This is a genomic window from Paraburkholderia gardini (assembly GCF_907164545.1).
GTDB classification, from domain to species: domain Bacteria; phylum Pseudomonadota; class Gammaproteobacteria; order Burkholderiales; family Burkholderiaceae; genus Paraburkholderia; species Paraburkholderia gardini.
Map to the genome: position 1 here is coordinate 1 of NZ_CAJQZB010000039.1, position 57671 is coordinate 57671.

A 57671-nucleotide genomic window follows, 5' to 3' on the forward strand; every position below is an offset into this window, starting at 1 on the left:
ACAGCACAGCCCAAAGTAACACCGGGAGGCATCCTCTCAACTACTTCTTCCAGATTGGTTGTGCTGGCCCGGGCTTCAGAGCCCACCCAGCGCGACAACAAGTCATGCCTGATGACCATAGCGTGTCGGTACCACCCCTTCCCATCCCGAACAGGACCGTGAAACGACTCCACGCCGATGATAGTGCGGATTGCCCGTGTGAAAGTAGGTAATCGTCAGGCTCCCCAGCAGCAACAGAAACCCCACCCCAAAAAGGTGGGGTTTCTGCGTTTACACCGCCATTCGCCTGTCTCGAGGGCTGATCCCGATGGCTTTTACCCGCCCGCAATCCCCGCCCCGTCAGGGAGGGCCATCCTCCCTCAGTTCACCCTCCCGCCCCAGATAACGCCGCGACAGATGCACCCAGTACGTCGACCCAACCGGCAGCAGGGCGTCGTTGAAATCGTAACTTGCGTTGTGAAGCATGCAAGGACCCGCGCCATGGCCAGCATCGCGGTGACCTCCAGTTCCGTTGCCCAGGAATGCGTAGCATCCCGGTTTCGCTAGGAGCATGAACGAGAAGTCTTCAGCGCCCATCGTCGGCTCGACTGAGTCGTCGACGTTTTCGACGCCTACGATCTCCTTCATCACCTCGGCCGCAAATCGGGTTTCTTCCGAGCTATTGATCGTCGGCGGGTAGTTCCGGTGGAATGTGATCTCGACCGAGCAGTCGTATGCCTCAGCCGTGCTTTCAGCGATCTTCCGGAGCCGGGTTTCGATCAGGTCGAGCGTTTCCGTCGTGAACGTGCGAACCGTGCCGCCAATCCACGCAACATCAGGTACTACGTTGACTGCGTCACCGGCATGGATCTGCGTGATCGACAGCACCGCCGTATCTAGCGGCTTTTTGTTTCGCGTGATGATGCTTTGAAGTCCGTTGGCGATTTGAACAGCCGTAAATACCGGGTCGCGTCCGTTGTGCGGCAGTGCTGCGTGTGAACCGATGCCCTTGATTTCAATGCGAAATTCGTTGCTCGATGCCATGATCGGACCTTCAGTCACGCCGAAGTTCCCAGCCGGCATGCCTGGCCAGTTATGGATGCCGAAGACCGCATCGACAGGAAAACGAGTGAACAACCCGTCGTCGATCATCGCCTGAGCACCTGCGCCGCCTTCCTCTGCCGGCTGAAAGATAAACACGATCGTGCCGTCGAAATCGCCATGTTCCGCGAGGTATCGGGCCGCGCCAAGCAGCATCGCCGTATGGCCGTCGTGGCCGCACGCGTGCATCTTTCCGTCATTGCGCGAGCGATGTTCGAAGGTGTTCAGTTCGTGTACCGGCAGCGCATCCATGTCGGCGCGCAAACCGACCGATCGTTCACTCGTGCCGCGCTTCAGGACGCCCACCACCCCCGTTTTACCGAGGCCGCGGTGCACTTCGATGCCCCAGGCGGTGAGATTCTTTGCCACGAGATCTGCTGTCTGGGTCTCCTCGTAACGCAGTTCGGGATGCGCGTGGATCGTTCGTCGGATGGTCTGAATTTCGCCCTGGGCGGCCTGGATTTCCGGAATGAGTTTCATGGTCGTAAGTACGTCATTGGCTGCGTGTCGCTCGAGGCTGGACGCCCGAGTCCGGTTCGGATCATTCTACGCCGAACGGCCTTTTTGGCGGAACGCCACCGTCGCCGCGCTGCGAACGTAATAAAATTGCACTTCGCCTCGCAGACGCCTCATTTCTCCCCGGATTTCCGATGAATGCTCCCGCTGAATTTCGCCGTGCAGTTTGTCCGCACGATTGCCCGGATACCTGCGCAATGCGCGTAACCGTCGAAAACGGCAGGGCGGTCAAGGTGACGGGCGATCCCGACCATCCACCGACGCAAGGCGTCCTCTGTGCGAAGGTCAGCCGCTATGCGGAACGGGTGCACCACCAGCAGCGGTTGACGACGCCGATGAAGCGCGTCGGCCGGAAAGGCGAAGGACGGTTTGAGCCGATCAGTTGGGATGAAGCGTTCAAGCTGGCCGGCGCGCGTCTGTCCGAAATCGCGCAACGCGCGCCGGAATCAATCGTGCCTTACAGCTATGCGGGGACGATGGGCCTTGTGCAGGGCGACAGCATTGCGCAGCGGTTCTTTCACAAGCTGGGCGCCTCACGGCTCGATCGGACGATCTGCGCGGCCGCCGGCGCGGCGGGCCTCAAATATACGTATGGCGCGAGCCTCGGTATGCTCACGGAATTTTTCGAAGAGAGCGAACTGATCCTGATCTGGGGTTCAAATCCAATTGCCTCGAATCTGCACTTCTGGACGCGCGCACAGGAAGCGAAGCGCCGCGGCGCAAGGCTCGTCGCGATCGATCCGTACCGCTCGCTCACGGCCGAAAAGTGTCATCAGCACATTGCACTGAAGCCGGGTACAGACGCCGCTTTGGCGCTTGGCATGATGCACGTGCTCATCCGGGAAAACCTCCTCGACCGTGACTACATCAATGCGCATACGCTCGGTTTCGACGAGCTGGCCGGGCGCGCCGCGGCGTATCCGCCGGCGCGTGCCGCGGAGATCTGTGGCATCGGTGAGCAGGTCATCATCGATCTCGCGCTTCTTTACGGACGCACAAAAAAAGCGGCGATTCGCCTCAACTACGGCATGCAGCGGGTGCGTGGCGGTGGCAACGCTGTTCGCGCAATCGCCTGTCTGCCGTCGCTGACCGGCGCCTGGCGCGACCGCGCGGGCGGGTTGCTGCTGTCGTCGTCGGGCTGGGCGCCAGTCGATTCGCATGCGCTCGAGCGACCCGATCTGATTCCGGGCTGGCCGCAGAAGCAGCCGCGCATCGTCAATATGAACGCGATCGGCGATGCGCTTACCCATCCCGGTGACGCCGGGTTCGGTCCGAAAGTCGAGGCGATTGTCGTCTACAACTCGAACCCGGTCGCAGTGGCGCCCGATTCGGAAAAGGTTGCCGCCGGATTCGCGCGCGATGATCTCTTTACGATCGTGCTCGAGCATTTCCAGACCGACACGGCCGATTATGCCGATCTGCTGTTGCCGGCCACGACGCAACTCGAACATCTGGATGTACACAAGTCATATGGGCACACGCATGTCATGGCCAACCTGCCGGCGATTGCGCCGGTCGGCGATGCGCGCCCGAACACGGAAATTTTCCGCGGAATCGCGCGTGCCATGGCGCTCGAAGAGCCGGCTCTGTACGAAAGCGACGAAGCCGTCGCGGCTGGCGCGTTCCGCTGGGATGACGCGGCGCTTAAGGGTTCCGGCTGGGAGTCGCTCAAAACCGCTGGATGGGTGAAGCTGAATCTGCCCGATGCGCCGCTCGCTGAGGGCGCATTCCGCACGCCGTCCGGCAAGTGCGAGTTCTTCAGCGCGCGGCTCGCACAGCAAGGGCTCGATCCACTGCCCGACTATCTGCCGCCATACGAATCCGCCGACGGCGCGCCGGAGCTCGCGGCGCGTTTTCCGCTGGCGATGATCTCTCCGCCGTCGCGCAATTTCCTCAACAGCACCTTTGTGAACGTCGAGAGCCTTCGCGCCACTGAAGGCGAACCGCATCTCGACATTCACCCATCCGATGCGCTGGGTCGTGATGTTCACGATGGCGATCTGGTGCGCATCTTCAACGACCGCGGCTCGATGCAGGCGCGTGCCCGTGTGACGGAGCGGGCTCGCGAAGGCCTCGTCGTTGGTCTGTCGATCTGGTGGAAGAAGCTTGCGCCAGATGGACGTAACGCCAATCAGGTCACGAGTCAGGCGCTGACCGATCTCGGCGGTTCCGCTACCTTCTACGACTGTCTGGTCGAAGTCGAGCGCGTGTGATTCCGGCGCGCCGACGCGCCTGGAAACGTCATCGGCAGCCCGGTCGAACCGTCTGGCGACGGTTCGAGGGCCGCGTCTAACCGGGTTTCTTTCGAGAAAAACGACAGGGTGCGCATGCTAGGATGCATGTTTTAGCACGACCATTCGAAAATATAAGGAGGAGACGCCGCATGGACAAAATCTGGCTGAAATCATATCCGCCCGGCGTTCCAGCTGAGATCGACCCGACGCAGTACACGTCGGTCGCCGAACTGCTTGAAGAGAGTTTCCACAAGCACCGGGCGAAGCCGGCTTTCGTCTGCATGGGCAAGGCGATCAGCTACGGCGAACTCGACGATCTGTCGCGCAGGCTTGGCGCCTGGTTCCAGTCGAAGGGACTCGCGCGTGGCGCACGCATCGCCATCATGATGCCGAACGTGCTGCAATATCCGGTCGCCATCGCGGCGATCCTGCGCGCGGGCTATGTCGTCGTGAACGTGAACCCGCTTTATACGCCGCGCGAACTCGAGCATCAACTCAGGGACAGCGGCGCCGAGGCCATCGTCATCCTCGAAAACTTCGCGAACACGTTGCAGGCGGTTGTCGCCAATACGTCGGTGAAGTATGTGGTGGTCGCGGCGATGGGCGATCTGATGGGCGCGAAGGGGATGCTCGTCAATTTCGTCGTGCGTCGTGTGAAGAAAATGGTGCCGGTCTGGAGTCTGCCAGGTCACGTCTGTTTCAACGATGCCGTCGCCGCAGGCGGTCGTCAGACGTTCAAGGCCGTACAGCAGGGCCCCGAAGACGTCGCGTTTCTCCAGTACACGGGAGGCACGACGGGTGTCGCGAAAGGCGCGACGCTCACGCACCGCAATCTCGTCGCGAACGTCTTGCAGTCGCATGAGTGGATGGATCCGGTGCGCCACGGCCGCGGTGAAATCGACCAGTTTGTCACCGTGGTCGCGCTGCCGCTGTATCACGTGTTCGCGCTGACCGTGTGCGGGCTGCTGACGATCCGGACCGGCGGCCTCGGCGTACTTATTCCGAATCCGCGCGACATCGGCGGCATGATCAAGTCGTTGCGCGGTTACGCAATCACGACGATCCCGGCCGTGAACACGCTGTATAACGCACTGCTGAACCACCCGGATTTTTCACAGCTCGACTTTTCGAAGCTGATCACCGCAAATGGCGGCGGCATGGCCGTTCAGGAGGCCGTCGCGAAACGCTGGTTCGAGAAGACGAACACGCCGATCGTCGAGGGCTACGGATTATCGGAGACGTCACCGTGCGTCACGTGCAATCCGGTGACGGTGACCGAATACAGCGGCACGATTGGTTTGCCGCTGCCGTCGACGGAAGTTTCGATCCGCGACGACGACGGCAACGAAGTGCCGCTCGGCCAGCCCGGCGAAATCTGCATTCGCGGCCCGCAGGTGATGGCCGGCTACTGGAACCGGCCGGACGAAACGGCCAGGGTCATGACCGGGGACGGCTTTTTCAAATCCGGCGATGTCGGTGTGATGAATGAGAAGGGCTTCGTGAAGATCGTCGACCGCAAGAAGGACATGATCCTGGTGTCGGGTTTCAACGTCTATCCGAACGAGATCGAGGATGTTGTCGCGAAGCACCCGGGCGTCTTCGAGGTTGCGGCGGTCGGCATGCCCGACGAGCGTTCGGGCGAAGCAGTCAAGCTCTTCATCGTCAAGAAAGACCCGGCACTCACCGACGACGATCTGTTCGCATTCTGCAAGACGCAACTGACGGGTTACAAGCGTCCGAAGATCATCGAGTTTCGCACCGAACTGCCGAAGAGCAATGTCGGCAAGATCCTGCGACGTGAGTTGCGGGACGGGCGGGTTTGAAACGGTGAGGTAGTTGCTCGCGCTTGTGGCGTCTGTGCATCGGTGCGGGACAAAAGGCTCAACCAGCGCCGGTTGAGCCTTTTTTGTCGCCGCGCGATCCGGTGAGGCGTGGCGGGCGCGATCGGATTGTCCATGTCGCGCAAGGCGCAATGACGGCGACAGTCAGGCACAAAAAAAGGCGCCCGAAGGCGCCTTTGAGGCATACAGCTTTTTTACGACTTATTAGAACTTGTGACGGATACCGATGCGAGCCGTCGTTTGACGGGTGTTCGACGACGGCGTCAGGCCGTTGATTGCCGCATGCGCGACATCGTTGCCAGCCGAATCGCGATCTGCCGAAGCCTGCTGGAACACGCCGATCACATAAACGTCCGTGCGCTTCGACAGGAAGTAGTCGACGCCCAGTGCGCCCTGGTAGTACGCTGCGCCCGCGTTGCCCGTGCCATTCGCCAATGCGACGTCGCTGCCCTTCGTGTAGTCGAACGAGGCGCCGAGCAGCAGTGCTGGGGTCAATTGATACTTGAAGTTGGCTTCGACGTTGTTGAACGTCGCTGTTTCGCCGCTTGCGTATGCCGTGGTACCCACTGCGCCGAGGCCCATGAACTTGACGTTCGAGTACGTCACGCCGACCGTTGCTGCGCCGAACGTATAAGCACCGCCAGCACCGATAACCTGGTACGTGTTGGCCGAGGCGAAACCGCTGTACACCGGGCTCGTGACTGCCGTTTGCTGACCAGTCGTCGCGCTCAGGCCTGCGATCGAGCCGCCGTTGTTGAACAGGCCGCCCGATGCCGCCGGCGTACGTGCGTTCAGGTAGCCAACGCCCAAGACCAACGGACCGTTCGCGTAGCCAGCGCCCAACGACCAGATCTGGTTGCTGGAAAAATCACCAGCCTTGCCGCCGAAGCTGTACGTGCCGCCGAACGTCAGGCCGCCGTAGTTCTTGCTCGCGAACTTGACCGTGTTGTTCGTACGGTAAGCGTTGTTGAAGTTGTCCAGGTCACCCGGGTGAGCCGCGATGTAGCCGCCCCACTGGTCACCGGATTCCAGCGGACCGACGTAATCGACGACGGAGTCGTACTGACGACCCAGCGTGACCGTGCCGAACTGGCTCGACAGACCGACGTAAGCCTGACGGCCGAACATCAGACCGCCTTGACCCAGCTTGCCGCTGTTCACGTCAAAGCCGTTTTCCAAAACGAAGATTGCCTTCAGACCGCCGCCCAGATCTTCCGTACCGCGCAGGCCGAAACGGCTGCCTTGAAGCACGCCGCTCGACAGGTTGTACAGGTGCTGGCCACCCGAATTCGTGTTGATGTTGAAACCTTCATCAATAATGCCGTACAGGGTCACGCTGCTCTGCGCATGAGCGACGCCCGCAAACGTGCCCAGTGCTGCCAGAGCGAGAAGCGACTTTTTCATCGAATGATCTCCAAGGAATTACGAATCTTTTATTGCAAGGCGAATATTTGTCGTGCTTTGCTGCCTTGATGTAACTTCGCGAGAAGTTGCACGTAATGTAACAAAACGACCTGGCTGCACAAAGGAAAAGCCGACCGCCCGGTAACCTCATGTTTCGTTTACGCAACATGAGCTAAAATCACGGGTTATCCCCGCTTTTGGGGTTCCGCAAAAACGTGTTTTGTCGTGCAAAGACAAAGCCTTACAAAGCCTGCTGCACTTCAGGCAGCGCAGCTTTCGAGGGAGGCCTGAATGATGCTTGATGAGTTGATAACCGAGCTTGATCGGGGTTTACGATCGATGACGGGTGTGTCGCGGATGTCGCGTCCCGTCCCGCTTCCGCCGGTCGCGGCAGGCGAGTCGACGGCCGTCGAAATGTCGCCAGCCGAACGTGCGCATGCCGCGGGTCTGATGCGTGTCAACCATGTCGGCGAGGTGTGCGCCCAGGCGCTATATCAGGCGCAGAAGCTGGCCACCCGTTCGCCCGCGCTGAGAGAGGCGTTCGAGCATGCCGCCCGCGAAGAGGAGGACCACCTTGCGTGGACGGCGCGTCGTCTCGAAGCGCTCGATTCACGCCCGAGCCTGCTTAATCCGCTCTGGTATGCGGGCTCACTCGCACTCGGTCTCGCGGCGGGTCGTTTGGGTGATCGCGTGAGCCTTGGCTTCATGGCCGAAACCGAAAAGCAGGTGGAGCACCACCTCGATGGCCATCTGGAGACGTTGCCAGAAGCCGATCTCGAATCGCGCGCCATCGTCGAGCAGATGCGCATCGATGAAGCGGCTCACGGTAAGGCCGCTAAAGACGCGGGCGGTATCGATCTGCCGTTTCCCGTGCGCGCGCTGATGCGCGCTGCTTCGAAAGTCATGACACGTACCGCGTATTACGTTTAATCCCACCGGTGGGACGGCGCGCAACACGCCGTTCCGCTTCATCGTCGATGATCCGTGCTTTTCTTCCTCTCAGTTTGCTTACGCGCCGCGCCTTTCCCCCTCACTTTTGAAGTATCACCTTCACTTGTCGCAGTAGCTCATTCATTTATAACGATTTTCTGTTTTAGATGCGACGTGAGCATGTGGCGCTAAGTCCTTGTTCTAGCAAACAAAATTCCTCGAAAAAGCGTGTTTCTCCCTTGACCCGTGTTTAGCGTTCCTCTAAAGTGGGAGACAGTGTGAGAAAGTGTACATTTGTGTGATTTACCGGCTAATTTCGGGTAAATTTTCGAGATCACGCGGGCGTCGTTCAACGTTCGCCATGGGAGAGCAAAAGTGTTCCAAGGGGCGTCAGCGCTCACTCTCGATGCGAAAGGACGGATGTCGGTTCCGTCCCGCTATCGTGAAGCGCTGCAAGGACAGGCAGAAGGCCGGGTGACGATTACCAAGCACCCGGACGGCTGCCTGTTGCTCTTTCCGCGCCCGGAATGGGAGGTCTTCCGCGCGAAGATCGCCGCGCTGCCGATGGACGCCCACTGGTGGCGCCGGATTTTCCTCGGGAATGCTTCGGACGTCGATCTCGATGGCGCGGGCCGCGTGCTGGTCTCGCCCGAATTGCGGATGGCGGCGACGCTGGAAAAGGAAGTGATGTTGCTCGGTATGGGCAGCCACTTCGAGTTATGGGATGCGCAGACCTATGCCGCGAAGGAACAGGCGGCGATGGCGCAAGGCATGCCCGATGCGTTGAAGAATTTCACGTTCTGATCGCGGTTTACATATATGGCACCTGCGATGGGAAACGAACTGCAGCATCGCACGGTGCTGCTGGAAGAAGCGGTCGATGCGCTCGTCACGCGCACGGACGGCGTCTATGTAGACGGCACGTTCGGGCGTGGCGGCCATAGCCGTCTGCTGTTGAGCGGGCTGGGGGAAGGCGGACGTCTGATCGCGTTCGACAAGGACCCGCTCGCGATCGCCACGGCGCAGCAGATCGTCGATTCGCGTTTCGAGATCGTGCATGAAAGTTTTGCTTCACTGCGTGACGCGATCGCGGAACGCGGGGTAGGGCGGATATCGGGCGTGTTGCTGGATCTGGGCGTGTCGTCGCCGCAAATCGACGATCCGGAGCGGGGTTTCAGTTTCCGCGCCGACGGCCCGCTCGATATGCGGATGGACCCGACGCGCGGCGAGTCTGCCGCTGACTGGCTCGCGCGGGCCACGGTGCAGGAACTGACGGAGGTGATACGAGATTATGGGGAAGAACGGTTTGCTTTTCAGATTGCAAAGGCGCTTGTTGCTCGCCGGGCAGAGTCCGACCGTCTTGGGCCTCTCGTCAGCACGGGCGAGCTTGCCCAAATCGTGGCTAACGTCGTCAAAACCCGTGAGAAGGGCAAGGATCCGGCAACCCGCACCTTTCAGGCTATACGGATTCACGTCAATCAAGAGCTTGCGGAGCTGCAAGTCGTTTTAGAAGCAGCGCTGTCGTTGCTGGAGCAAGGGGGGCGGCTGGTGGTGATCAGCTTTCATTCGCTCGAGGACCGGATCGTCAAACGGTTCATGCAGGCGCACGCGAGTGCGCCTGCGGTCGACCGCCGCCTGCCGATCCGTGCCGTCGATCTGCCCAGCCCGCCGCTCAGAATCATCGGCCGTGTGTTTGCAAGTGACGAAGAAGTCGCCGCGAACCCGCGCGCCCGTTCGGCCGTGATGCGCGTCGCGGAGCGTATCGCGCCATGAACCGCCTCAATATCTTCCTTCTGATCGTCGTGATGGGCTGCGCGCTTTCCGTTGTCAACGCGACCAATCAGCAGCGTCAGATCTTTATCCAGTTGCAGCGGGCGCAGTCGCAGGAGCGACAGTTGCAGCAGGATTACTCGCAGCTTCAATATCAGCAGAGCGCGCTGTCGAAGACCTCGCGTATCGAGCAGATCGCCACGGCCTCACTGAAGATGCAGCCGGCCACGACCGGCCGCACGCAATATCTGACGCTCGCCGCCGGCGCGGCAACCGCTGAAGACGCACCGGTGCCGACCTCCGACGCCGGTTCGGCATCGTCGGCGTCCGCAGCCCGCCCGCGAGGTGTCCGATGAAAAAATCGGCTAATCGCAAGAGCGTCGCGTTTTCGGCGAACCCGATCCTTTCTGTTCGCCTGCCGATGTGGCGTTCGAAGCTCGTCGTGTTCCTGCTGTTCATGGCGTTCGTCGCCCTGGCCGCGCGCGCGTTCTGGATTCAGGGCCCGGGCAACGCGTTTTATCAGAAGCAGGGTGAAAGCCGCTATCAGCACACGCTCGAACTGCCGGCCACGCGCGGCAAGATTCTGGACCGCAATGGGCTCGTGCTTGCCACCAGCCTGCCTGTGCGCGCGATCTGGGCGATTCCCGAATCCGTGCCGGACGATCTCGGCGCGGACAAGCTCGCGTCGCTCGGCAAACTGCTCGACATGACACAGAAGGAACTGCGCACGAAGCTCTCGGAAGACAAGACCTTCGTCTACGTGAAGCGCCAGGTGCCGGTCGACGTCGCGCAGAAAGTCGCCGCTCTCGACATTCCCGGTATCTATCAGCGTGGTGAATACAAGCGCTTCTATCCCGAAGGCGAGATTACCGCTCACCTGATCGGCTTCACGAACGTCGAGGACGAAGGTCAGGAAGGCGTCGAACTCGGCGACCAGAAGCTGCTCGCCGGCACTTCGGGCATCCGTCGCGTGATCAAGGACCGGATGGGCCGCGTGGTCGAGGACGTCGACGAGCAGGTCGTGCCGCACAACGGCACCGACGTCGACCTGTCGATCGATAGCAAGATCCAGTACATCGCGTACACGAACCTGAAAGCAGCGGTCGAGAAATTCAAGGCGAAGGCCGGTGCGGCCATGGTGATCGACGTGCGCACGGGCGAAGTGCTCGCGCTCGTCAATTACCCGACGTACAACCCGAACGACCGCTCGCACCTGACCGGCGAGCAGCTGCGTAACCGGATACTGACCGACGTGTTCGAGCCGGGCTCGATCATGAAGCCGTTCACGGTTTCGCTTGCCCTCGATCTGCATCGCGTCACGCCGACTACACTGGTAGATACCGGTCCGGGCCGTTTCGTGCTGGACGGCGCGACGATTACCGATGACAGTGCGTTCGGCGTGCTGACGGTCGGCGGCGTGATCCAGAAGTCGAGCAACATCGGCGCGACCAAAATCGCCATGACGCTCAAGCCGGAAGAGATGTGGAATATGTACACGAGCATCGGTCTCGGTCAGGCGCCGAAGGTCGGGTTCCCCGGCGCGGCGGCGGGACGTCTGCGCCCGTGGCATAGCTGGCGGCGCATCGAGCAGGCAACCATGTCGTACGGCTACGGCCTGTCGGCTTCGCTGTTCCAGCTGGCGCGCGCGTACACCGCGATCGCGCACGACGGCCAGATCGTGCCGGTGTCGATTTTCCACACGCCCGGCGGCCAGCCGGTGCCCGGCACGCAGATTTTCTCGCCGACCACCGCGCGTGAAGTGCGCGCCATGCTCGAAACCGTGACAGCGCCGGGCGGCACATCGCCGGATGCGGCGGTGCCGGGTTACCGTGTCGGTGGCAAGAGCGGCACGGCGTACAAGCACGGCCCTCACGGGTACGACAAATCGAAGTACCGCGCGTCGTTCGTCGGCATGGCGCCGATGCCGAATCCGCGCATCGTCGTCGCCGTTTCGGTCGACGAGCCGACGGCCGGTAGCCACTTTGGCGGCCAGGTGTCGGGCCCGGTGTTCTCGTCGATCGTGGGCGATACGCTGCGCACGCTGAACGTGCCGCCGGATATGCCGGTCAGGCAGATGGTGGTGTCCGACGATACGGCCCCGCCCACGACGCCGGCCGCGCCATCCGCTGCGGCATCCACTGCGAAAAAGCTTGCCACCGGCGCCGGTGGCGCGAGGAAACTCACTATCGCGGATACCGCGAAGACCCGTCCCGGAGTGGTCAGATGAGCGCGTTGCGTTCCGCGCATCCGGCGCACCGGCAAATCGCCGACGCACTCGCCTGGCTGCACGCCCGCGTGCAGCCAGCGGCGCATCTGCACGCCGATACGCGCTCGATCGCGGCCGGCGACGTGTTTCTCGCCTACGCCGTCGACGGCGCCGACAACCGTCCGTTCATCGATAACGCGATCGAACGTGGCGCAACGGCGGTGCTCGTTCAACCTGAAAACTTCACCGGTGCAATCGATCCGGTCAGCGCGCTCGCCGTGCCGGCGCTCAACGATCTGGCTGGCCCGATTGCGAGCGCCTGGTACAGCGATCCGAGCGATGCGATGCTCGTTTTCGGCGTGACGGGCACGAACGGCAAGACGTCGTGCAGCCAGTGGATTTCGTCGGCGCTGACGGCGGCCGGCACGCGCTGCGCGATCATTGGCACGCTCGGCAGCGGCATGCCGGGCCAGCTCGTCCACACGGGTTTCACGACGCCGGACGCTCCGCAGCTTCAGCGCAGTCTTGCGCGGTTGCGTGACGCAGGCGCGCAGGCTGTCGCGATGGAAGTGTCGTCGCACGCGCTGCATCAAGGGCGCGTGAACGGCACGTCGTTCGACATCGCCGTGTTCACGAACCTCACGCAGGATCATCTCGACTATCACGGCACGTTTGCCGCCTACGAGGCGGCCAAGGCACGTCTCTTTGCATGGCCGGGTCTGCGCGCGGCCGTGATCAACCGGGATGACGAAGCCGGCCGCCGCCTGCTCGCAGGCGCACATGGCAAGGTGCGCACGATCGCGTACGGCATCGAAGGCGCGCAGGATAACGCATCGGAAACCGCGCAGTCCGACGCATGGCTCGTCGCGTCGAAGGTTCGCGCGACGGCGACGGGCACGGCTTTTCACCTGACCACATCCGGATGGGGCGACGCCGACGTCGAAGTCGCGACGCTCGGCGCGTTCAACGTGAGCAATCTGCTTGGCGTGCTGGGCGCGCTGCTCGCCGCCGACGTGCCATTCGAAGCCGCGCTCGTGGACCTGGAAAAACTCGAACCGGTAAACGGACGCATGCAGCGTCTCGGCGGCCGTTTGCAGAACGACGAACCGCTCGTCGTGATCGATTACGCGCACACGCCCGACGCGCTCGAAAAGACCCTCGCTGCGCTGCGTCCGATCGCGGTTGCGCGCGGCGGCGAACTCGTCTGCATGTTCGGTTGCGGCGGCGATCGCGACGCCACGAAGCGTCCGCTGATGGGCGCCATCGCCGAATCGTTCGCGGACGCGCTCATCGTGACGAGCGATAACCCGCGCAGCGAAGATCCGGCGTCGATCATCGACCAGATCGTCGCGGGCATGAAGGACGCCACGAAGGCACGCCGCATCGACGACCGCGCGAGCGCGATCCTGCATGCGATCCGTCACGCCGCCCGCGAAGACGTGATCGTGCTGGCCGGCAAGGGGCACGAAGCAACACAGGAAATCATGGGCAGGAAACGCGCTTTCTCCGATCAGGATCACGCCCGCCTCGCGCTCGCCGCGCGCGCGACGCAGGCTCGCGGAGGTGGCGAATGACGATGTATTCGCTCCGCGAAGCCGCTGCGCTGATTCCGGGCGCGACCGTGCTCGGCGATGAATCGGTGACGTTCGAGCGCGTGTCGACCGACAGCCGCACGGCCGGCCCCGGCGACCTCTTCGTCGCGCTGAAGGGCGACCGTTTCGATGCGCACGATTTCCTGCCGGAAGTCGCGACGCGTCACGTGAGCGCCGCGCTCGTCACCCGCAGCCCGGGCGACTGGCGTGTGCCCGCGTTGCGCGTCGCCGATACGCGGGTTGCGCTGGGCGCGCTCGCGCGCGGCTGGCGTCGGCGGTTCTCGATGCCGCTCGTCGCGGTCACGGGCAGCAACGGCAAGACGACGGTCAAGGAAATGATCGCGTCGATCTTCGCGGCGGCGGTGGGTGAGCCGGCACGACTCGCAACCGCCGGCAACTTCAACAACGACATCGGCCTTCCGCTCACGCTCTTCCGTCTCACCGATACGCACCGGCTCGCGGTCGTCGAACTCGGCATGAACCATCCGGGCGAAACCGGTCTGCTCGCGAAAATCGCCGAGCCGACCGTCGCGGTGGTCAACAATGCGCAGCGTGAGCATCAGGAATTCATGGCGACCGTCGAAGCGGTCGCGCTCGAACACGCGAGCGTGATTCATGCGCTGAAACCGGAAGGCGTCGCCGTCTTTCCCGCCGACGACACGTACGCGAGCATCTGGCGCGTCGCCGCGACGGGTAGCCAGATCATCGACTTCGCGTTGAATTCCCCAGGCGGGGTTGCTGCGCAGCGCTCGACTGAAGCTGCGGTGACCGGCACGTTCGACGGCAGCCGTTTGACGATCGATACGCCACAAGGCCGCGTCGAAGTCGCACTGCAGGTGCTCGGCGAGCACAACGCGCGCAACGCGCTCGCGGCAACCGCGGCGGCGCTTGCGTCGAACGTGTCGCTCGACGCGATCCGCCGCGGTCTCGAAGCGTTCGGCGCGGTGAAGGGCCGTTTGCAGGTGAAGCGCGCGGCGTCGGGCTCGTTCGCGGGCGCGACCGTCATCGACGACACGTACAACGCCAACCCCGACTCGATGCGCGCTGCGATCGACGTACTCGCGGCGTGCGCTTCGCCGCGCGTGCTGGTGATGGGCGACATGGGCGAAGTGGGCGACAGCGGTCCGGCGTTTCACCGCGAAGTCGGTGCGTACGCGAAGGAACGCGGCATCGAGACGTTGCTCGCCACGGGCGACGCGACGCGCGATGCGTGCAGCGCATACGGCGCTGACGCGCGTCATTTCGATGACGCCGCCGCGCTGGTCGCGCATCTGCAGCAGGCTGGCTTAGGGCCGGATACAACGATTCTCGTGAAAGGCTCGCGCTTCATGAAAATGGAACGCGTGGTGGACGCCGTGACGAGTCCACAACCCTCAGCACCGGGCACGACGCCCGGTGCGCACTGAAATAGAAGGACCGAGGCATGCTTCTGGCGCTGGCGCAATGGCTGCAGAATGACGCAAGCTTTTTGCGCGTGTTCAGTTATCTGACTTTTCGGGCGGTCGCGGCGACCATTACCGCGCTCGTGATCGGGCTCGTCTGCGGCCCGGCCGTGATCCGCAAGCTGACCGCGATGAAGGTCGGCCAGGCCGTCCGTAAAGACGGCCCGCCGACTCACCTCGTGAAATCCGGTACGCCGACGATGGGCGGCGTGCTGATCCTGCTCGGCATTGGCGTCTCGACGCTGTTGTGGGCCGACCTGACGAACCGCTTCATCTGGATCGTGATTCTCGTCACGTTCGGCTTCGGCGTGATCGGCTGGGTCGACGATTACCGCAAGGTCGTCCACAAGGATCCGCGCGGGATGTCGTCGCGCGAAAAATACTTCTGGCAGTCGGTGATCGGGCTTTTCGCGGCGGTCTATCTCGCCTTCAGCGTGTCGGAAGCGAGCAACGTGCGCGTGTTCGATCTTTTCATGGCGTGGGTGCGAAGCGGTCTGTCGATGGGCCTGCCCGCGCGCGCCGACCTGTTGCTGCCGTTCGTGAAGTCGATCAGCTATCCGCTTGGCGTCTGGGGTTTCATCCTGCTGACGTATCTCGTGATCGTCGGCGCGAGCAATGCGGTGAATCTCACCGATGGTCTCGACGGTCTCGTGATCATGCCGGTCGTGCTGGTCGGCGCATCGCTTGGCGTGTTCGCCTACGTGATGGGCAGCTCGGTCTACTCGAAGTATCTGCTGTTCCCGCATATTCCCGGTGCGGGCGAGCTGTTGATCTTCTGTTCCGCGATGGGGGGCGCCGGGCTCGCGTTCCTCTGGTACAACACGCACCCCGCGCAGATGTTCATGGGCGACGTCGGCGCGCTCGCGCTCGGCGGCGCGCTCGGCACGATCGCGGTCATCGTGCGCCAGGAAATCGTGCTCTTCATCATGGGCGGCATCTTCGTCGCGGAAACGCTGTCGGTGATCCTGCAGGTCACCTGGTTCAAGTACACGAAGCGTCGCTACGGAGAAGGGCGGCGTTTCTTCAAGATGGCGCCGCTGCATCACCACTTCGAACTGTCGGGCTGGAAAGAGACGCAGGTGGTGGTACGGTTCTGGATCATCACGCTCATGTTGTGCCTGTTCGGTCTGTCCACGCTCAAGCTGCGGTGAACGTTGATGACCCGTCGCTGTCTGGCTGGTGAAGTGAAATAAAGGGAAAGCAAGCGATGTTTGGCGAGAAGTTTCGGGATCGGCAAAAGCCGATGGTGCTCGTGCTGGGACTCGGTGAATCGGGTCTCGCGATGGCGCGCTGGTGCGCGCGCCACGGGTGCCGGCTGCGCGTTGCCGATACGCGCGAAGTGCCGCCGAACCTGTCCGGGCTCGAAGCGCACGGCATCGATGCCGACTTTGTCGGCGGCCCATTTTCGCCCGTATTGCTCGAGGGTGTGGAACTGGTCGCGATCAGTCCGGGCCTGTCGCCGCTCGCCGCCGACCTGCTGCCGCTGATCAACGAAGCGCGCGAGAAAGACATTCCAGTGTGGGGTGAGCTCGAGTTCTTCGCGCAGGCGCTGAAGACGCTCGGCGAAAGCGGCTACGCGCCGAAGGTGATCGCCATCACCGGCACGAACGGTAAAACCACGACGACGAGCCTCACCGGCCTGCTGTGCGAACGTGCCGGCAAGAAAGTCGCGGTCGCGGGCAATATCAGTCCGGCCGCGCTCGACAAACTCACCGAAGCGATCGACAACACCGCGCTGCCTGACATCTGGGTGCTCGAACTGTCGAGCTTCCAGCTGGAAACCGCGCACACGTTCGCTCCGGATGCGGCCGTGGTGCTGAACATCACCCAGGATCACCTCGACTGGCACGGCGGACTGGACGCATACGCCGCCGCGAAGGGCCGCATCTTCGGGCCGGAAACGGTCCGCGTGCTGAACCGCGACGACGCGCGTGTAATGGCGCTCGCGTCCGCCGCAGGCGCCCCGAAGGAAGCCTCCCCGGGAGGCGCCTCCGTGCCGGTGATCACGTTCGGCCTGAACGAGCCGACGCGTGCGGGCGACTACGGTCTGCTGCGCGATAACGCGATGAACTGGCTCGTCGAGGCCCACGACCGCGACGCCAGCGACGAGCCGCAACCCACGCGCCGTCGCAGGAACGAAACCGCTACGCCGCCGGACATCGCCCTGAAGCGCCTGATGCCCGCCGACGCGCTGCGCATTCGCGGCCTGCACAACGCGGCGAACGCGCTCGCCGCATTCGCCCTCGCACGCGCCGTCGGCCTGCCGGGCGCACCGCTTTTGCACGGCCTGCGCGAATACCGTGGCGAGCCGCATCGCGTGGAACTGATCGCATCGATTGAAGGCGTCGATTTCGTCGACGACAGCAAGGGTACGAACGTTGGCGCGACGGTCGCCGCGCTCGACGGCCTCGCGCAGCGCGCGGTGCTGATCGCAGGCGGCGACGGCAAGGGCCAGGAATTCGAGCCGCTCGCCGCGCCCGTGATGCGCTGGTGCCGCGCCGTGATGCTGATCGGCCGCGACGCGCCGCTGATCCGCGCGGCGCTCGAAGACACCGGCATCGCGCTCACTGATTACGCGACGCTGGAAGACGCTACGCGTGCCGCGAGCGCGCTCGCGCAGCCGGGCGACGTCGTGCTGCTGTCGCCGGCATGCGCGAGCTTCGACATGTTCAAGGGTTATGCGCATCGTGCCGCCGTGTTCCGCGGCACGATCGAGGAAATCGCCGCGGAACGGGGGACGATGATATGAGCTGGTCCGAACGCTTCGGCTCCCGCCTCACGAAACAACGCGGCTCCGCCGGCGGCGAAAGGGTGTCCGCGCGCTCGGCGGGCAGTGGTCTCGCGAGCGCCGTCAATGGTGTGAGGCCGCTGCGCTCACGCATGCTCGACTACGACCATTCGCTGCTGTGGGTCGTGATCGCGCTGCTCGGTCTCGGCGTGGTGATGGTGTATTCGGCGTCGATCGCGATGCCTGACTCGCCGAAGTACGCCGCGTATCGCGACTACGCGTTTCTCGTGCGACATCTGGTTTCGCTGGCGGTCGCCACCGTCGCGGCCGTGATCACGTTCCGGATTCCGATCTCGGTGTGGGACAAATACGCGCCGAAGTTCTTCCTGCTCGCGCTGTTCACGCTCGTGATCGTACTGATTCCGCACATCGGCAAGGGCGTGAACGGAGCGCGTCGCTGGATTCCGCTCGGCATCACGAACATGCAGCCGTCGGAAATCATGAAGCTCGCCGTGACGATCTACGCGGCGAACTACACGGTGCGCAAGCAGGAATACATGCAAAGCTTCGCGAAAGGCTTCCTGCCGATGGCGCTCGCCGTCGGCGTGGTCGGCGCGATGCTGCTGCTCGAGCCGGACATGGGTGCGTTCATGGTGATCGCGGCGATCGCGATGGGCGTGCTGTTCCTCGGCGGCGTGAACGGCAAGCTGTTCGGCGGCCTCGTTGCCACCGCGGTGGGCACGTTCAGTCTGCTGGTGTGGGCTTCGCCGTGGCGTCGCGAGCGGATCTTCGCGTATCTCGATCCATGGGACGACCGTTACGCGCAGGGCAAGGCCTATCAGCTGACGCATTCGCTGATCGCGTTCGGACGAGGCGAATGGTTTGGCGTCGGCCTCGGCGGCAGCGTCGAGAAGCTCAATTACCTGCCGGAAGCGCATACCGACTTCATCCTTGCCGTGATCGGCGAGGAACTGGGTTTTGTCGGTGTGCTGATCGTGATCCTGCTGTTCTACTGGATCGTGCGCCGCTCGTTCGAGATCGGCCGTCAGGCGCTCGCGCTCGATCGCACGTTCGCGGGGCTCGTCGCGAAGGGCATCGGCATCTGGTTCGGCGCGCAGACGTTCATCAACATGGGCGTGAACCTCGGCCTGCTGCCCACCAAGGGTCTGACGCTGCCGCTCGTGAGTTATGGCGGTTCGGGCATCTTGCTGAACTGCGTCGCGCTGGCGGTGCTGATGCGGGTTGATTATGAAAATCGTGTGCTGATGCGCGGAGGAAAAGTATGACCGCGACGCAACAGCGCACGCTCATGGTGATGGCCGGCGGCACCGGGGGACACGTGTTCCCGGGGCTCGCGGTCGCGCACCGGATGCAGGCGTGGGGCTGGCGCGTCGTGTGGCTCGGCAACCCGACCGGCATGGAAGCGACGCTCGTGCCGAAGCACGGTATCCCGATGGAATTCGTGCGCTTCGGCGGTCTGCGCGGCAAGGGCCTGAAAACGAAGCTGATGCTGCCGGTGAATCTGCTGCGCGCGTGCGCGCAGAGTTTAGGCGTGCTGCGCCGGGTGAAGCCCGACGTTGTACTCGGCATGGGCGGATACATCACGTTTCCGGCTGGACTCATGACCGCGTTGAGCGGCCGTCCGCTCGTGCTGCACGAACAGAATTCGATCGCGGGCCTGACGAACAAGGTGCTCGCGAAAGTGGCAAAGCGCGTGCTGGTCGCGTTTCCGGATGCGTTGCCCCATGCCGAATGGACAGGTAACCCGATTCGTGAGGAACTTGCGCTGACATTGGCACCCAAAGTTCGCTACGCACAACGCAATGGTCCGCTGAATGTGCTGGTCGTCGGCGGCAGCCTGGGTGCGGCGGCGCTGAACGAAGTCGTGCCGCGTGCGCTGGCGCTGCTCGCGCCGGAGCAACGTCCGCGCATCGTGCATCAGGCGGGCGCGAAGCATATCGACGCGCTGAAGGCGAACTACGCGGAAGCGGGCTTGTCGGCGGGCGACGATCTGCAGCTCGTGCCGTTTATCGACGACATGGCGTCGGCCTATGCGAAGGCGGATCTCGTGATCTGCCGCTCGGGCGCGATGACGGTGGCGGAAATTGCAGCAGTCGGCGTGGCGGCGTTTTTCGTGCCGTTCCCGCACGCAGTAGATGATCACCAGACAACCAACGCAGCGTTTCTCGCCGATCACGGCGCGGCGCTCGTCGTGCAGCAACGCGATCTGTCGGCGGATACCCTTGCCGGCTGGTTGCGCAGCCAGACGCGGGACATCCTTGCGGACATGGCGGAGCGTTCGCGCTCGCTCGCGAAACCCGATGCCACTGAACAGGTCGCGCAGATCTGCGCCGCCGTGGCGGGTGTAATCCCGAGCTTGAGCCCGGAAGGAAGGCAACAATGAAACACATCGTCAAACATATTCACTTTGTCGGCATCGGCGGCGCCGGCATGAGCGGCATCGCCGAAGTGCTCGTCAATCTCGGCTACCAGGTGAGCGGCTCCGACCTCGCGCGCAACGCGGTGACCGATCGCCTCGCCACGCTCGGCGCGCGCGTCGCCATCGGTCACGACGAGGCGAACATCGAAGGTGCGAACGCCGTCGTCGTTTCGACGGCGGTGCGCAGCGACAACCCGGAAGTGCTTGCCGCGCGTCACCGGCGCATTCCGATCGTGCCGCGCGCGGTGATGCTCGCGGAACTGATGCGCCTGAAGCAGGGCATCGCGATTGCCGGCACGCACGGCAAGACGACCACCACATCGCTCGTGGCGAGCGTGCTGGCGGCTGGCGGACTCGATCCGACGTTCGTGATCGGCGGGCGGCTGATCAGCGCGGGCGCGAATGCGCGGCTCGGCACGGGCGATTTCATCGTCGCGGAAGCGGATGAATCCGATGCGTCGTTCCTGAACCTGTTCCCGGTGATCGAAGTCATCACGAACATCGACGCCGATCACATGGACACCTACGGCCACGATTTCGCGCGGCTCAAGCAGGCGTTCATCGAGTTCACGCATCGCCTGCCGTTCTACGGGATCGCGGTGCTGTGCGTCGACGATCCGAACGTCAAGGAAATCCTGCCGTTCGTCTCGAAGCCGATCATCCGCTACGGTTTCGCGCCCGACGCGCAGGTGCGCGCGGTGAACGTCGAAGCGAAAGACGGACGTATGCATTTCACCGCCATGCGCGAGGATGCGGCACCGATCGACATCGTCCTGAACCTGCCCGGCACGCACAACGTGCAGAACGCATTGGCGGCCATCGCAATTGCGACTGAACTTGAAGTGAAAGATGCCGATATCCAGCGAGCACTCGCGGATTTCAACGGCGTCGGTCGACGCTTCCAGCGTTACGGCGAAGTACCGGCGCCGGATGGCGGCACGTACACGCTGGTCGACGATTACGGGCATCACCCGGTCGAAATGGCCGCGACGGTCGCGGCGGCGCGCGGCGCGTTCCCCGGTCGCCGGCTCGTGCTGGCGTTTCAGCCGCACCGCTTCACGCGCACGCGCGACTGCTTCGAGGATTTTGTGAAGGTGCTGTCGACGGTCGACGCTCTGGTTCTGACCGAAGTCTACGCAGCCGGCGAAGCGCCGATCATCGCCGCCGACGGCCGCGCGCTCGCGCGTGCGCTACGCGTGGCGGGCAAGGTCGAGCCGGTATTTGTCGAAACGGTGGATGAAGTGCCGGATGCGCTCGCAGCAGTGGTGCGCGGCGGCGACGTAGTGATCACGATGGGTGCGGGTTCGATCGGCGGCGTGCCGGGTCGGATTGCCCAGGAACAGAAGGTTTGAGATGAGCAGCAATATCGATCCGAAATCATTCGGCAAGGTGGCCGTCCTTCTCGGCGGGAATTCCGCCGAGCGCGAGGTGTCGCTCAATTCCGGTCGTCTCGTGCTGCAAGGCCTGCGTGACGCAGGCGTGGATGCACATCCGTTCGATCCGGCCGAGCGTCGGCTCGCCGCACTGAAGGAAGAGGGTTTTGTGCGCGCGTTCAACGCGCTGCACGGCGGCTACGGTGAAAACGGCCAGATTCAGGGTGCGCTCGATTTCTATGGCATCCGCTACACCGGTAGCGGCGTGCTGGGCTCGGCGCTCGGTCTCGACAAGTTCCGCACGAAGCTCGTGTGGCAGCAGCTCGGCGTGCCGACGCCGCCGTTCGAAGCCGTGCTGCGGGGCGACGACTACGACGCGCGCGCGGTTGAAATCGTCGCGAAGCTTGGCTTGCCGCTCTTCGTGAAGCCGGCGAGCGAAGGCTCGAGCGTCGCGGTCATCAAGGTGAAGCGCGCCGACGCACTGCCGGCCGCACTCGCCGAAGCCGCGAAGTTCGACAGGATCGTCGTGGTCGAACAGAGCATCGAAGGCGGCGGGGAGTACACCGCGTGCGTCGCGGGCGATCTCGATCTGCCGGTGATCCGCATCATCCCGGCCGGCGAGTTTTACGACTATCACGCGAAGTACGTCGCGAACGACACACAGTATCTGATTCCGTGCGGCCTCGCGCCGGACGCCGAAGCGCACCTGAAAGTGCTGGCGCGCCGTGCGTTCGATGTACTCGGCTGCACCGACTGGGGCCGCGCCGATTTCATGCTCGACGCGGACGGCAACCCGTATTTCCTCGAAGTGAACACGGCGCCTGGCATGACCGATCACTCGCTGCCGCCGAAGGCGGCGCGCGCGGTCGGTATCAGCTACCAGGAACTGGTAGTGAAAGTGTTGTCGCTGACACTGAAGGACTAACGGTCAGACATGTGGAACAACGTTCGCCAGCTCAATCTCGCCTCCAACGCACTGCATGCGTTGCTGGTGCTCGTGCTGCTGGCGGCAGGCGGTTACTGGATGATCCAGCGCCCGGGCTTCGCGCTGCGCGAAATCCGGATCGACGGCGACACCGAGCACATCAATTCGCCGACGGTGCGCGCGGGTGTGGTCGGCCGGTTGAAGGGCAATTACTTCACGGTCGATCTGGACACGGCGCGTCAGGCGTTCGAGCAGATGCCGTGGGTGCGTCACGCGAGCGTGCGGCGCGTCTGGCCGAACGCGCTGGCTGTCACGCTGGAGGAGTACAAACCGCTCGGGACGTGGGGCAGCGATCAGCTTGTCAGTGTCGACGGCGATCTGTTCACCGCGAACCAGGGCGAACTGGAGCAGGAACTGCCTGCCTTCGATGGTCCGGACGGCACGGCGAAGGAAGTGGTCTCGCGTTATCGGGACTTCAAGACGTGGTTTGCGCCGCTGGGCGCGACGCCGGAAGAAGTGACGCTGTCGCCGCGTTATGCGTGGACGGTGAAGTTGTCGAACGGCATGCAGGTGGAGCTTGGACGCGAACGCAATCAGGACACGCTCCTGGATCGCTCGCGCCGGTTGACCGCGGCGTGGGGCGCGGTGACGCAACGTTGGGGGAACGATATTGAGTATGCGGACTTGCGCTATCCGAACGGTTTCGCGATTCGCGCAGCAGGCATGCGCTTTATCAGCGAACCCGACAAGGGCAAGAAGTAAACGGACATCACACGCAATGAGCACGCTATGAGTAAAGACTATAAAGATCTGCTGGTCTCCCTCGACATCGGGACGTCGAAGGTGGTGGCCATCGTCGCCGAGCTGAAAGGCGAAGGTCACTACGAAGTGATCGGCCTCGGCCAGAGCGAATCGAAGGGGCTCAAGAAAGGCGTCGTGGTGAACATCGAGGCCACGGTGCAATCGATTCAGCGCGCGCTCGAAGAAGCTGAACTGATGGCCGATTGCAAGATCACAAACGTATTCACCGGAATCGCCGGCAGCCATATCCGCAGCTTCAATTCGAGCGGCATGGTGGCGATCAAGGAAAAGGAAGTCACGCAGACGGATGTGGCGCGCGTGATCGAGACGGCGAAGGCGATCAATATCCCGACCGATCAGCAGGTGCTGCACATCCTGACGCAGGAATTCATCATCGACGGCCAGGAAGATGTGCGCGAGCCGATCGGCATGAGCGGCATTCGCCTCGAAGTGAAGGTGCACATCGTGACGGGTGCGGTGAGCGCGGCGCAGAACATCGTCAAGTGCGTGCGCCGCTGCGGCCTCGAAGTGAACGATCTGATCCTGCAGCCGCTGGCGTCGTCGCTGGCGGTGCTGACGGAAGACGAAAAAGAGCTGGGCGTGGTGCTGGTCGACATCGGCGGCGGCACGACCGACATCGCGATTTTCAGTGAAGGCGCGATCCGTCACACCGCGGTGATTCCGATCGCCGGCGACCAGATCACGAGCGACATCGCGATGGCGCTGCGCACGCCGACGCCGGACGCGGAGGACATCAAGGTCGATTACGGCATCGCGAAACAGGCACTCGCCGATCCGGACGAAATGATCGAAGTGCCGGGGCTCGGCGAGCGCGGTCCGCGCACGCTGTCGCGCCAGGCGCTGGCGGCGGTCGTCGAGCCGCGCGTCGAGGAGCTGTTTTCGCTCGTGCAGCAGGTGGTGCGCGAGTCGGGTTACGAGGAACTGCTGAGTTCCGGCGTCGTGTTGACCGGCGGCGCGGCGATGATGCCGGGCATGGTCGAACTCGGCGAGGACATTTTCCTGAAGCCGGTGCGCATCGGTGCGCCGGAATACGCGGGTGGCCTTGCTGACGTGGTGCGCAATCCGCGTTATTCGACGGCGATGGGGCTGCTCGTCGAAGGCCGTGCGCAACGCATGCGCGGTCGCAAGGTCGCGGTGCAGTCAGGTTCGATGGGCCAGGTGCTCGGACGGATGAAAGACTGGTTCCTCGGCAACTTTTAACGCAGCACCCCGGGTTCAGATGCGGATTCCGGGGCGCGGTGTGCAGGGAGATTTTCAGTAATACGCGCTGGTGCCGGCGGCTGGCGCGCGACAGGAGGTTGCCCGATCTCCTGCCGAATAACGGCCGAGTAGCTGCCTGACGGCAGTACATTTTTTCTTGACGGAGGCAACATGGAATTCCAGATGCTGGAAACCGAAACCAACGGCACCATCATCAAGGTGGTTGGCGTAGGTGGGGCTGGCGGCAATGCCGTTCAGCATATGATCAACCGCGGCGTGCAAGGCGTCGACTTCATCGTGATGAACACGGATGCACAGGCCCTGTCGCGTTCGCGCGCCACGGCTGTGATCCAGCTCGGCAACACCGGTCTCGGCGCGGGCGCCAAGCCGGAAATGGGCCGTTCGGCAGCAGAAGAAGCACGGGAGCGCATCGCCGATGCACTGCGCGGCGCGCACATGGTGTTCATCACCGCGGGCATGGGCGGCGGCACGGGCACGGGCGCGGCTCCGGTCGTGGCGCAGATCGCCAAGGAGATGGGCATTTTGACTGTGGGCGTCGTCAGCAAGCCGTTCGAATTTGAAGGCGGCAAGCGGATGCGTGTGGCAGAAGCCGGTTCGCAGCAACTGGAGGATCACGTCGACTCGCTGATCGTCGTTCTGAACGACAAGCTGTTCGAGGTGATGGGCGATGACGCCGAGATGGATAAATGCTTCCAGTGCGCAGATGATGTTCTGAACAACGCAGTCGCCGGTATCGCGGAAATCATCAACGTAGACGGTCTGGTGAACGTCGACTTTGAAGACGTGAAGACGGTGATGGGCGAGCAGGGTAAGGCGATGATGGGCACGGCGACGGTTGCCGGCGTCGATCGCGCGCGTCTCGCGGCCGAGCAGGCGGTTGCCAGCCCGCTGCTGGAAGGGGTGGACCTGTCGGGCGCGCGTGGCGTGCTGGTGAACATCACGTCGAGCCGTTCGCTGCGTCTGTCCGAAACGCGCGAAGTGATGAACACGATCAAGAGCTATGCTGCAGAAGACGCAACCGTGATTTTTGGCGCGGTCTACGATGATGCAATGGGCGACGCGCTGCGCGTGACGGTGGTGGCAACGGGTCTCGGCCGTGCGGCGAAGAAGCAGCAATCGGCACCGATGACGCTGCTGCGTACCGGCACCGATAACCAGCCGGTCGGCGGTCATGCGCACGCGTTCGCGTCGCAACAGCATCACACGGGCGCGGCCGATTACGGTTCGCTGGATACGCCGGCTGTATGGCGTACGTCGCGTGATACGGCGGCTTCGCACGTGCAGGCGCTGCAGGAAAAGGGCGTCGACACGTACGATATCCCGGCGTTCCTGCGCAAGCAGGCGGATTAACCGCGGGCTGGGCTGTGCTGCGGCACGGTTGATGCGTGCCAGCAGCGATATGCACGGGCGTGGCGGGTGAACGGCGAACAAGGCCGCGTTTCGTCAGATACGTGGCGGGGACAGATGCCCTCTTCGTATTCGCGAAGCGGATCGGGCAACTGTCGGCGAAAGTCAGGTTCACTGCGACACGAAAACGTGCGGATGCAAGCCGCATCGATGTAAAGGACTGAGCATGATTCAGGTGGGTGAAAAGCTGCCGGACGCAATCGTCTACGAATTGATCGACGACGAGCGCGAAGGCTGCACGATCGGGCCCAACAGCTTCGACGTGCGCGAGCAGACCGCGGGAAAGCGCGTGGTGATCTTCGGATTGCCGGGCGCGTTCACGCCGACCTGTTCGGCGAAGCACGTGCCGGGTTATGTCGAACACGCTGCCGCGTTTCAGGCGGCTGGTGTCGACGAGATCTGGTGTGTGTCCGTCAACGACGCGTTCGTCATGGGCGCGTGGGCGCGCGATCAGCACACCTCGGGCAAGGTGCGCATGATGGCGGACGGAAGTGCGGCTTTCACGCGGGCGCTTGGTCTGGAGCAGGATCTGTCGGCGCGTGGCATGGGAATCCGTTCCCAACGCTACGCCATGGTGGTCGACGACGGCGTGGTCAAGACGCTGAACGTCGAGGCACCCGGCAAGTTCGAAGTCAGCGATGCAGCGAGTATTCTTGCCACGTTGAGCTAGCCGCGAGGGCCTGTTTTGTCGCCTCGTCCTGCGAATGTTGCAGGCAGGCAACGACAAAATGACGCTTTTGTGACCGGCCGTTACGCGGGCCGATGTCCGGAAACGCCTCCGTTCCGGGCGTCGGCCCGTCACGCTTTCCGCGCGGTTCCTGTGAAGTAACGATGGGAAACAGATTGATACGTTCAGTGAAAACCCGATGTGGGGTTGATGGAGTATAATTCGCGCTATGGAATAAAAAGTCCCGATTGGGATTTTCAATCGAATAGAAGACCATTATGTTGAAGCAGCGCACAATCAAATCGATCGTCAAGACGGTCGGCATCGGCTTGCATTCGGGCCGCAAGGTCGACCTGACGCTCCGTCCGGCGGGTCCGGATACGGGCATCGTGTTCACGCGTGTGGATCTGGCCACGCCGGTGGAGATTCCTGCGCAGGCCATGGCGATCGGCGATACGCGTCTTGCTTCGGTATTGCAGAAAGACGGCGCGCGGGTCTCGACGATCGAGCATTTGATGTCGGCGTGCGCGGGTCTCGGCATCGACAACCTGTATGTCGACGTCACCGCCGAGGAAATCCCGATCATGGACGGCAGCGCGGCGTCGTTCGTGTTCCTGATCCAGTCGGCGGGCGTGGAAGAACAGAACGCCGCGAAGAAATTCATCAAGGTAACGAAGCCGGTCGAAATCCGCGACGGTGACAAATTTGCCCGTCTGGAGCCGTTTTTTGGCTTCAAACTGAAGTTTACGATCGATTTCCGTCATCCGGCCGTCGACAAGACCGGCCAGGCGCTCGAAGTCGATTTCGCGAATACGTCGTATGTGCGTGAAATCGCCCGTGCACGTACGTTTGGTTTTGCGCACGAAGTCGAAATGATGCGTGAGCTGGGTCTCGCGCGCGGCGGCAGCATGGACAACGCGATCGTACTCGACGAATACCGCATCCTGAACAACGACGGCCTGCGTTACGACGACGAATTCGTGAAACACAAGATGCTCGACGCGATCGGCGACCTGTACGTGGTGGGCCATCCGCTGCTGGCTTCGTACAACGCATACAAATCGGGGCACGGTCTGAACAACCAGTTGCTGCGTGAATTGCTGGCGCACGAGGATTCGTACGAAATCGTCACGTTCAACGATCCGCAGCAGGCTCCGCGCGGCTTCGCCTACGATACGCAAACGGCGTTTGCCTGATTGCGGCAGGGCGGTTCAGTACCGCCGCCAGCGCGTTTGACGGAATGAGTGCGGAAACAGGCGGCCCTTCGGGGTCGCCTATTTTTTTGGCTCGCGGCTGACGCGATGCCGGGCCGCCATTCTCGCCAGCGCTTCCCGCAACGGCGAGGGCGCGAGTGTCTCACTGAGCGCGTGCAGCGCTTCGGCTCCGCGTGCCGTCATGCGCGCCTGCTTGGGCGGCGGCGGCTCTTTCACCGCTTGCGGACGCACGCGGATACGCAGCGAATTGACGGCCCAGCCGCGCTGCTGCAAATCCGAGAGCAGGCTGGGTTCAAGATGTCGCAGGCGCGCGGCAAGCGCGTTGTGTGCGGCAAAAAGCGTCAGCACCCCTTCCTTGATGAAACCGGGCTCGATGCTCGTCGCCAGATAATCGGGCAGGAGCTGCTTCAGGTCGCGCTCCAGCGCCGCAATCTGCTCGACGCCGGCGCGCAGGGCGGCGAACGCGTCGGTGCGATTGAGCACTTCGGAGATCGCCTGCGGGCGGCGTGCCTCCTTCTGACTGGAAAACGGCCTTGAAAACGACGAGAAACGGCTCATATTTTCGTGGAAGCTTTCGAGGTGAGGACGGGCGGAAAAGCGGCAGCCGAAGCGATGTTGCCTGCCATATGCCGTGATGCCCGGATTGTACCCCGTGGCTTGCGTGCCGGGCCGCCGTCGGGGGCTGCAGGCGCGCGGCCGCGGTAGCCCCTGGCCAATCCGCCATGGACACAGGCGCAGCCGGGCCTGCGTGCTAAAATCCCCGATTCGAATTCACTCCTGGACCTAAGCCGCCGGGGCCGCCGTTTCCGGGCTCGCACACCGTGCGAGTCCGGCCGCAGCCGCGACGCAGACACCGATCCGATGACCACCGGTTTTCTACAAAAGATTTTTGGCAGCCGCAACCAGCGGCTCGTCAAGCAATATCAAAAGACCGTCGCGTCGATCAATGCGCTCGAACCGCAGATCGAGCAGTTGACGGACGACCAGTTGCGCGCCAAAACCGGTGAGTTCCGACAGCGCCTCGCGAGCGGCGAATCGCTCGACAAGCTGCTGCCGGAAGCGTTCGCCGTCTGCCGCGAAGCGAGCAAACGCGTGCTGCATATGCGGCACTTCGACGTGCAGCTGGTCGGCGGCATGGTCCTGCATTACGGCAAGATCGCGGAAATGCGCACCGGCGAAGGCAAGACGCTCGTCGCGACGCTGCCGGTCTACCTGAACGCGCTCTCCGGACGCGGCGTGCACGTCGTGACGGTGAACGATTACCTTGCACAGCGCGACGCCGAATGGATGGCGCGCCTGTACAACTTCCTCGGTCTGTCGGTGGGCATCAACCTGTCGCAGATGGACCACGACGCGAAGCAGGAGGCTTACGGGTCGGACATCACGTACGGTACGAACAACGAATTCGGCTTCGACTACCTGCGCGACAACATGGTCTACGAGACCGATGCGCGCGTGCAGCGGGCCCTGAATTTCGCCGTCGTCGACGAAGTGGACTCGATCCTGATCGACGAAGCGCGTACGCCGCTGATCATTTCGGGGCAGGCTGAAGATCACACCGAGCTCTACGTGCGCATGGACGCGCTGCCGCCGCTGCTCGAGCGCCAGATCGGAGAAGAAAAGGCCGATGGTACGGGTGTCGAAAAGCCGGGCGACTACACGCTTGACGAGAAAGCACGTCAGGTGTTCCTCACCGAATCGGGCCACGAAAAGGCCGAGCGTCTGCTCGCCGAGTGGGGTCTGATTGGCGAGGGCGAAAGCCTGTACGCGGCACAGAACATCACATTGATGCACCACGTGTACGCGGCGTTGCGCGCACACACGCTGTTCTTCAAGGACCAGCACTACGTCGTGCAGAACAACGAAGTTGTGATCGTCGACGAGTTCACCGGCCGTCTGATGTCGGGCCGCCGCTGGTCAGACGGGCTGCACCAGGCCGTCGAGGCGAAGGAACACGTCAAGATCCAGAGCGAAAACCAGACGCTCGCTTCGATCACGTTCCAGAACTATTTCCGCATGTACGCGAAGCTGTCCGGCATGACCGGCACGGCCGATACCGAAGCGTTCGAATTCAATGAGATTTACGGGCTCGAAACGGTCGTCATTCCGACGAACCGTCCGCCGAAGCGGATCGACAAGCAGGATCAGATCTACAAGACGGCGAAGGAGCGTTACGACGCCGTCATCCGTGATATTCGCGAATGCTATGAACGTAGCCAGCCGGTACTGGTCGGCACGACGTCGATCGAGAATTCCGAACTGCTGTCGAACCTGCTGACCAAGGCCGGTTTGCCGCACGAAGTGCTGAACGCGAAGCAGCACGCGCGTGAAGCCGAGATCGTTGCGGAAGCCGGCCGTCCGAAGCGCGTGACGATTGCAACCAACATGGCCGGCCGCGGTACCGACATCGTGCTGGGCGGCAATGCCGAAAAGCAGGCCATGTTCCTCGAACTCGACGAATCGATTTCCGCCGACGAAAAGGCGCGTCGCATCCAGCAACTGCACGATGAGTGGCAGACGTTGCACGACGAAGTGAAGGCCGCGGGCGGCCTGCACATCATCGGCACCGAGCGTCACGAATCGCGCCGGATCGACAACCAGCTGCGCGGCCGTGCCGGCCGTCAGGGCGATCCGGGTTCATCGCGCTTCTATCTGTCGCTGGACGATTCACTGCTGCGCATTTTCGCGGGCGACCGCGTGCGCTCGATCATGGACCGTCTGAAAATGCCGGAAGGCGAGGCGATCGAAGCGGGCATCGTCACGCGGTCGATCGAATCGGCGCAGCGCAAGGTTGAAGCGCGCAACTTCGATATCCGCAAGCAACTGCTCGAATACGACGACGTGTCGAACGACCAGCGCAAGGTGATCTATCAGCAGCGTAACGAGTTGCTGGAAGCGCACGACATTACCGAGACGATCGGCGCGATGCGTCATGGCGTGATTGCCGACATCGTTCACCAGTTCGTACCGGCGGGCAGCATCGAAGAACAGTGGGATGTGCCTGAGCTCGAAGAAGTGCTGCGCAACGAATGGCAGCTCGATCTCGCCATTCAGGAGATGATCAACGAGTCGAAGTCGATCGATGCCGACGAAATTCTCGAAGCCGTCACTGCGGCCGCTGACGAAACGTACGAAGGCAAGGTCGAGCTCGTGGGTCGTGAATCGTTTAGCGCGTTCGAACGTTCGATCATGCTGCAGACGCTCGACCGCAGCTGGCGTGAACACCTCGCCGCGCTCGATCACCTGCGCCAGGGCATTCATCTGCGCGGCTACGCCCAGCAGAACCCGAAGCAGGAATACAAGCGCGAAGCGTTCGAACTGTTCGCCGCGATGCTCGACGCCGTGAAGCTCGAAGTGACGCGCGTTGTGATGAACGTGCAGATCCAGTCGCCGGAGCAACTGGAAGAGGCGGCGGAGCAGTACGAAGACCAGGGCAGCCATGTTCTTGAGAACGCCGAATTCCGTCACGCGGAATTTGCGGAAGCGGGTGACGCGGCGGCGGCACCTGCTGCGGCTGCCGCCGCCATGATCGGCGATGCGATGAGCCACGGCCAGCATGCGTCGGGTTCGCAGCATCTGGCTGGCGATAGCGTGCCGAAGGTCGGCCGCAACGATCCGTGCCCGTGCGGCAGCGGCAAGAAGTACAAGCAGTGCCACGGCAAGATTGCCTGAGTTGCAGAACGGCGCGTGCGTCACAACCGGTGCACGCGCCGGGTCGTTTTTGCCGGCGCCTTTTAATGGCCGCAGGCTGATTCTCCGGTGGTCCGACGTTCGTCTGGACCATTCATGTTGATTTCCGATGCTGGTTCCACGCCGGCACGCTCATCTCCGACAGGTCGCCAACATGGCTGTCAATTTCCCCTCGATCGATCCCGCTCAGCTTCATCCCGTCGCCGGCGTCACGCTGGGCTGGGCCGAAGCGAACATTCGCAAGCCGAACCGCAAGGACGTGCTCGTCATTTCCGTCGACGAAGGTGCGACGGTCGCGGGCGTATTCACGCAGAACCGTTTTTGCGCTGCGCCGGTGACGGTTTGCCGTGAGCATCTGGAGCGCGTACGCGCGGGCGGCAAGGCGATTCGCGCGCTCGTCGTGAACACGGGCAATGCGAACGCCGGCACAGGCGAGCCAGGCCTCGCGCATGCGCGCGAGACCTGCGTCGAACTCGCGCGCCTCGCCGACATCGAGCCCGGGCAGGTGCTGCCGTTCTCGACGGGTGTGATTCTCGAACCGCTGCCGGTCGACCGTCTGAAGGCCGGTTTGCCTGCCGCGCTGGCAAACCGGAAAGCCGCGAACTGGTACGCCGCCGCGCAGTCGATCATGACGACCGACACGCTCGCGAAAGCCACGTCCCGGCAAGTGACGATCGACGGCCACACGGTCACGCTGACCGGCATCAGCAAGGGCGCGGGCATGATCAGGCCGAACATGGCGACGATGCTCGGCTTCCTTGCGTTCGACGCCAACGTCGCGCAACCGGTGCTCGACGCGCTCGTGAAGCACGTCGCGGACCGCTCGTTCAACTGCATCACGATCGACGGCGATACGTCCACGAACGACTCGTTCATCCTCATCGCATCGGGCAAATCGAGCCTGCCGGCGATCACGTCGACGGATTCCACCGCCTATGCGGCGCTACGCGACGCCGTGACCGAAGTCGCGCAGACGCTCGCGCAACTTATCGTGCGCGATGGCGAGGGCGCGACGAAGTTCATGACGGTGAACGTCGAAGGCGGGAAGGACACCGCCGAATGCCGCCAGATCGCTTATGCGATCGGCCATTCGCCGCTCGTGAAGACCGCGTTCTACGCGTCGGACCCGAACCTCGGCCGGATTCTGGCCGCGATCGGCTATGCAGGCGTGAACGACCTCGACGTCGACCGGATCGATCTTTACCTCGACGACGTGCTCGTCGCGAAAGCCGGTGGACGCAACCCGGACTATCGCGAGGAAGACGGCCAGCGCGTGATGAAGAAAAGCGAGATCGCGATTCGCGTGGCACTCGGTCGCGGCGACGCGCGGGCCACGATCTGGACCTGCGATCTCTCGCACGAGTACGTCAGCATCAACGCCGATTACCGTTCCTGATACTGATACCGGGTCACATACACGATGGACAAACTCGAACAGTTTTTGACGCGCGCCGAAGCGGTGCTCGGCCGCCTGGAAGCGATGCTTCCGCCCGCGGCACTCGATGTCGACTGGTCCGCGGCCGTTGCATTCCGCTGGCGCAAGCGTCAGGGACGCGGCTACCTGCAACCGGTGCCGTCGATTTCAACCATCTCGCTCGACGATCTGCAGAACATCGACCGGCAGAAGTCGCTGATCGAACAGAACACGCGTCAGTTCGTACACAGCCAGCCGGCTAACAACGTGTTGCTGACGGGCGCACGCGGCACGGGCAAGTCGTCGCTGATCAAGGCCTGCCTGAACGCGCACGCCAAAGACGGTCTGCGCCTGATCGAAGTGGACAAGGACGACCTGCACGATCTCGGCGACATCGTCGACCTGATCGCGTCGCGTCCGGAGCGGTTCATTGTGTTCTGTGACGATCTCTCGTTCGAAGAGGGCGAGTCGGGCTACAAGGCGCTAAAGGTGGCGCTCGACGGCTCGGTGGCCGCGCAATCGGACAACGTGCTGATCTACGCGACCTCGAACCGTCGCCACCTGCTGCCCGAGTACATGAGCGACAACGAGACGTACAAGCACACGTCCGATGGCGAAATCCATCCAGGCGAAGTGGTCGAGGAAAAGATTTCGCTGTCGGAGCGCTTCGGCCTGTGGGTGAGTTTCTATCCGTTCAAACAGGACGATTACCTGGCGATCGTCGGCCACTGGCTGCGCCATTTCGGTTGCGCCGACGCCGAGGTCGAAGCGGCGCGCGGCGACGCGCTCGTCTGGGCGCTAGAGCGCGGTTCGCGTTCGGGCCGGGTGGCGTGGCAGTTCGCGCGCGACTGGTCGGGGCGTAAGTCCCAGGCGCCGCGGGCGTCGGCAGAGGGCGTATGACCGCCGCCGCTGACGTTGCCGGCAACGCGGGCACTGCGCGGCCGGTCACCGAAGTCGCGGTCGGCGTGCTGGTGCAGCCGGACGGGCGCTACCTGCTGGCGCAGCGGCCCGCAGGCAAGCCGTACGAAGGCTACTGGGAGTTTCCAGGCGGGAAGCTGGAGCCGGGCGAATCGGTCGAAGCCGCGCTCGCCCGCGAACTGCACGAGGAACTCGGGATCGTCGTGAACGCGAGCCATCGCTGGCATACGCTCGAACACGACTATCCGCACGCGTACGTGCGGCTCTATTTCTGCAAGGTGACCGGATGGGAGGGTGAGCCGCACGGACGCGAAGGTCAGGCCTTCGTCTGGCAGGCGTTGCCCGCCGAAGTCTCACCGCTGCTGCCTGCCACCATTCCGGTGCTGGAATGGCTGGCCGCGGAGAAGTAATGCGAACCTGCGTGTCCGCGCAGGTTCGCACGCGGCGGCTGTTCCTTCAGCGCGTTCAGTGCGGGTTGTAGTCGCCGGTAGGGGTTTCGTCCGAAGGCGGTTCTTCATCGGTGCCGCCGATCTTGTACTTTTCGGCGGCCCACGCTCCAAGATCGGTCTGCTTGCAGCGATCTGAACAGAAGGGGCGGAAGCGGTTTTCAGGTGTCCAGCGGACGTCCTTTCCGCAAGTTGGGCATTTGACGACAGTGGGCATGGTCAGGCGATCAATCGCAATCAGGAACGGGAAGCTTCAAACATGGGGCGAACGAGAGCAGTTTCAAAGGCCGCGTGCCGCTCTCGCGGCCGTCCCGGCAGCCGTTATCGCACCGGTGCTGCTATTACAGGCTGCACAACGTAAGCTGGAACGGTACGTCGACATCGACCGATCGCGGCCTCAGGTCGCCGTCCTGCACCGTGAAGCGCACCCACAGCATGTACTTGTTGGCGCTTGCCTCCGGAATCACGCGCAATTCCGGTGCCACTCTCACCTGCATCAATTGATATGAGCGGCCGGAGAGCATCTGTTGATAGCTCCCCTGCATCGCCATCACCTTCGAGGCCTGTCCCGATTCGCGCGCAAGGCGCAATACGATCGTTGCGGCATCACGCAGCGCCAGCAGCGGTGTGACCCATTTGGCAATGTCCTGGCGACGCTGGTCCGGATGCATCTGTTGCCACGCGAAATACGACGGCAGGTCGAACTTGCAGGTTCCGCCGGGAATGATCGCGCGGCTGCGGATGCTTGCGAGCCATTCGTTGTCTGCAAGATGCTGGCCCGTTTTGCCCTGCATCTGCGTGAGGCCGGCTAGCGTCTGCTCGATCTCTCCCAGGACTGCTTCGAGCGCGTTCTGCTCGATGCCGGGATTTCCGCGAAACGGCGCCAGCGTCTGGCGTTGCCGTTCAAGCTCTTTCATCAGATCCGACTTCAGATCCGCGCGGCCCGCGACCTCGGCGATTTCGAAGAGGGTCGTCAGCGCAACATGGTGCTCCCTGGCGTCTTCCTGGGTCAGAAAGAACGTGAAGCGCTCGAACAGATCTTCGAGGCGCAACAGCGTACGGATTCGCTCGTTGAAGGGATACTCGTAAAGGATCAAGCGCGCTCGCCTCTGGCGTGGTCGGTGACGGGATTGCAGGACATTCTAATGCCGTGTGACTACCCTAGCAATCACGCACTTTTTTCGCCCGTTCAGGCGCATTTTCTGCGCCTGAACCGTGATGGCAATGTGACGGGACGCGCGGCCGGTTTCGCGGTGGAATGCGGCGCTGGCGAAGTACTGGATATGTGGTGGGGCGTGCGGCGGAGCATGAGGGTGAGTGCGGCCTGCGTGTGGGCCCGCGTAGGCCCGGCGCGCTTCGCGCATCGGCTGGCTGCTGGCCGGTGAGTGTCACGCGCCGGCCAGCGCGACGTACTGCCGGTGCAATGCGTCGACGTCCATGGAAAGCGTCTCGATCGAAACGGTGTCATTGACGACGACATCGTCCGCGGCGGCGAGCCGCGCTTCGCGGGTCGCCTGACGCGCGACGATCGCGAGTACCTGTTCGCGCGTGAACGCGTTGCGACGCATGACGCGCTCGATCTGTGTTTCGACGGTGCAGTCGACGACGAGCACACGGTCCACCCGCGTCTTCCAGCTACCCGATTCGACGAGCAGCGGTACGACAACCATCACATACGGGCCGCGGGCCTCACTTCGCTCGCGCTCAGTCTCGGCGCGGATCAGCGGATGCGTGATCGCTTCGAGTCGCGACCGGGCTGTATCGTCGCTGAAGACGAGCGCGCGCATCCGGGTGCGGTCGAGCGAACCGTCCTGCGCAACGAACGACGGACCGAACGCCCTGGCAATCGATGGCATCGCGATGCCGCCGGGCGCAGTGATGCGATGGGCGATCACGTCGGTGTCGACAAGCGGTACGCCGCGCGCCGCGAAGAGATCCGCGACGGTGGACTTGCCGCTCCCGATTCCGCCTGTTATCCCGACAGCAAACATGTTTCAGCTCCCCAACACCTGATACAACGGCGTGCCGAGAAACAGGGTGATTGCCCCGCCCGCCGCGAGAAACGGGCCGAACGGCAACGGCTCCTCGAAGCGCATCCGGCCGCGCCACGTTGCGAGCAATCCGACGACCGCACCGGCCACCGCCGCGATCACGACGATCTGCGGCAACGCTGCCCAGCCGAGCCACGCGCCGAGCGCCGCGAGCAGCTTGAAATCGCCGTAGCCCATGCCTTCGATGCCGCGTATCAGCTTGAAAAGCCAGTGGACGCACCACAGCGTGAGGTAACCCGCGATCGCGCCGAGAACCGCATCGTGCAGCGTGGAAAACGTGCCTTCGACGTTGATGATCAGGCCGGCCCACAAAAGTGGCAACGTCATCGAGTCTGGCAGCAGGTGCGTGTCGACGTCGATGGCGCTCATCGCAAGCAGTGTTGCGCAGAGTCCGAAGGCGGCGAGGGCGGTGCCTGTCGCGCCGAATGTCACGAGCGATCCGGCCGCGAGCGCGGCACTCGCTATTTCGATCACGGGATAGCGCAGGCTCACGTGCGCATGGCAATGCGAGCATCGGCCGCGTAACAGCAGATAGCTCAGCACCGGAATGTTTTCCCAGGCCTTCAACGTGTGTCCGCAATGCGGACATGCGCTGCGAGGCAGCCACAGGTCATAGCGCGCAGGAAGGGCGTCGTCTTCGGGTGCCTGGCCCGTCGTCTCGCTTACTTCGTTGCGCCACGCACGCTCGAGCATGATGGGTAGCCGGTGTGTCACCACGTTCACGAAGCTGCCGATGACGAGGCCAAACACGACGGCGAATGCAATCTGCGCGCTGGCGGGCAGAGCGCTGAACGCGGCGGTGACGCTGGCGGTGTAATAGCCCAGCGGGCCGCTGAAAGGGGAGTCGGTCAGGGACGTTATCGCGTGCATGGCTGAATGACTGGATTCGGCTGCGATGCTACACCACGTTGCCGAGTTGAATGATGGGAAGATACATCGCGATGACCAGACCGCCGACGAGCACGCCGAGCACCATGATGACAAGCGGCTCGCACAGGCTGGCCAGCGTGCCGATCTTTTCGTCGACCTGCCGGTCGCAGAGCGACGCGACGTCGATCAGCATCGCGTCCAGCGCACCCGATTCCTCCGCGACGGCGACGGGTTGAACGATTTCCGGCGGAAAGCAGCGCGCCGTCTGCATGGCCGCGGCGAGGCGTTCCCCGCGCCGAAGCCGGACCGCGATGTCACCGGTCGCGCGATCGACGTAGGCGTTGCCAGTAGCGTGCGTCAGGGAATCGAATGCATCCGATAACGGCGTGCCGGCCGAGAGCAGCGTGCCGAGCGCGCGGCTCCAGCGAGCTGAGCAGAGCGTTGTCAGTAGCGGCCCGGCGATTGGCAGCTTCAGCGTCAGGCGTGCAAAGGAAACGCGCGCCTTGTCCGAGCGGCGTAAGACGTGTGCCGCGCCGACGCACGCCGTGATGGCGCATGCGAGCGCGGGCACGCTCCAGCGCGCAGCGGCGGACGAAAGCGCGATCACGAACTGCGTTGGCGCGGGCAGCTTCGCGCCGAAACCGTCGAAGATCTGCTGGAACGTCGGCACGACCCACACAAGCAGTGCCGCGGTAATGGCAAGCGCGAGCAGCAGGATCGCGACCGGATAGGTGAGCGCCGCTCTAACTTTTGCCCGTTGCGCGGCGGTACGCTCGCGGTCGCCGGCGATGCGCGCGAGGACCGAAGCGAGTGCGCCGGTCGCCTCGCCGACTCCGACGAGCTGACAGTACAACGCACCGAACTGCGCGGGATGCCGCTCAAGCGCGGCGGAGAAACGCAGGCCGGCGGTGATATCGCGGGCCAGTGCGCCGACGATGCGCGGCATGCCCTCCCGACCGCGCCGCGCCGGCGATTGCGCCAGCAGATCGAGCGCGGGGGCAAGGGGCAGCCCCGCGCGCAGGAGGCTTGCAAGTTGCCGGGTAAACAACGTGACCTCGGCGGCGCGCGCTTTCGGGCGTGATGCCTGTCCGCGCGCCTCGAGTTCGTAGACGAACAGGCTGTCGCGCTTGAGCAATGCGCGCGCGATGACCGGATCCGGCGCGATCAATGTGCCGCGACGGCGGGCGCCGCTCGAATCGACGGCGCGCCACGCGAAGCGCATGTCGGGTGACGAAGCGTGCAACGAAGGCCGGGCCATGGTCATGCAACCTCCGTTGCGGCCAGCGCTTCGGCCAGACTCGTCGTGCCGTCCCGCACCCGGGCCAGCGCCGCCTCGCGGAGCGAGCCGACGCGTTCGGCCTGGGCCTGTTTCGCAATCGCAAGCGTGCCTGCCCGCGCGACGATCAATTCGCGCGTGGCGTCCGAAACCGGCATCACCTGATGCACGCCGATGCGTCCGACATAGCCCACGCCGTGGCACGCGGGGCAGCCTTTTGCTGCATACGGCTCCCAACCGTCGAGTTGCGCGTCGGAGAAGCCGGCCGCGCGAAGCGCGGCGGCTGATTCATTCGCCGGTACACGACATGCCACACACAGCCGCCTTACAAGACGCTGTGCTGTTACCACGCGCAACGCTGCCGCGAGGTTGTATGGCGCGACACCGATGTCGATCAGTCGGGCAACAGCGGCCGGTGCGTCGTTTGTATGCAGCGTCGAGAGCACAAGGTGTCCGGTTTGCGCGGCCTTGACAGCGACGTCAGCCGTTTCCTCGTCACGAATTTCGCCGACCATGATGACGTCCGGATCCTGGCGAAGGAACGCACGCAGGGCGACGGCGAACGTGAGTCCGGCCTTTTCGCGGATACTGACCTGGTTGACACCAGCTATCTGGATTTCCGACGGGTCTTCGACCGAGCACACATTGCGCGATTCAGCGTTCAGCATTTGCAGGAAGCAGTACAGCGAGAGCGTCTTGCCGCTGCCGGTCGGCCCGGTGACGAGCATCAGCCCATGCGGCGCACGAATCGCGGCTTCCACGGCATCTCGCTGAAGGTGGTCGAGCCCGAGCGCGTCGAGCGAAAGCTGTGCCGGTAGCGCTTCGAGACGCCGCAGCACGAGCTTTTCGCCGTGCAGCGTGGGCAGTGAGTTGACGCGGTAGTCCTCCGTGCGCCCGGCCGCTGCGGCGAGCCGCAGACGACCGTCCTGCGGGATGCGCCGCTCGGCAATGTCCATTCGGGCGAGTACCTTCACACGGGTGATGAACGCGTCGCGCAGATGCGCGGGCGGACGCGCGATCTCATGCAGCACGCCATCGACGCGCAGACGGATGCGCCAGTCATGTTCACCGGGCTCGATATGCAGATCGGATGCGTTCCGGTTTGCGGCTTCAACCAGCGTATCGGTGAGTAGTCGCACCGCAGGCGTGGTGTCGGAGTCCGGATCGACGGGAACATCCGCGTCGTGGCGCAGACGCATCGAGGTCTGCGTTGTGCCGACGCCACTGAACACGCGCGACGCAGACGGCGTGACCATGCGAGGCGCGGACTGACCATGAACCGGCGCAGCGTCGTCATCGTGGCCGGCGGTGCGCAGCGCTGCGGAAGGCGTGGCGTGTGAAGTGAGAGGGTGCATCGAAATCCGGCCTGAGGCCGCCTGCGGAACGCGATAACTTCATCATCGTTGCAGCCGGTCTTGCGCACCACTCGGCCGGATGGCTAGTCTCGAGCGGCCTTCTTGAGTTTCGTGCCCGTGCGGGCAGGCGGACGGAAGATCTTGACCGTGCGAATCGCCTGATCGTCGCTTCGCAACACTTCCAGTTTTACCTCGTCGATGCGAACGCATACGTCGCCTTCGGGGATCTCTTCGAGCATTTCGAGGATCAGGCCGTTGAGCGTTTTCGGTCCGTCAGTGGGCAGTGCGAGTTGCAGCCAGCGGTTCAGTTCCCGCAGCGGCATGCCGCCGGTGACGATGCATTCGCCGTTGTCGTCCCAGCCGCCGCGTGAACTGGCGCTTCGCGGAATGGAGGTCGTGAATTCACCGATCAGCTCTTCGATGATGTCTTCGGGCGTCACGAGGCCTTCGAGCTCGCCGTATTCGTTGACGACGAGTGCCGTGCGCTGGCGACTCTCCTGAAAATATTGAAGCTGCTGGAACACCGGCGTGCCGGTTGGCACGAAGTACGGCTCCGCGAGCAGTTCGCGCAGCGTCTCGCGTTCCAGTTCCTGGTTGTGGAGCGCGGAGAGCGTTTTTCTGACATGCAGCACCCCAAGCACCCGGTCGATATCGCCTTGATACACGATCAGCTTGTTGTGATAGCAGGTTTCGAGCTGATGCAGGATCTGGTCGAACGGTGCATCGAAGTCGAGCGCTTCGATCCGGCGACGCGGAATCATCACGTCATCGACGGAAATGTTTTCGAGGTCGAACAGGTTGAGCAGGATGCTGCGGTGCTTGGTCGGCATGAAACTGCCGGATTCGAGCACGATGGCACGCAGTTCCTCCGTGGATAGACGCTGGTCGCGTCCGCCTTTGGTATTGATGTGCAACAGGCCCAGGATGCCGTTCGCAAAGAGATTGACGAACCACACCAGCGGCCGCGCGACGCGCATCATCGGCGCGATCAGCAGGCTTGCGGGCAGCGCGATTTTTTCCGGAAACGTCGCGCCGACAATCTTCGGCGTGATTTCGGCGAATACGATGATCAGAAACGCGACGATGCCGGTTGCAACCGACAGCACCACATTGTCATGCCCGAACGTGTGCAGCGCGATGGACGTCGTCAGTACGGGAATAATCGTGTTCAGCAGGTTGTTGCCGATCAGGATCACGCTCAGCAGCTGGTCCGTATGCGTGAGCAGCATTTGCGTGGTTTTCGCGCCCAGTGTGCCCTGTGTGGCGAGATGCTTCAACCGGTGACGGTTCAGCGCCATCATCGCCGTTTCGGAAATGGAAAAGAAACTGGAGCAGATGAGCAGTACAAAGACGGCGCTGATTTGCGCCCATAAGGGAATTTGGTCCACGCGTCGCGAAGTAGAGGAAAAAAGGGGGATGGAGGGAAATATAGCAGAGGGTGCCGCCGATGCCCGCCTGGCCGGATGGCATAAGATCCGTGCATTCGGGGCTGGGAACCTGCAGGCGAAAAAAAACCGCGCATTTGCGCGGTTTTTTCAGATTCTGGTCGGGGTGAGAGGATTCGAACCTCCGGCCTCTACGTCCCGAACGTAGCGCTCTACCAGGCTAAGCTACACCCCGAATTGGCCTTACTTGGACTATTACTGCTTTTCAGTCTCGTTCAAGACTGTCTTGCCGTCGAGTAAGAACATAATTCTAGCAGGCTTTCTTTGTAAATGGAATCCGGGAACGAAGAAATTGCCGCTGCGGCCGCCTGCGCCTCCTGCCTGGCGCACTCGAGCGTGTGATCCAGTGCGCCTGAGCGCGTGATCGCCTCGAAAATGGTCTCGAAACGATCGGTGCCGCCCTGCTCGATGGCTTCGCGTGCGAGCGCCGACTGTTCGGGCGTGCCGCGCTCGATCAGATAGATGAGCGGCAGCGTCGGCTTTCCCTCGCGCAGATCGTCGCCGGCGTTCTTGCCCATCGATTCCGCGGTGCCCGTGTAGTCGAGCCAGTCGTCCATGATCTGAAAAGCCGTGCCGATACGGCGACCGAATTCCGCCGCTGCCGATTCGATCGTCGCATCCGCGCCAGCGAGCACTGCGCCCAGCTGTGCGGCCGCCTCGAAGAGCTTCGCTGTTTTGTAGCGGATCACCTGCATGTAGCGGGCTTCGTCGACGTCGGCGTCGTGCATGTTCAGAAGCTGCAGGACCTCACCTTCGGAGATGATGTTCGTCGCCTCGGAAAGGATCTCCATCACGCGCATCTTGCCGACGCCCACCATCATCTGGAACGAGCGCGAATACAGGAAATCGCCGACCAGCACGCTCGCCGCGTTGCCGAATAGCGCATTCGCGGTCTGCCGGCCGCGGCGCAGGTCCGATTCGTCGACCACGTCGTCATGCAGCAGGGTGGCCGTATGGATGAACTCCACGACCGCCGCCAGTTCGTGCCGGTACCCCGTGGTTTCGCCCAGCGCGCCGGCCACGAGCAGCAGCAGCGCCGGACGCAGGCGCTTCCCGCCGGCACTGATGATGTACTCGGAGATCTGGTTGATCAGCATTACCTCCGACGCCAGACGATGCCGGATAACGCGATTCACCTGCTGCATGTCTTCGGCGATCGGAGCGAGGAGGCTGGCGGCGTTGGGGGAGGGGGTGGCAGTCGACGACATGATGGCGAAAAGGGGTAGTGCCGCGAATTATAAGGCGAATCGCGGCTATTCCGCGCCGCAGCCTGCGAGATCGCTGCAGGAATGGCCATCCGGCCAGGGCCGGCGGCCTTCCCGCAGGATGTCAACTGCTTTTGACCGCGCAGCTAACTCTATGTATAATCACGGGTTTCCGCGCGTGGTGCGTGGGGAAAATGAATACAGAGTGAGGTTCTCAATGTACGCGGTCATAAAAACCGGCGGCAAGCAGTATAAGGTTGCTGTCGGCGAAAAACTTAAAGTAGAACAGATACCGGCAGACATTGACGCTGAAATCACGCTCGACCAGGTTCTCGCAGTGGGCGAAGGCGAATCGATTAAGTTCGGTACGCCGCTGGTCAGTGGGGCTTCCGTCAAGGCTACCGTCGTATCTCAAGGTCGTCACGCAAAAGTGACCATCTTCAAGATGCGTCGCCGGAAGCACTACCAGAAGCATGGCGGCCACCGCCAGAACTACACCGAACTGCGCATCGACGCGATCAACGCGTAAGCGCAACGGTCAAGGAGCTAACAAATGGCACACAAAAAGGCAGGCGGATCGTCCCGGAACGGCCGCGACTCCGAGTCGAAACGACTTGGCGTGAAAGTGTACGGCGGTCAGGCGATCAACGCTGGTGGCATCATCGTGCGTCAACGCGGCACGCGTATGCACCCGGGTGAAAACGTCGGCATCGGCAAGGATCACACCCTGTTCGCGCTGACGGACGGCCACGTCAAGTTCACGACGAAAGGCGCCGACAGGAAGCATCTGGTCAACGTAGTCCCGGCAGCAGCCTGAGTTTATTCAGGCACGGGCTTCAGGACCGGAACAAAGGCCCCGCGAAGTTAGCGGGGCTTTTTTTATTGCCGCGTGCGCAAGTATTGGCCATCCGGACGATTGGTCAACGCGCGACAGTCGCGGCAAAATGGCATTAAACACGGGACGGAGTGACTCATGAAGTTCATTGACGAAGCGAGGATTGAAGTCATCGCCGGCGACGGAGGGGATGGCAGCGCGTCGATGCGCCGCGAGAAGTTTGTCCCATTCGGTGGCCCGGACGGTGGCGACGGTGGCCGTGGCGGTAGCGTGTATGCAGTTGCGGACCGCAACATCAACACGCTGATCGACTACCGCTACGCAAAGAAGCACCAGGCGCGCAACGGCGAAAACGGCCGTGGAGCAGACTGCTACGGCAAGGGCGGCGACGATATTACGTTGCGCATGCCGGTCGGCACGACGATTCTCGATATGGAAACGGGCGAGCTGATCGCCGACCTCACCGAACACAACCAGTCGGTTCAGATCGCCGCCGGCGGTTCGGGCGGGCTGGGCAACCTCCATTTCAAGTCGAGCACGAACCGTGCGCCGCGTCAGAAGACAGACGGCAAGCCCGGCGAGCGTCGCATGGTGCGTCTGGAATTGAAGGTGCTGGCGGACGTCGGTCTGCTCGGCATGCCGAACGCCGGCAAGTCGACGTTTATCTCGTCGGTGTCGAATGCGAAGCCGAAGATCGCCGACTATCCATTCACGACGCTGGCGCCGAATCTGGGTGTCGTGCGTGTCGGACCAAGCCGCAGCTTTGTCATTGCCGATATTCCCGGCCTGATCGAAGGCGCAGCGGAAGGCGCGGGCCTCGGCCATCAGTTCCTGCGACATCTGCAACGCACGGGGCTGTTGCTCCATATCGTCGACCTCGCACCGTTTGACGACGCAGTCGATCCCGTTGTCGACGCGCGGGCGATTGTCAACGAGCTCCGCAAATACGATGAGTTGCTCTACGACAAGCCGCGCTGGCTCGTGCTGAACAAGCTCGACATGGTGCCGGACGAGGAGCGCGCGGAGCGGGTCGCCGATTTCCTGAAGCGCTACGAATGGAGTGGCCCGGTCTACGAAATTTCGGCGCTCACCGGTCAGGGTTGCGAGAGTCTGATTTACGCCATCTACGACCACATCGCGGCGCACTCCGACGCCCAGCGCGCTGCGGAGGCCGAAGATCTGGCCGCCGACGTCCGTTTCCGTGAAAAGCCGGAGGGTGAAGGCGGCGCCGAATCCGTCCAGCCGCAGGAATAACCGCCCGTCGCTTCAAGGCCTGCACACTCCATGAGATCGGGCGTGCAGGCAGGTATCACGCATTCTCTTGGGAGATCGCGCACAATGCGTTCCGTCATCGCCGATTCCAGGCGCCTGGTAGTGAAAGTCGGTTCGAGTCTCGTTACAAACGACGGACGTGGGCTCGATCATGCAGCGATCGGCCGTTGGGCGGCCCAGATTGCAGCATTGCGGGAGCAGGGCAAGGAAGTTGTCCTCGTCAGTTCGGGCGCGATCGCCGAGGGTATGCAGCGGCTCGGCTGGACGAAGCGCCCGCGCGAGATCGACGAATTGCAGGCGGCTGCGGCGGTCGGTCAAATGGGGCTCGCGCAGGTGTACGAAAGCCGTTTTGCCGAGCACGCGATTCGCACTGCGCAGATTTTGCTCACGCATGCCGATCTGGCCGATCGCGAACGCTATCTGAACGCGCGCTCGACGTTGCTGACGCTCCTTCGGCTTGGCGTCGTGCCGATCATCAACGAGAACGACACGGTCATCACCGACGAAATCAAGTTTGGCGATAACGACACGCTAGGCGCGCTGGTCGCGAACCTCATCGAAGGCGATGCGCTGGTGATCCTGACCGACCAGCAGGGCCTTTACACGGCGGATCCACGTAAGGATCCGGCGGCAAAACTCGTCGAGCAGGCCGACGCCGGTGCGCCGGAACTCGAGGCCATGGCGGGCGGCGCGGGTTCGAGTATTGGCCGCGGCGGTATGCTGACCAAGATTCTTGCCGCGAAGCGCGCGTCGCACAGCGGCGCGAACACGATCATCGCGAGCGGACGCGAACCGGACGTTCTCGTGCGGCTCGCTTCGGGCGAGGCAATCGGCACGCAGTTGGTCGCGCGTACGGCGCGAATCGCCGCGCGCAAACAGTGGATGGCGGACCATTTGCAGGTTCGCGGTCACGTCGTCATCGACGATGGTGCAGTCGAGAAGCTGACCGCAGGTGGCAAGAGCCTTCTGCCGATTGGCGTCGTGGGCGTGCAGGGCGTGTTTGCGCGCGGTGAGGTCATCGCGTGTCTGAACGCCACGGGTCGCGAGGTTGCGCGAGGCCTGACTAACTACAGCAGCACGGAAGCAAAGCTGATCCAGCGACGTACCAGCACCGATATCGAGTCGGTGCTCGGATACATGCTCGAACCGGAGTTGATCCACCGGGACAACCTGGTGCTGGTTTAACGGGTTGTCCGAAGGGCGCCGAAACAAACGCACCTGATCGCGAACAGGCCAGGCGTGGCGCGTCCTTTCCGGCGCTCACGCATGAGCGTGAACCGGATCGCCTTGTTCGCCAGGGACATTTTGCCCACGCGGAAAAAAAGCCGATCCCATTTCCGGGAAAGGCTTTTTCATTCATCTCCAGCTCACTATCCCGACACACGCAGCAATGTCAGTCAGCCCGGCATTTAACCGTCGGCGCACGGTTCTCAACCATCGAACATCACACCAAAGCGCTAATTGACGCTTACCGGATCAGCGTGCTCTGCGTCCGGTGAAACTGGACGTTTTCGACGATCCGTTTCGCGTTAGCGAGCGGGATCTTGTTCGCGCAGAAATAATCCTGATAGAGCGACGCGTGATAGGCATTCAGCTCGCCGTTTTCGATGCGGGTGAACGCGTTGGCAACGGTGCGGTCCCAGGCATTGTGGTCAGCGTCGAGACCCGCATACAGACGCCATTCGTAGGTGTCGCAGCGGATGCCTTCGTAATTCACGTTACGCGCGCCGGTCGGGCTCGTGATCACAACGGTATATCGCACGACTCCGTCGGAGCCCACGCTCACCGACTTCGAGTCCAGGAAAAACTTCAGCGGCGTATTCTGCGACACGTCGAACGGCAGCAGATTGGCTTGTTGCGGCAGCGGCGGCAATTCGTCGACCTTGTTTTCAACCCAGTTGGCCGGCTGGTCGAGCAGGTACTTAAACGCGCTGTCGTCCTTGTTGGAAGGCGTGCTCGAGCAGCCAGCCAGCAAGGCACCCGTGGCGAGACACGCCACGGCGAAAACAGAAGCTTTCAATATGATTTCCTCGAAACGCCGGCGCAGTATTTACAATGCCGCGCCGGCAAGATGCGGCTTGAACAGCCGCACAGGGTTCAATCGCGCACGAACGTCGACGAACGGCTAACGGAGGCTTCGACATCTCCGCAGTCCGTTTCGATCGTCGTGCGAATCGACGTCTCGACCGTCATCAGGGACCCTGACGATTCCAGCGATGCGCTTTCCGCCGCCATCGTGCTGACCACCCGGGGATAACGCGGCCCATGATGCCCGGCCGGTTTCTCTCCACGCGGCGCCGTACGACGCAGAAAACGCGATAGCTCCGTCAACGCCAACTGATACACATCCCGCTTGAACTCGATCACACAGTCGAGAGGCACCCAGTACTCGTTCCAGCGCCAGGCATCGAACTCCGGATGATCGCAGGCACGCAGGCAAATATCGCAATCGCGCCCCACCATCCGAAGCAGAAACCAGATCTGCTTCTGGCCGCGGTAATGACCACGGACTTCACGCTTGATGAACTTGTCCGGCACCTCGTAACGCAACCAGTCGCGCGTGCGGCCGATAATCTTGACATGTTCCGGAAGCAGGCCGGTTTCTTCGTGTAACTCCCGATACATCGCTTGCACAGGGGTTTCACCATACTTGATGCCCCCTTGCGGAAACTGCCAGGAATGTTCACGGAGCCGCTTGCCCCAAAACACCTCGTTGTGCGCGTTCAAGAGGATGATGCCGACGTTCGGGCGAAAGCCTTCACGATCCAGCATACAACCACCTTCGAATCCTTTAAAATTGCTTTGATTATAAACAGATAACGGACCTGACGCACCGGATCGCACCAGAATGGAACGATTCGCCGCAAAAGGGCGTCGTCGAGTAGTCTTCCGGATCAGACCCTGTGGATCGGCCCGGCCAGATCAGGCCTGACCGCCGCGCAAGCCGCCGTCGTGCCCGCTGACGGTCGCAATGAAGGTCGCAAAGGGTCCGCGAATCCCCGTTTTATCTTTTTGGACGGCTCGGATTGTGCCGCCGCTTTTGGAAAATTCTGAATGAAAGCCTCCCGTTTCTTTATCGGCACCCTGAAGGAAGCTCCCGCTGACGCAGAAATCGTCAGCCACAAGTTGATGGTGCGCGCCGGCATGATTCGTCGCGTCGCTGGCGGCATTTACAACTACCTGCCGATCGGTCTGCGTTCGATCCGCAAGGTTGAATCGATCGTGCGCGAGGAGATGAACCGGGCGGGCGCCATCGAGTTGCTGATGCCGGCCGTGCAGCCGGCCGAACTGTGGCAGGAATCGGGCCGCTGGGAAAAATACGGCCCCGAGCTGCTCCGCTTCAAGGATCGCAAGCAGAACGATTTCGTGATGGGTCCGACGCACGAGGAAGTCGTCACCGACATCGCGCGCAACCAGATCAAGAGCTACCGCCAGTTGCCGGTCAACTTCTATCAGGTCCAGACGAAGTTCCGCGACGAAATCCGTCCGCGCTTCGGCGTGATGCGTGGTCGCGAATTCATCATGAAGGACGCGTACTCGTTCGACAAGAACATGGACGGCCTGCGCGAGTCGTATCGCAAGATGTACGACGCTTACGTGCGCATTTTCACGCGCCTCGGTCTCGAATTCCGTGCGGTCGCGGCGGACAACGGTTCGATCGGCGGCAGCGGTTCGCACGAATTCCACGTGATCGCCGAAACCGGTGAGGACGCGATCGCCTATTGCCCGACGTCGGATTTTGCCGCGAACGTCGAAGCGGCCGATGCGCTGCCGCTGATCGCACAACGCGCCGCGCCCACCGGGCCCATGACGAAGACTTCGACGCCGGGCAAGGCGAAGTGCGAGTCGGTCGCCGAATTCCTCGACATCCCGCTGCAACGCACGATCAAGTCGATTGTCCTCGCGACCGAAAACGAAGGCGCCGAACCGACGCTGTGGCTCCTCATGCTGCGCGGCGACCACGAGATGAACGAGATCAAGGTCAACAAGATCCCGGGTCTCGGCGAGTTCCGTTTCGCGACGGAAGCGGAGATCGTCGAATGGTTCGGCACGCCGCCGGGCTACCTCGGCCCGATCGGCACGAAGAAGCCGGTCAAGGTGATCGCGGACACGACGGTCGCGAACATGAGCGATTTCGTCGTCGGTTCGAACGAAGTCGACTTCCACACGACGGGCGTGAACTGGGGCCGCGATCTGCCGGAGCCGGTCGTCGCCGATATCCGCAATGTGCAGAAGGGCGATCCCTCGCCGGATGGCAAGGGCGTGCTCGACATCTGCCGCGGCATTGAAGTCGGCCACGTGTTCCAGCTCGGCAAGAAGTATTCGGAAGCGATGAACGCGACGTTCCTCGACGAAAACGGCAAGCCGCAGAACATGGAAATGGGCTGCTACGGCATCGGCATCACGCGCATTCTCGGCGCCGCCATCGAACAGAATTTCGACGACAGGGGCATCATCTGGCCGGAATCGATTGCGCCGTTCGAAATTGTGCTGTGTCCGATGGGTTACGACCGCAGCGATGCCGTGCGTGAACATGCCGATCGCCTGTATGCGGAACTGGTCGCGGCGGGCGTCGATGTGATTCTCGACGATCGCGGCGAGCGCCCCGGCGTGATGTTCGCCGACTGGGAGCTGATCGGCGTGCCGCACCGGCTGGTGATCGGCGATCGCGGCCTGAAGGAAGGTAAGGTCGAATATCAGGGCCGTCGTGACACGGAAGCGACGCTGCTGCCGGCGGAAAGCGCCGCGGCCACGGTGACGGAGAAGATTCGCGCAGCGCTGGCCGGCTAACCGGAGCGGGCGGTGGAGTACAACTTCCTGTCCGCCACGGTTCTGCTGATCCTGATCACGGACCCGCTCGGCAACATTCCGCTTTTCATCGGTTGCCTGCGGGGCGTCGCGCCGCATCGGCGGATCGCGGTCATCCTGCGCGAAATCGCGATCGCTTTCGTGATCCTGCTGGTGTTCATGGTCGTCGGCGACCGCTTTTTGCGCATGATGAGTCTCACCGACCTCTCATTGCGGATCGGCGGTGGAATCGTGCTGTTCCTGATCGCGCTGCGGATGATCTTTCCGCATCCGGACGGCCCGTTCGGCGGCGATGCGCGCGGCGGCGAACCGCTGATCGTGCCGCTCGCGATTCCCGCGCTGGCCGGTCCCTCCGCGCTTGCGACGGTAATGCTGCTGACGTCGCAGGCGCCCGGCAAGATGGCCGAGTGGATTGGCGCGCTGACTGTCACGATGATCGTGTGCGCAATCGTGCTGGTGCTGGCCGAGCGCATTCAGGCCTGGCTCGGCGAGCGCACCGTGATGGCGTTCGAGCGGCTGATGGGTCTCGTGCTGGTCGCGATTTCGGTGGAGATGATACTCGCGGGGATCCGCGCGTTCGTGCATCAGCTTTGACGCCGGCAGCAACTGACATCACACAATGAAAAAGCGGCCCGCAAGCCGCTTTTTCATTGTGAAGCGCCGATTCCCAGGAAGGAGGGAATTCAGACGTCTTCGGTCAACGCCCGGATGGTGGGCAGATTGCGCCAGTAACCTTTCGCGTCCATTCCGCAGCCGAACACATAGCGGTCCGGCACTTCGAAGCCGCAGAAGTCCGGGTGCAGCGGCTTCGCCTTCGGGATGATCTTCTCGCACAGCACCGCGCTCAGGAAGCGCTTTGCGCCCATCGCGAGAATGCGGTCGCGGATCGCGGCCATCGTCTCACCTTCGTCGAGGATGTCGTCGAGCACGAGCACGACGCGGTCCTTGACCGACTCCGCCGGCGCAACGCGCCATTGCATCTCGCTGCCGCCTTTGGTCGTGTTGCGATAGCGGGTGAGGTGGATATAGTCGAACTCGAGCGGGAAGTCGAGGTGCGGCAGCAGCATGCCGGTGAACACCGCGGCGCCACCCATCACCGAAAGGACGAGCGGGAATTCCTCGCTTATTTCCGCGCGGATGGCGTTCGCCATGCCACCGATCGACGCGTTGACGTCGCTGGCCGAAACGATTTCTTCGGAGTGGCTGAAAATGTGGAGCGCTTCTTCGCGGTTCATGACGCCTGGCGAGCGGTGACTGTATACATAGTGTGAGAGAGAACAGCGGCGGCTGCAATCAGGACAACAATCGGGACGATCAGCGCATGCCCGGCATCATGCCTTTCATGCCGCGCATCATCTTCTGCAGGTTGCCGCCCTTCAGCTTCTTCATCATCGTGCGCATCTGGTCGTACTGGTTTAGCATGCGGTTGACTTCCTGCACCTGCACGCCCGCGCCCGCCGCGATGCGGCGCTTGCGCGTCGCCTTGATCAGCTCGGGCTTCGCGCGCTCTTTCGGCGTCATCGAGTTGATGATGCCTTCCATGCGACGCATCTGCTTCTCGGCCTGGCCCATGTCGGCACCGGACGCTGCCTGCTGGAACTGTGCGGGCAGCTTGTCCATGAGCGTGGAGAGGCCACCCATGTTCTTCATCTGCGAAAGCTGCGCGCGGAAATCGTTGAGATCGAAGTCGCCGCCTTTCTTGACCTTGTCGGCGAGCTTCTGCGCCGCCTGAACGTCGACGCCGCGTTGCGCTTCCTCGACGAGCGCGAGAATGTCGCCCATGCCGAGAATCCGGTTCGCCATGCGATCCGGATAAAAGATTTCGAGGCCGTCGAGCTTTTCGGCGACGCCGACGAACTTGATCGGCTTGCCCGTCACGTGACGCACCGACAGCGCCGCACCGCCGCGCGAGTCGCCGTCGAGCTTCGTGAGCACGACGCCGGTGAGCGGCAGCGCGTCGTTGAACGCCTTCGCGGTGTTCACGGCATCCTGGCCGAGCATCGCGTCGACGACGAACAGCGTTTCCGCCGGCTTCAATGTAGCGTGCAGCGCGGTGATTTCCTGCATCATCGCTTCGTCGATACCGAGACGGCCGGCCGTGTCGACGATCAGCACATCGTGATAGTGGCGCTTCGCCCAGTCGACGGCGGCGCGCGCGATGTCGACCGGCTTCTGGTCGGGCTCCGACGGGAAGAAATCCGCGCCGACCTGTTCCGTCACCGTCTTCAGCTGCGCGATGGCGGCGGGGCGGTAGACGTCGCAGGAAACGGTGAGGACCTTCTTCTTGTACTTCTCGCGCAGCAATTTGGCGAGCTTGCCGACAGTGGTTGTCTTACCGGCGCCTTGCAGGCCGGCCATCAGGATGACGGCGGGCGGCGTGACGGCGAGATTCAGCTCGACCGCCTTGCCTTCGTAGTCGCCGCCGATGATCGCGGTCAGTTCGCGCTGCACCACGCCGACGAGCGCCTGACCGGGCGACAGGCTGCTGATCACCTCTTCGCCGAGCGCCTTTTCCTTCACCTTCGAGATGAAGTCGCGCACGACGGGCAGCGCCACGTCGGCCTCCAGCAGCGCGAGACGGACTTCGCGCAGCATTTCCTGGGTGTTCGCCTCGGTGAGGCGGGCTTCGCCGCGCAGCGTCTTGACGACGCGCGCCATCCGTTGGGTCAGATTGTCGAGCATGGGGAGCGATGGGCAGTGCGGCCGTTGCGTTGCTAGGCAAGGGCCTGGTGTAAACTTCGGATATGGATATTGTACTGTATGCCCTCACTGCGCTCCTGTACGGCGGTCTCGCCGTCGCGGGCTGGCGCTCGCACCGGCACACCGCGCCGCGTCCGGTGCTGGAGAGCGTGCCGTCGATCCCGGTTCCTTCGAATGTATCGGCGGCGTCGGGCATGAGTCCGTCGGGGCGCGCGCTGCTCTTCGTCGCGCTGATCTCCCACGGCGTGTTGCTGCATACCACGATCTTTCCTCAGAACGCGATGGTGTTCGGGTTCGCGTTCGCGCTCTCGGCGATGTTCTGGCTCGGCGCTGGCATTTACTGGATCGAAAGCCTGTTCTTTCCGCTCGACGGCCTGCGCCTGCTGGTGCTGCCGCTCGCATGCGTCGCGTCGCTGCTGCCGCTCGCGTTCAACGGCGTGCACGTGCTGCCGTATTCGGCGGCGCCGCTTTTCAAGCTGCACTTCCTGATCGCGAACATCGCGTATGGGCTCTTCGCGATCGCGGCGCTGCACGCTGTCCTGATGCTGCTAGTGGAGCGCCGCCTGCACGCGATGCGCGGCGGCGAGCTGCAGCGCCAGAACGCGGCTGCCGGCAACGGCTGGCTGTCGAGCTGGCTCGATACGCTACCGCCGCTGCTCACGCTGGAAAAGCTGCTGTTCCGTCTGATCGGCGCGGGCTTCGTGCTGCTGACGCTCACGCTGATCTCAGGCATTCTCTTTAGCGAGCAGCTCGTGGACCGGCCGTTGAGGCTCGATCACAAGACCGTGTTCGCGATCCTTTCCTGGGTGATGTTCGGCGCGCTGCTTACCGCCCGCCGGGTGTCCGGCTGGCGCGGCCGTGCGGCATTGCGCTGGGTGCTGGCTTCGTTCGCGGCGTTGATGCTCGCGTATGTCGGCAGCCGTTTCGTTTTCGAGGTGCTGTTGCACCGCCCTGTGGTCTGAGCGTCATCATGCGACAAATTTTTCTGCTGATTCTCCTGTTCATCGTCGGCAACTGGCTCGTCAAGGCCGTGCGTCGCGCCGAGTCCAAGGCGTCCGCGCGCACCGGTTCGGCGTCGTCGGGGCCGGCCGCAGGCGGTGCACAGCGCGCGTCCGAAGCGCCGCAACTCGCCGAGCCGATGATCCGTTGCGCCGAGTGCGGCGTACACGCGCCGAAGAGCGATTCGGTGGTCGTCGCCGGCCAGCCGTTCTGCAGCGCCGATCACGCGCATCGCCACGCCGCGCGCCCGGCCGGGCGCGCCGCACGATGAGCGTCGACTTCGCCGTCGATGCCGACGGCTGGGTTCCCGCTGCGCGCAAACTGCCGTCGCCGAATTTCGAGGCGCGCCCCGAAGGCGCGCGGCCGACGCTCGTCGTCGTCCACAACATCAGCCTGCCGCCCGGCGAATTCGGCGGCACGGCGATCACCGAACTCTTCCAGAACCGCCTCGACTGCGACGCGCATCCGTATTACGACGCGCATCTGCGCGGTGTGAAGGTGTCGGCGCATTTCGTGATCCGTCGCGACGGCGTGCTCGAGCAATATGTATCGTGCGACGCGCGCGCATGGCACGCGGGTGTGTCGAACTTCTTCGGCCGTGAGCGCTGCAACGACTTTTCGATCGGCATCGAACTGGAAGGCAGCGACGCCAGCGCGTTCGAGCTGCCGCAATACGAGACGCTAGGCGCGCTCGTGAAGGCGCTCGCCGCGCACTATCCGGTCGAAGCGCTCGCGGGTCACGCCGACATCGCGCCTGGCCGCAAGACCGATCCCGGTCCTCACTTCGAGTGGCAACGCCTTCAACACGACTGCGCATTGCCCGCTCGGTATTTCCCCTATCTCTCTCCCGCCGCCGCATCGTAAAGCCGTCACGCGGGCTGCCTCGATGCGTCGCAAATCGTTGCAGCGCCTTGCTTTCCGCGCGGTCCCACCCGGCCTGGCGATATGAAAAGTCAAGCGCCGAACGGCAAATAAAATAATTTGAGATGCCGGGAAGTTCCACTATACTTTGTGTAAGGAATCGATTTCCGAACTAGATGTTGTGGTGATCTGGCGGCGCCCCGCTTCACGCGCAAGGCGCCGCATGCATTCCAGGCGTTGAAAAAACATTCGACTGGTGTGGACCGATGAGAGCGGCCGCACCGGCAACTTCGGGGAAAGGGCACAGCCAGTGATCGCGACTCGCATGATGAAGACTATTGTCCCGTCCGCCGCGTCGCATCCGGTCAGCAGACCTCGCCGGCCCACTCTCCGCACCCTTACGCTCGCGCCGGTTGTATCCACGTCGCGGCGATCGTACTAATCCGCGGTTACCTCCGCACCATTCCAGACCAGGAGCTTTGCACATGCAAACGACCGACAACGTGACGACCCGGTATGAGGGCTCACCCACTGGCCAACCGTTCGGTGGACAGGCACAGGCAGGCCAGGCGCTCGCGCCGCAGGCCACCTTCGCCGACTACAAGGTGATCCGCCGTAACGGCAGCGTCGTGTCGTTCGAGCCTTCGAAGATCGCGATCGCGGTCACGAAAGCGTTCCTCGCCGTCAACGGTGGCCAGGGCGCGGCGTCGGCGCGTGTGCGCGAGCTGGTTGAGCAGCTCACGCAGAGCGTGGTGCGCGCGCTGCTGCGCAGCCGTCCGAACGGCGGTACGTTCCATATCGAAGACATCCAGGACCAGGTCGAACTCGCGCTGATGCGCGGCGGCGAGCACAACGTCGCGCGCGCCTACGTGCTGTATCGCGAGAAGCGCACGCAGGAGCGCACGCAGGAGCCGGAAGCGGCAGCAGGCTCGTCGGGCCTGAATGTGGTCGACGGCGGCGTGACGCGTCCACTGGACATGGCTGCACTGCGCGGCATCATCGAATCCGCCTGCGCGAACCTGGGCGACGCCGTGAGCGCCGGGCCGATCGTCGCGGAGACGGTGAAAAATCTGTACGACGGCGTGCCGATGAGCCAGGTCTACGACTCGGCCATCCTCGCCGCACGCACGATGATCGAAAAGGATCCGGCGTACAGCCAGGCCACGGCCCGCATCCTGCTGCACACGATCCGCCGCGAAATTCTCAGCGAAGAAGTCACGCAGGGCGAAATGGCCGACCGTTACGCCGAGTACTTCCCGCAATTCATCAAGCGCGGTGTGCAGGCCGAACTGCTCGACGACAAGCTGATGCAGTACGACCTGAAGCGTCTGGGCGCCGCGCTCGACAACAGCCGCGACCTGCAGTTCGGCTACCTCGGTCTGCAAACGCTGTATGACCGCTACTTCCTGCATCACGACGGCGTGCGTATCGAAATGCCTCAGGCATTCTTTATGCGTGTCGCGATGGGTCTCGCGCTGAACGAAGTGGACCGCGAAGCGCGTGCGATCGAGTTCTACAACGTGCTGTCGAGCTTCGACTTCATGTCGTCCACGCCGACGCTGTTCAACTCGGGCACGCGTCGCTCGCAACTGTCGTCGTGCTACCTGACGACGGTCGACGATGACCTCGACGGCATCTACGAGGCGCTGAAGGAAAACGCGCTGCTGTCGAAATTCGCCGGCGGTCTGGGTAACGACTGGACGCGCGTGCGTGCGCTCGGCTCGCACATCAAGGGCACCAACGGCAAGTCGCAGGGCGTGGTTCCCTTCCTGAAGGTGGTGAACGACACGGCGGTCGCCGTGAACCAGGGCGGCAAGCGCAAGGGCGCGGTGTGCGCCTACCTGGAATCGTGGCACCTGGACATCGAGGAATTCCTGGAGCTGCGCAAGAACACCGGCGACGACCGTCGCCGCACGCACGACATGAACACGGCGAACTGGATTCCCGACCTGTTCATGAAGCGCGTGCACGAAGGCGGCGACTGGACGCTGTTCTCGCCGTCCACCTGCCCGGACCTGCACGACAAGTTCGGCGCCGAGTTCGAAACGGCTTACATCGCGTACGAAGACAAGGTCGCGCGCGGTGAGATCAAGCTGTTCAAGAAGATTCCGGCGGCGCAACTGTGGCGCAAGATGCTCGGCATGCTGTTCGAAACCGGCCATCCGTGGATCACGTTCAAGGATCCGTGCAATATCCGTTCGCCGCAGCAGCACGTCGGCGTCGTGCATTCGTCGAATCTGTGCACGGAAATCACGCTGAACACCAGTGACACCGAAATCGCCGTCTGCAACCTCGGCTCGGTGAACCTCGTCGCCCACCTGAAGGAGCAGGCTGACGGCACGCTGGTGCTCGACCACGACAAGCTCAAGCGCACGGTCAGCGTTGCGATGCGCATGCTCGACAACGTGATCGACATCAATTACTACGCGGTCGCCAAGGCGCGTAACTCGAACCTGAAGCACCGCCCGGTCGGCATGGGCATCATGGGCTTCCAGGACTGCCTGCACCTGCTGCGCACGCCGTACGCGTCGGACGAAGCGGTCAAATTCGCCGACACGTCGATGGAAGCGGTCTGCTACTACGCGTACTACGCGTCGACGGAACTGGCGGAAGAGCGCGGCCGTTACTCGAGCTACCGCGGCTCGCTGTGGGATCGCGGCATCCTCCCGCAGGACACGCTGAAGCTGCTCGCCGAAGCCCGTGGCGGCTATGTCGAAGTCGATTCGAGCGAATCGATGGACTGGACCGAGCTGCGTTCCCGCATTGCAACGTACGGCATGCGCAACTCGAACTGCGTCGCGATCGCGCCGACGGCGACGATCTCGAACATCATCGGCGTGTCGGCCTGTATCGAACCGACGTTCCAGAACCTGTATGTGAAGTCGAACCTCTCGGGCGAATTCACGGTGGTCAACGACTACCTGGTGCGCGATCTGAAGGCGCGCGGCCTGTGGGACGAAGTGATGGTCGCCGACCTGAAGTACTTCGACGGCACGCTCTCGCGCATCGACCGCATCCCGGCCGACCTCCGCGCGATCTACGCAACGGCGTTCGAACTCGATCCGGTCTGGGTCGTCGAAGCCGCATCGCGTCGCCAGAAGTGGATCGACCAGGCGCAGTCGCTGAACATCTATATGGGGGGCGCGTCGGGCAAGAAGCTCGACGAGGTCTACAAGCTCGCATGGCTGCGCGGTCTGAAGACCACGTACTACCTCCGCACGATGGCGGCGACGCACGTCGAGAAGTCGACGGTGGCGCACGGCGCGCTGAACGCGGTGAGCTCGGGCGGCGGTGAGAGCTCGGGCGGCGCGGGCGGTGTTGGTGGCGGCGCAGCAGGTGGCTTCGGCGTGAGCGGCGGCGCTGCTTCGGGTGGTCTGCAGGCATCGGCGGCCCATGCGGCACCCGCGGCGATCGAAGTCGACGCAGCACCGGAAGCAGACGGCCCGGTGTGCATGATGCGTCCGGGCGATCCGGGCTTCGAAGAGTGCGAGGCCTGCCAGTAATCAGGCGGCGACGGCCGGTGTGAGCCGGTCGTGAAGCAAGGTGAGCGGCGGCGGATGTCACTGCCGCTCACGGAAAGATTCGATGAAGTGCGGAAGTCAGGCGGTGGTCACGCAGGTGCAGGGCAGCAGCAGCCAGGCCGCGGCAACCGTGCTTCGCGTCACACACATTGCACCGAAGCGCATCGCAACATCGTCGACGCTGATCGACGT

At 63.0% G+C, this 57671-nt stretch carries 50 protein-coding genes, 1 tRNA gene and 1 rRNA gene (1 of these 52 running past the window's edge); 35 read left to right on the top strand and 17 right to left on the bottom strand.

What is annotated here, in order from left to right:
• Positions 1 to 107: 107 nt before the first annotated feature.
• Positions 108 to 221, top strand: a 5S ribosomal RNA gene (rrf, locus tag LPA37_RS22605).
• 118 nt (positions 222 to 339) lie between these two features.
• On the opposite strand, the gene LPA37_RS22610 is transcribed toward rrf, so the two are convergent.
• Positions 340 to 1560 carry a M20 aminoacylase family protein gene (locus LPA37_RS22610; RefSeq protein WP_228983301.1) on the bottom strand — a complete coding sequence of 407 codons (1221 nt, stop codon included), beginning with the start codon at positions 1558 to 1560 and terminating at the stop codon, positions 340 to 342.
• 170 nt (positions 1561 to 1730) lie between these two features.
• On the opposite strand from LPA37_RS22610, the gene LPA37_RS22615 reads away from it, so the two are divergent.
• Together LPA37_RS22615 and LPA37_RS22620 are read left to right on the top strand one after the other, a co-directional pair.
• The gene (locus tag LPA37_RS22615) at positions 1731 to 3809 is read left to right on the top strand and encodes a molybdopterin-containing oxidoreductase family protein (protein ID WP_228983297.1); all 2079 of its coding nucleotides are present in this window, start codon (positions 1731 to 1733) and stop codon (positions 3807 to 3809) included.
• 170 nt (positions 3810 to 3979) lie between these two features.
• Positions 3980 to 5653 carry a long-chain fatty acid--CoA ligase gene (locus tag LPA37_RS22620; RefSeq protein WP_229013775.1) on the top strand — a complete coding sequence of 558 codons (1674 nt, stop codon included), beginning with the start codon at positions 3980 to 3982 and terminating at the stop codon, positions 5651 to 5653.
• Between the two features lie 222 nt (positions 5654 to 5875).
• Here the strand turns inward: LPA37_RS22620 and LPA37_RS22625 are convergent, their stop codons facing one another.
• Positions 5876 to 7075, bottom strand: a complete 1200-nt coding sequence (locus tag LPA37_RS22625; protein ID WP_228983290.1) for a porin — start codon at positions 7073 to 7075, stop codon at positions 5876 to 5878.
• Positions 7076 to 7366: 291 nt separating this feature from the next.
• Between LPA37_RS22625 and coq7 the strand changes: the two genes are divergently transcribed.
• The 18 genes from coq7 (at position 7367) to lpxC (ending at position 27794) form a co-directional block, all read left to right on the top strand.
• The gene (gene coq7 / locus LPA37_RS22630) at positions 7367 to 8005 is read left to right on the top strand and encodes a 2-polyprenyl-3-methyl-6-methoxy-1,4-benzoquinone monooxygenase (protein ID WP_228983288.1); all 639 of its coding nucleotides are present in this window, start codon (positions 7367 to 7369) and stop codon (positions 8003 to 8005) included.
• Between the two features lie 375 nt (positions 8006 to 8380).
• Entirely contained in the window at positions 8381 to 8809 is a 429-nt protein-coding gene (mraZ, locus tag LPA37_RS22635; RefSeq protein ID WP_228983286.1) for a division/cell wall cluster transcriptional repressor MraZ, read from the top strand.
• Positions 8810 to 8824: 15 nt separating this feature from the next.
• The gene (gene rsmH / locus LPA37_RS22640) at positions 8825 to 9778 is read left to right on the top strand and encodes a 16S rRNA (cytosine(1402)-N(4))-methyltransferase RsmH (protein ID WP_228983283.1); all 954 of its coding nucleotides are present in this window, start codon (positions 8825 to 8827) and stop codon (positions 9776 to 9778) included.
• Positions 9775 to 10131, top strand: a complete 357-nt coding sequence (ftsL, locus tag LPA37_RS22645) for a cell division protein FtsL (RefSeq protein WP_228983278.1) — start codon at positions 9775 to 9777, stop codon at positions 10129 to 10131. The genes rsmH and ftsL overlap by 4 nt, the downstream gene beginning before the upstream one ends.
• Positions 10128 to 12002 (top strand): peptidoglycan D,D-transpeptidase FtsI family protein, encoded by a 1875-nt coding sequence (locus tag LPA37_RS22650; protein ID WP_229013776.1) that lies wholly within the window; start codon positions 10128 to 10130, stop codon positions 12000 to 12002. The genes ftsL and LPA37_RS22650 overlap by 4 nt, the downstream gene beginning before the upstream one ends.
• A complete protein-coding gene (locus LPA37_RS22655; protein ID WP_229013777.1) occupies positions 11999 to 13555 on the top strand; it encodes a UDP-N-acetylmuramoyl-L-alanyl-D-glutamate--2,6-diaminopimelate ligase in 1557 nt (518 codons plus the stop codon). Before LPA37_RS22650 ends, LPA37_RS22655 begins: the two co-directional genes overlap by 4 nt.
• The gene (locus LPA37_RS22660; RefSeq protein WP_229013778.1) at positions 13552 to 14979 is read left to right on the top strand and encodes a UDP-N-acetylmuramoyl-tripeptide--D-alanyl-D-alanine ligase; all 1428 of its coding nucleotides are present in this window, start codon (positions 13552 to 13554) and stop codon (positions 14977 to 14979) included. The genes LPA37_RS22655 and LPA37_RS22660 overlap by 4 nt, the downstream gene beginning before the upstream one ends.
• Before the next feature lie 17 nt (positions 14980 to 14996).
• Entirely contained in the window at positions 14997 to 16166 is a 1170-nt protein-coding gene (gene mraY, locus LPA37_RS22665) for a phospho-N-acetylmuramoyl-pentapeptide-transferase (RefSeq protein WP_229013779.1), read from the top strand.
• Between the two features lie 56 nt (positions 16167 to 16222).
• Positions 16223 to 17764 (top strand): UDP-N-acetylmuramoyl-L-alanine--D-glutamate ligase, encoded by a 1542-nt coding sequence (gene murD / locus LPA37_RS22670; RefSeq protein ID WP_229013780.1) that lies wholly within the window; start codon positions 16223 to 16225, stop codon positions 17762 to 17764.
• Positions 17761 to 19029, top strand: a complete 1269-nt coding sequence (gene ftsW, locus LPA37_RS22675) for a putative lipid II flippase FtsW (RefSeq protein ID WP_228983259.1) — start codon at positions 17761 to 17763, stop codon at positions 19027 to 19029. Before murD ends, ftsW begins: the two co-directional genes overlap by 4 nt.
• A complete protein-coding gene (murG, locus tag LPA37_RS22680; RefSeq protein ID WP_229013781.1) occupies positions 19026 to 20147 on the top strand; it encodes an undecaprenyldiphospho-muramoylpentapeptide beta-N-acetylglucosaminyltransferase in 1122 nt (373 codons plus the stop codon). Before ftsW ends, murG begins: the two co-directional genes overlap by 4 nt.
• Positions 20144 to 21535 (top strand): UDP-N-acetylmuramate--L-alanine ligase, encoded by a 1392-nt coding sequence (murC, locus tag LPA37_RS22685; RefSeq protein WP_228983254.1) that lies wholly within the window; start codon positions 20144 to 20146, stop codon positions 21533 to 21535. Before murG ends, murC begins: the two co-directional genes overlap by 4 nt.
• A 1-nt stretch (position 21536) precedes the next feature.
• Entirely contained in the window at positions 21537 to 22481 is a 945-nt protein-coding gene (locus LPA37_RS22690; protein ID WP_229013782.1) for a D-alanine--D-alanine ligase, read from the top strand.
• A gap of 9 nt (positions 22482 to 22490) precedes the next feature.
• Entirely contained in the window at positions 22491 to 23243 is a 753-nt protein-coding gene (locus LPA37_RS22695) for a cell division protein FtsQ/DivIB (RefSeq protein ID WP_228983247.1), read from the top strand.
• Positions 23244 to 23270: 27 nt separating this feature from the next.
• Entirely contained in the window at positions 23271 to 24503 is a 1233-nt protein-coding gene (gene ftsA, locus LPA37_RS22700; RefSeq protein ID WP_228983244.1) for a cell division protein FtsA, read from the top strand.
• A gap of 171 nt (positions 24504 to 24674) precedes the next feature.
• Entirely contained in the window at positions 24675 to 25874 is a 1200-nt protein-coding gene (ftsZ, locus tag LPA37_RS22705; protein WP_228983239.1) for a cell division protein FtsZ, read from the top strand.
• A gap of 223 nt (positions 25875 to 26097) precedes the next feature.
• On the top strand, positions 26098 to 26601 hold the full coding sequence (locus tag LPA37_RS22710; RefSeq protein ID WP_229013783.1) for a peroxiredoxin: 504 nt from the start codon (positions 26098 to 26100) through the stop codon (positions 26599 to 26601).
• 275 nt (positions 26602 to 26876) lie between these two features.
• Positions 26877 to 27794, top strand: coding sequence for a UDP-3-O-acyl-N-acetylglucosamine deacetylase (gene lpxC / locus LPA37_RS22715; RefSeq protein ID WP_228983234.1), 918 nt, complete (start codon positions 26877 to 26879; stop codon positions 27792 to 27794).
• Between the two features lie 78 nt (positions 27795 to 27872).
• On the opposite strand, the gene LPA37_RS22720 is transcribed toward lpxC, so the two are convergent.
• Positions 27873 to 28370 (bottom strand): DUF721 domain-containing protein, encoded by a 498-nt coding sequence (locus LPA37_RS22720; protein ID WP_228983231.1) that lies wholly within the window; start codon positions 28368 to 28370, stop codon positions 27873 to 27875.
• Positions 28371 to 28673: 303 nt separating this feature from the next.
• On the opposite strand from LPA37_RS22720, the gene secA reads away from it, so the two are divergent.
• From secA to LPA37_RS22740, 4 genes are all read left to right on the top strand, one after another.
• Positions 28674 to 31484, top strand: coding sequence for a preprotein translocase subunit SecA (gene secA, locus LPA37_RS22725; protein ID WP_229013784.1), 2811 nt, complete (start codon positions 28674 to 28676; stop codon positions 31482 to 31484).
• 172 nt (positions 31485 to 31656) lie between these two features.
• On the top strand, positions 31657 to 32898 hold the full coding sequence (gene argJ, locus LPA37_RS22730) for a bifunctional glutamate N-acetyltransferase/amino-acid acetyltransferase ArgJ (RefSeq protein WP_229013785.1): 1242 nt from the start codon (positions 31657 to 31659) through the stop codon (positions 32896 to 32898).
• A gap of 24 nt (positions 32899 to 32922) precedes the next feature.
• Entirely contained in the window at positions 32923 to 33816 is an 894-nt protein-coding gene (locus LPA37_RS22735) for an ATP-binding protein (protein WP_228983221.1), read from the top strand.
• On the top strand, positions 33813 to 34244 hold the full coding sequence (locus LPA37_RS22740) for an NUDIX domain-containing protein (protein WP_228983219.1): 432 nt from the start codon (positions 33813 to 33815) through the stop codon (positions 34242 to 34244). The genes LPA37_RS22735 and LPA37_RS22740 overlap by 4 nt, the downstream gene beginning before the upstream one ends.
• A gap of 55 nt (positions 34245 to 34299) precedes the next feature.
• On the opposite strand, the gene LPA37_RS22745 is transcribed toward LPA37_RS22740, so the two are convergent.
• The 9 genes from LPA37_RS22745 to LPA37_RS22785 form a co-directional block, all read right to left on the bottom strand.
• A complete protein-coding gene (locus LPA37_RS22745; RefSeq protein ID WP_228983216.1) occupies positions 34300 to 34497 on the bottom strand; it encodes a DNA gyrase inhibitor YacG in 198 nt (65 codons plus the stop codon).
• Positions 34498 to 34621: 124 nt separating this feature from the next.
• On the bottom strand, positions 34622 to 35377 hold the full coding sequence (gene zapD / locus LPA37_RS22750; protein WP_228983214.1) for a cell division protein ZapD: 756 nt from the start codon (positions 35375 to 35377) through the stop codon (positions 34622 to 34624).
• 291 nt (positions 35378 to 35668) lie between these two features.
• Positions 35669 to 36271, bottom strand: a complete 603-nt coding sequence (gene coaE, locus LPA37_RS22755) for a dephospho-CoA kinase (protein WP_229013786.1) — start codon at positions 36269 to 36271, stop codon at positions 35669 to 35671.
• Positions 36272 to 36274: 3 nt separating this feature from the next.
• The gene (locus LPA37_RS22760) at positions 36275 to 37201 is read right to left on the bottom strand and encodes a prepilin peptidase (protein ID WP_228983207.1); all 927 of its coding nucleotides are present in this window, start codon (positions 37199 to 37201) and stop codon (positions 36275 to 36277) included.
• A gap of 28 nt (positions 37202 to 37229) precedes the next feature.
• Positions 37230 to 38459, bottom strand: a complete 1230-nt coding sequence (locus LPA37_RS22765) for a type II secretion system F family protein (RefSeq protein WP_229013793.1) — start codon at positions 38457 to 38459, stop codon at positions 37230 to 37232.
• Positions 38460 to 38461: 2 nt separating this feature from the next.
• The gene (locus LPA37_RS22770; protein ID WP_228983303.1) at positions 38462 to 39676 is read right to left on the bottom strand and encodes a GspE/PulE family protein; all 1215 of its coding nucleotides are present in this window, start codon (positions 39674 to 39676) and stop codon (positions 38462 to 38464) included.
• Between the two features lie 239 nt (positions 39677 to 39915).
• Positions 39916 to 41220, bottom strand: coding sequence for an HlyC/CorC family transporter (locus LPA37_RS22775; RefSeq protein WP_228983205.1), 1305 nt, complete (start codon positions 41218 to 41220; stop codon positions 39916 to 39918).
• 155 nt (positions 41221 to 41375) lie between these two features.
• Positions 41376 to 41452: transfer RNA gene (locus LPA37_RS22780), tRNA-Pro, on the bottom strand.
• 40 nt (positions 41453 to 41492) lie between these two features.
• Positions 41493 to 42485 (bottom strand): polyprenyl synthetase family protein, encoded by a 993-nt coding sequence (locus LPA37_RS22785; RefSeq protein ID WP_228983202.1) that lies wholly within the window; start codon positions 42483 to 42485, stop codon positions 41493 to 41495.
• 214 nt (positions 42486 to 42699) lie between these two features.
• Between LPA37_RS22785 and rplU the strand changes: the two genes are divergently transcribed.
• From rplU to proB, 4 genes are all read left to right on the top strand, one after another.
• On the top strand, positions 42700 to 43011 hold the full coding sequence (gene rplU, locus LPA37_RS22790) for a 50S ribosomal protein L21 (protein ID WP_007180329.1): 312 nt from the start codon (positions 42700 to 42702) through the stop codon (positions 43009 to 43011).
• 24 nt (positions 43012 to 43035) lie between these two features.
• Positions 43036 to 43299: a 50S ribosomal protein L27 gene (gene rpmA, locus LPA37_RS22795; protein ID WP_228874116.1), complete on the top strand. Its 264-nt coding sequence runs from the start codon at positions 43036 to 43038 to the stop codon at positions 43297 to 43299.
• A 156-nt stretch (positions 43300 to 43455) separates the two neighbouring features.
• Complete coding sequence (cgtA, locus tag LPA37_RS22800; protein WP_229013787.1) at positions 43456 to 44571, top strand: Obg family GTPase CgtA; 1116 nt, start codon at positions 43456 to 43458, stop codon at positions 44569 to 44571.
• 84 nt (positions 44572 to 44655) lie between these two features.
• The gene (proB, locus tag LPA37_RS22805) at positions 44656 to 45774 is read left to right on the top strand and encodes a glutamate 5-kinase (protein ID WP_228983196.1); all 1119 of its coding nucleotides are present in this window, start codon (positions 44656 to 44658) and stop codon (positions 45772 to 45774) included.
• A 283-nt stretch (positions 45775 to 46057) separates the two neighbouring features.
• On the opposite strand, the gene LPA37_RS22810 is transcribed toward proB, so the two are convergent.
• Positions 46058 to 46609, bottom strand: a complete 552-nt coding sequence (locus tag LPA37_RS22810; protein ID WP_229013788.1) for a CNP1-like family protein — start codon at positions 46607 to 46609, stop codon at positions 46058 to 46060.
• A 77-nt stretch (positions 46610 to 46686) separates the two neighbouring features.
• Entirely contained in the window at positions 46687 to 47361 is a 675-nt protein-coding gene (locus tag LPA37_RS22815) for an RNA pyrophosphohydrolase (RefSeq protein WP_229013789.1), read from the bottom strand.
• A 282-nt stretch (positions 47362 to 47643) separates the two neighbouring features.
• Between LPA37_RS22815 and LPA37_RS22820 the strand changes: the two genes are divergently transcribed.
• Together LPA37_RS22820 and LPA37_RS22825 are read left to right on the top strand one after the other, a co-directional pair.
• Complete coding sequence (locus tag LPA37_RS22820) at positions 47644 to 49380, top strand: proline--tRNA ligase (RefSeq protein ID WP_228975307.1); 1737 nt, start codon at positions 47644 to 47646, stop codon at positions 49378 to 49380.
• Between the two features lie 12 nt (positions 49381 to 49392).
• On the top strand, positions 49393 to 49992 hold the full coding sequence (locus tag LPA37_RS22825; protein ID WP_228975304.1) for a MarC family protein: 600 nt from the start codon (positions 49393 to 49395) through the stop codon (positions 49990 to 49992).
• An 89-nt stretch (positions 49993 to 50081) separates the two neighbouring features.
• On the opposite strand, the gene LPA37_RS22830 is transcribed toward LPA37_RS22825, so the two are convergent.
• Together LPA37_RS22830 and ffh are read right to left on the bottom strand one after the other, a co-directional pair.
• Positions 50082 to 50633: a hypoxanthine-guanine phosphoribosyltransferase gene (locus tag LPA37_RS22830; protein WP_228975302.1), complete on the bottom strand. Its 552-nt coding sequence runs from the start codon at positions 50631 to 50633 to the stop codon at positions 50082 to 50084.
• Between the two features lie 79 nt (positions 50634 to 50712).
• Positions 50713 to 52080, bottom strand: coding sequence for a signal recognition particle protein (ffh, locus tag LPA37_RS22835; protein WP_228975300.1), 1368 nt, complete (start codon positions 52078 to 52080; stop codon positions 50713 to 50715).
• A 62-nt stretch (positions 52081 to 52142) separates the two neighbouring features.
• On the opposite strand from ffh, the gene LPA37_RS22840 reads away from it, so the two are divergent.
• The 4 genes from LPA37_RS22840 (at position 52143) to LPA37_RS22855 (ending at position 57461) form a co-directional block, all read left to right on the top strand.
• Positions 52143 to 53060, top strand: a complete 918-nt coding sequence (locus tag LPA37_RS22840; RefSeq protein ID WP_228975298.1) for a cytochrome C assembly family protein — start codon at positions 52143 to 52145, stop codon at positions 53058 to 53060.
• Between the two features lie 8 nt (positions 53061 to 53068).
• Positions 53069 to 53368 carry a PP0621 family protein gene (locus LPA37_RS22845; protein ID WP_229013790.1) on the top strand — a complete coding sequence of 100 codons (300 nt, stop codon included), beginning with the start codon at positions 53069 to 53071 and terminating at the stop codon, positions 53366 to 53368.
• On the top strand, positions 53365 to 53961 hold the full coding sequence (gene ampD / locus LPA37_RS22850; protein ID WP_228975294.1) for a 1,6-anhydro-N-acetylmuramyl-L-alanine amidase AmpD: 597 nt from the start codon (positions 53365 to 53367) through the stop codon (positions 53959 to 53961). The genes LPA37_RS22845 and ampD overlap by 4 nt, the downstream gene beginning before the upstream one ends.
• A 482-nt stretch (positions 53962 to 54443) precedes the next feature.
• A complete protein-coding gene (locus LPA37_RS22855) occupies positions 54444 to 57461 on the top strand; it encodes a ribonucleoside-diphosphate reductase subunit alpha (RefSeq protein WP_229013791.1) in 3018 nt (1005 codons plus the stop codon).
• 96 nt (positions 57462 to 57557) lie between these two features.
• Here LPA37_RS22855 and LPA37_RS22860 read toward each other — a convergent pair whose 3' ends face one another.
• Positions 57558 to 57671: the 3' portion of a hypothetical protein gene (locus LPA37_RS22860; RefSeq protein ID WP_228975289.1), read on the bottom strand. The gene runs 207 nt beyond the window's last position; 114 of the gene's 321 nt are visible here — the last part of the coding sequence; its start codon lies off the right edge, out of view; its stop codon occupies positions 57558 to 57560.

Coding starts and splice junctions, on each gene's coding strand:
- LPA37_RS22610 (WP_228983301.1), bottom strand. CDS start 1,560: ATGAAACTCATTCCGGAAATCCAGGCCGCCCAGGGCGAAATTCAGACC.
- LPA37_RS22615 (WP_228983297.1), top strand. CDS start 1,731: ATGAATGCTCCCGCTGAATTTCGCCGTGCAGTTTGTCCGCACGATTGC.
- LPA37_RS22620 (WP_229013775.1), top strand. CDS start 3,980: ATGGACAAAATCTGGCTGAAATCATATCCGCCCGGCGTTCCAGCTGAG.
- LPA37_RS22625 (WP_228983290.1), bottom strand. CDS start 7,075: ATGAAAAAGTCGCTTCTCGCTCTGGCAGCACTGGGCACGTTTGCGGGC.
- coq7 (WP_228983288.1), top strand. CDS start 7,367: ATGATGCTTGATGAGTTGATAACCGAGCTTGATCGGGGTTTACGATCG.
- rsmH (WP_228983283.1), top strand. CDS start 8,825: ATGGCACCTGCGATGGGAAACGAACTGCAGCATCGCACGGTGCTGCTG.
- ftsL (WP_228983278.1), top strand. CDS start 9,775: ATGAACCGCCTCAATATCTTCCTTCTGATCGTCGTGATGGGCTGCGCG.
- LPA37_RS22650 (WP_229013776.1), top strand. CDS start 10,128: ATGAAAAAATCGGCTAATCGCAAGAGCGTCGCGTTTTCGGCGAACCCG.
- LPA37_RS22655 (WP_229013777.1), top strand. CDS start 11,999: ATGAGCGCGTTGCGTTCCGCGCATCCGGCGCACCGGCAAATCGCCGAC.
- LPA37_RS22660 (WP_229013778.1), top strand. CDS start 13,552: ATGACGATGTATTCGCTCCGCGAAGCCGCTGCGCTGATTCCGGGCGCG.
- mraY (WP_229013779.1), top strand. CDS start 14,997: ATGCTTCTGGCGCTGGCGCAATGGCTGCAGAATGACGCAAGCTTTTTG.
- murD (WP_229013780.1), top strand. CDS start 16,223: ATGTTTGGCGAGAAGTTTCGGGATCGGCAAAAGCCGATGGTGCTCGTG.
- ftsW (WP_228983259.1), top strand. CDS start 17,761: ATGAGCTGGTCCGAACGCTTCGGCTCCCGCCTCACGAAACAACGCGGC.
- murG (WP_229013781.1), top strand. CDS start 19,026: ATGACCGCGACGCAACAGCGCACGCTCATGGTGATGGCCGGCGGCACC.
- murC (WP_228983254.1), top strand. CDS start 20,144: ATGAAACACATCGTCAAACATATTCACTTTGTCGGCATCGGCGGCGCC.
- LPA37_RS22690 (WP_229013782.1), top strand. CDS start 21,537: ATGAGCAGCAATATCGATCCGAAATCATTCGGCAAGGTGGCCGTCCTT.
- LPA37_RS22695 (WP_228983247.1), top strand. CDS start 22,491: ATGTGGAACAACGTTCGCCAGCTCAATCTCGCCTCCAACGCACTGCAT.
- ftsA (WP_228983244.1), top strand. CDS start 23,271: ATGAGTAAAGACTATAAAGATCTGCTGGTCTCCCTCGACATCGGGACG.
- ftsZ (WP_228983239.1), top strand. CDS start 24,675: ATGGAATTCCAGATGCTGGAAACCGAAACCAACGGCACCATCATCAAG.
- LPA37_RS22710 (WP_229013783.1), top strand. CDS start 26,098: ATGATTCAGGTGGGTGAAAAGCTGCCGGACGCAATCGTCTACGAATTG.
- lpxC (WP_228983234.1), top strand. CDS start 26,877: ATGTTGAAGCAGCGCACAATCAAATCGATCGTCAAGACGGTCGGCATC.
- LPA37_RS22720 (WP_228983231.1), bottom strand. CDS start 28,370: ATGAGCCGTTTCTCGTCGTTTTCAAGGCCGTTTTCCAGTCAGAAGGAG.
- secA (WP_229013784.1), top strand. CDS start 28,674: ATGACCACCGGTTTTCTACAAAAGATTTTTGGCAGCCGCAACCAGCGG.
- argJ (WP_229013785.1), top strand. CDS start 31,657: ATGGCTGTCAATTTCCCCTCGATCGATCCCGCTCAGCTTCATCCCGTC.
- LPA37_RS22735 (WP_228983221.1), top strand. CDS start 32,923: ATGGACAAACTCGAACAGTTTTTGACGCGCGCCGAAGCGGTGCTCGGC.
- LPA37_RS22740 (WP_228983219.1), top strand. CDS start 33,813: ATGACCGCCGCCGCTGACGTTGCCGGCAACGCGGGCACTGCGCGGCCG.
- LPA37_RS22745 (WP_228983216.1), bottom strand. CDS start 34,497: ATGCCCACTGTCGTCAAATGCCCAACTTGCGGAAAGGACGTCCGCTGG.
- coaE (WP_229013786.1), bottom strand. CDS start 36,271: ATGTTTGCTGTCGGGATAACAGGCGGAATCGGGAGCGGCAAGTCCACC.
- LPA37_RS22760 (WP_228983207.1), bottom strand. CDS start 37,201: ATGCACGCGATAACGTCCCTGACCGACTCCCCTTTCAGCGGCCCGCTG.
- LPA37_RS22765 (WP_229013793.1), bottom strand. CDS start 38,459: ATGGCCCGGCCTTCGTTGCACGCTTCGTCACCCGACATGCGCTTCGCG.
- LPA37_RS22770 (WP_228983303.1), bottom strand. CDS start 39,676: ATGCGTCTGCGCCACGACGCGGATGTTCCCGTCGATCCGGACTCCGAC.
- LPA37_RS22785 (WP_228983202.1), bottom strand. CDS start 42,485: ATGTCGTCGACTGCCACCCCCTCCCCCAACGCCGCCAGCCTCCTCGCT.
- rplU (WP_007180329.1), top strand. CDS start 42,700: ATGTACGCGGTCATAAAAACCGGCGGCAAGCAGTATAAGGTTGCTGTC.
- rpmA (WP_228874116.1), top strand. CDS start 43,036: ATGGCACACAAAAAGGCAGGCGGATCGTCCCGGAACGGCCGCGACTCC.
- cgtA (WP_229013787.1), top strand. CDS start 43,456: ATGAAGTTCATTGACGAAGCGAGGATTGAAGTCATCGCCGGCGACGGA.
- proB (WP_228983196.1), top strand. CDS start 44,656: ATGCGTTCCGTCATCGCCGATTCCAGGCGCCTGGTAGTGAAAGTCGGT.
- LPA37_RS22815 (WP_229013789.1), bottom strand. CDS start 47,361: ATGCTGGATCGTGAAGGCTTTCGCCCGAACGTCGGCATCATCCTCTTG.
- LPA37_RS22820 (WP_228975307.1), top strand. CDS start 47,644: ATGAAAGCCTCCCGTTTCTTTATCGGCACCCTGAAGGAAGCTCCCGCT.
- LPA37_RS22830 (WP_228975302.1), bottom strand. CDS start 50,633: ATGAACCGCGAAGAAGCGCTCCACATTTTCAGCCACTCCGAAGAAATC.
- ffh (WP_228975300.1), bottom strand. CDS start 52,080: ATGCTCGACAATCTGACCCAACGGATGGCGCGCGTCGTCAAGACGCTG.
- LPA37_RS22840 (WP_228975298.1), top strand. CDS start 52,143: ATGGATATTGTACTGTATGCCCTCACTGCGCTCCTGTACGGCGGTCTC.
- LPA37_RS22845 (WP_229013790.1), top strand. CDS start 53,069: ATGCGACAAATTTTTCTGCTGATTCTCCTGTTCATCGTCGGCAACTGG.
- ampD (WP_228975294.1), top strand. CDS start 53,365: ATGAGCGTCGACTTCGCCGTCGATGCCGACGGCTGGGTTCCCGCTGCG.
- LPA37_RS22855 (WP_229013791.1), top strand. CDS start 54,444: ATGCAAACGACCGACAACGTGACGACCCGGTATGAGGGCTCACCCACT.